Source organism: Paraburkholderia sp. EG287B, from assembly GCF_040965595.1.
Lineage (GTDB): Bacteria > Pseudomonadota > Gammaproteobacteria > Burkholderiales > Burkholderiaceae > Paraburkholderia.
The window spans coordinates 1-48,522 of record NZ_JBFRCG010000038.1; the positions used below are offsets into that span (position 1 = coordinate 1).

The following is a 48,522-nucleotide window of genomic DNA, read 5'->3' on the forward strand; positions in this document are numbered from 1 at the left end:
CAAGGCCGGCCCTCCTGCCTCCACCTCCTGATTGCCGGGTAGGCCCAGACAGAACCTGCCCACGCTCGCCGAGCATGCCTCATTTACGCACGTGACGTCGAGAGCGGCCCACGCGAGCCGCTTACGTCGAGCGCGTCATGAGCGATTTTGCTAAACCAGTCGAACTGCTTTCCGGTCTATCGTGATCGTTCCATAGGGTGGTGCGACTCCGAATCCGCATTCTGCACGGCTCCACCAACGACCGCTTTGGAGAAATGTCGTTGACCGCTTCGGGTCGGTTATGCCTGTTGCATGAGAGCGTGGGCCGTGGGCGAGCGGCGTGCCCGGTCGTGGGACGCAGTGCGGCCAAGACTGGTCATTCGACTTTCGCCCTCCGATCGTCGACAATCCGAGCAATCAGCCCAGTTTTTAATGACGATAACTAAGGCGGACCTCCCGTGGTGTCACGGATTGGCTCCATATCGCCGATCCGTGACACGCGGACCGTCAATACAACACTCTCGAAAATGCTGTTTAACAAAAGACCTGAATTTCGACGCCGGCCGCCGAGTCCCTATCGCGAAGGGAGTCTGGTCAATCGTGCGACCACGTTGTTCTCGTGGCTAGGTCGGGGAATATTCGGCCTCTTGAGCATTGTCTTGTTGCTCGCCACAGCGGCGGCAGGGCCTGGAGTGGACCTGCCAACATCGAAGAAAGGGTGGTTCGCATTGGCCGCCATCATCGGTGGTGGCGTCGTTATTTGTATAGTTGTAGTTCGCTGGATGCACCTTCCGGTTACTCAGCAAAGGTAATGGCTTGCGCATGAGGGCTCGCCTCCGATCGGGATATTGCTTTTTGTATAGAGGCGCTTGCGAGGGATGCTGGGGCTCATGAGGCTGCGTGCGGCCACTTTCGGTCACTCGACGGCAGGTCCGAGATCGCCGACAATCCGACTTCTGCCACAGGGCGAATGATTTTCCGCTGAGCCTTTCGTTACCGAACAATAGCTATCTCGTAGGTTCAAGTCGATTTCCCATGGATATGTAATTCATGAAACGCATCTACTTTTATGCAACAAAGTTCGATATCCTGGCAGTCGTGAAAACGGTAGAGGAGAAGATTCTACTGCAATACATACTTGCCCATCATCAACTCCACCCTGCATACGGTCCGACGGCTCCCGAATATTCAAGCGCATCCCAATTGCCATGTCTTGGCATTGCAACCGCCAAACAAACCGGATCGTGTGAGCGATACATTGTTGCACCGCGAACTATCGCGATTACCCCTTTGACAAGGCTCGTTGGCGGAAATCCCGAGACCTATTTTGAATTAGGAAATTGTCCCGATTGCGTAGAGTTCAATGCCGGTGGCTTTTGGGAAGAGCGAGTGCTCATCAACGGACTAATTCAGACATGGTCGGGCAGCAAAGATGCGCAGCGTCTCATGCGTCTTTTCACGTCAACTTTCCAAAAAACCTTCAAACAGAAAATCGGCTCATACTGGATTGGGCCGGAAGCCTTCGAATTCTTGCAAGATGGAGGACGCCTCACTCTGAACGTCGACGCGGAACCAGGATTCGATATTCAGATTCCTGATCGACCTATCATCTGAGTTCTGTCTGCCCCGGTCACAATCAGATCTTCGAATGTCCGCTACTGAGAGGCGCGACCGTCCGGAACGGGGTCGGGTTATGCCTTTTGCATGAGATGCGCACCCGACCCGATCGCCGCGCACGACACGTGGGGCAAGGTGCGGCCAGAACCGGCCGTTCAACGTCTTTGCGAAGATTGTTGATATCGGCGGCCGTTCTGCCTGTCGCATAAGATGCGCGCCGGCAACATCGCACTCGCTCGTCGGGCACCGGTCGGCCAGGAGCTCACTCATAGCCTCGCCTAAAACGTGAGTGATTCGCCGTCGCTCTGTCAGAATTTCGATGCTTTCCACGTAATGACTAGATACTGATAGGCACAAGACTATCCTTATTTTAAATGAGTCCTTGTGTCCTCAGATACGTGGGGCCGCTCTGACGCTGTTAGTTGGTAATCGTTCCAGAGACACCCTGGTTCGGCGAGGATTCGGTTGGCACAGGTACCATCACGCCACCGCCGGAGTCCGACGCTTGCCCGTCACGGTAGACCGTCGCGTACGGCTGTCCCGCAGCATGGAAGGTGCCCGTATCCGGCGTATCGTCTGCCTTGAACGTGCCAGCGTATATCGAGCCGTCAGAAAAGAAGTACTTTCCCTTTAGGTAATGACCGTCTTGAAACGTGCCAGAATAATGGTCACCATTTGCGTAGTTATAGGTCCCGTCGACATATTTTCCCTTCGTATCATAGTTGCAGCAAAATGTGTTGCCATTGGGCCATCTGTAAGTACCCCGCGACGGGACACCACCACTAAAATCACCGGAAAACGTTTCCTTACTCGGGTATACAGCGGTCCCGTTTAACGTTTGACCATTCGAAAAAGTTCCGTCGTATGTCGTCCCGTCTGGATATTTAATCTTTCCTTTTTTCATGGAGAACGAATTTGCATCAATTGTTCCAGTGAAAATGGCGCCATCTTTGAATGAAACGGTAACGTTGTCTGGATTTATATTCCCATGAAACCATGTTCCATTCACTGTCATATTGCCTCTTTTCCAAACACCATTTCCCTCCGCCACTCCGAACCTAAAGGTACCGGTCAACGTTGACCCATCGGTATCATCCGTAAGTTGGCCAGCGCCGTGTGCCTGTCCATTAACAACTTGGCCGGTGTACTCCTTAACGAGTTGGCCAGTGTACTCACCGCTTCCCATGAACGTGAGAGTTTGATCCCCTCGTAGACTTCGGATAGACGACCTTAGAAAGTCGGTTGGATAGAAGGTTGATGGGGTACCGTAATTTCTGTTCGGAAGAGTGAGACCAGCGTGCTGGGCGACTTCGCGGGCGAACATGACACAGTCGTGCAAGATCGCGGTCACCGTGAGCGGTGGAGCTGTCTCATTGCCTGCTCGGCTTAATCTAAAAGACTTTACGTAGCTTTCAGCGCTTTGAAACGCGGATTGGTCGACCTTAATGACGATTGAATCAGTCATGTTCACTGCGCCCGAAGTGTCATTGGTCATACTAATGGCCTCGCTAGTTACCTGCCCATCAGCCAAGCCAAACACGGCCTTTGCTTTTTCGGTTCTAGTGTTCACGGTAAGATTCAATCCGTACGAATCGACGACACTTCGCTTTTGAGCTTGGTCCTCCATGCCCAGGAAAACAAATGCATGACCGAACCAGCTGACATCCTTTTTTTGAGGGCGCGCCGCGATGACGACAAAGTATTGATCGCCCGATGCGGACGGCACGGGACGCCTAAGGTCGACCGTGAATGTATCTGGAACCGCTGCAGCGGAGTAAAGAAGCGAGGCGGAACCTACGAAACTAGACGTGAGTATCGCTTTGGAGAGCGCACCGAGAGGATGGACTTCTAGTACAGACATGGTGTCTCCCGCAGTCATTACGTTTGACAGCGCTCGAGCAAATCTGAGCGACCTTTCCCAGCACTAATCAGTCGAGGTCTGAGCTATTTAGACGTTGCATGTGAGTATCGTTATAGAACACTGGGGTACATACAGCACGGTGTTTTGTTAAGTAGACAGCTATTCGGATCACTATCCCTATCTCGTTGTCACAGTCAGGCTGAGAATCCGAATCGCATGCGACGGCGGCCGGCGAGCAGCTTGCCTTCCGTAACCGCTGTTGGATTCGCGCGCGAGGAACTGTACCTCACAACCTTCACATCAAGCACAACGCTGACCATAGGACGGTCGCGCTCGATGATGTTCTAATTCGGGCGCTCGAAGACGGTCTTCACAGGCACGTATTCTCAGGGTCCGATCGCTATCCACCGATTGGCGGCGACATGGTTCGTTGTAACCAACGACAAGGTAAGTCGCGGCTTCTGGACCGCCTCACCAGATTCTGAATGGCTGCTTTGGAGAAAGCCGATCGTCTCCTGCGGGTCGGTTATGCCTGTTGCATAAGATGAGGACCGGGGACGAGAGGCGTGCCCGGTCGTGGGACGCAGTGCCGGCCAGTTTCGGACGTTCGATGTCTTGGCTCAGATTGTCGACAATCAGATACAGGCTCTCTGCAAGTGGATGGTACTCTGCGTACTTTATCTAACGTCGTAGAAGCTGCGACAGATCATCGCGATGCGAAAAAAACGTGACATCCTTGCAGTCGACGACCTTCGTACGCCCGAGCTTGTAGCGATTATCGAGCGCGCTCAAGAGATGGCCAGACTGTGGGAGGAGCGACGCATGCCCCAGAGTCTTGCCGGTAAGCGGGTTGGCCTTGTCGTCAACGATACCGGATGGAGAAATACGACAGCCTTCGATCTTGGCATTCAGGCAATGGGCGGCATATGCGTTCACCCACCTCTGCGCTGGGATACGCGCGAGGCACTGAACGACCTCGCTACCTATCTCGACAACTGGTTCGATGGAATCGTTACCCGTACGCCAGATCTATCCATCCTGCGGGCGTTCGCGGACCTGTCACGCGGACCAGTTATTAACGCCCGTACACGGCAGAACCATCCGTGCGAAACGATTGGCGATCTCGCGTTTTACTTTCATCGACATAGGAAGGTTGATGGGATCAAGGTAGGTGTTGTTTCTCCGGAGTCGAACATTCTCCAGTCATGGATCGAGGCAAGCGCAGCGTTGCCCATAGCGGTTGTCCAGGTTTATCCGGAGAAGTGGCATGTCAAGACCACTACGTCGGCTTATCGCCGCTTCTCCACCAGCACCGACATGAATGCGCTGGTTGACGCTGATATTCTCGTGACCGACTGCTGGCCGGACGACGCGACGCCGTCCGAGCTGGAACGCTATCAGATTACGGCTGCGATGCTGGACCGGCGGCGACCGGACTCAGAATTCATCCCGTGTCCGCCGGTATCAAGAGGCAAGGAGGTGTCAGCAGATGCAATGACGCACCCAGCCTGCCGCGTCGTCGAAGCAAAGGCTTTTCTGCTTCATGCCCAGAACGCGGCTCTCGAATGGGCATTCGAAGAGATCTAAAACCCCGGAGCACAGCGATCGCAGGAGCCCCGGAACGACGATGAAGCGCCAGTCGCCGGGACTGTTCGTCGCTCATCAAGACGGCGGCGACACAGCGGTCAACGGTCATTCCGCAGCTGAAATTGCAGTCCTTGCGTTTTCTCCTTAATATGTGCACACTGCATATGTGCATGATGCATGTATTTGGAGAGCCCTATGACACTGCGTGCGGAAAACCTGGTTGGTGCGCTCTCCGTACTCGTCACGGACGAAATGTCCGCGTTGAACACGCTTCCCGCTCTTGCCGGCTCAACAGCACGAGCAATGCTTAACGCAATCAGCCAATATCCGGGCGCATCTATCGAATTACTACGTGATGCCGTCGCACTATCGCACCCTGCTGCGGTGCGCGCCGTGGCCAGTCTTGTCGACGCTGGCCTCGTCGAGAAGCGTGCCGGTGTTGACAAACGGTCCGTCGCGCTCGCGCTGACCAGCGCCGGCCGACTGGCAGTCAGGCGCCTGCAGAGAGCGCGCGAGAACTTGCTTACGCGCATCGTGGGCCATCTCGACGACGATGAGCGCAAGGTGCTCGAAGACCTGTTGATCAAGATGCTCTGGCATGAAACGCGCGATCCGGCGCACGCGATGCAGCTATGTCGCTTTTGCGACGACGGACCGTGCCTCAGGGAGGGGTGCCCGATCGAATGCCGTGAAAAGGGGCTACCCATGCCCGTCCGGAGCGCGCAATGAAACAGGTGGCGGCGGTGCGCTGGCCGGCCATCGCCGCACTGACCGCCGTGTCGACGCTCGCGCAGATCGGCCAGTTCGGCATCGGCTTCATCATGCTGCCGGTCTGGCTCGCTCATCAGGGGCTCGACGCGCAGCGCGCCGGTCTTTTCGCCGCATCGCAGTGGGCAGGCATGCTCGCGGGTCTGGTGGCAGCCCCAGCGCTCGTTGCTCGAATTGGCGCAAAGAGAACCGTATCGCTCGGCCTCGCGGCCACGATCGTGGCGTTTTCACCCTTAGCCTCGCTGTCCTGGCCGCTATGGATCGCACCGGGCATCCTGACCGGACTGGGCATCGGCCTGCGGTGGATCGCCAACGAGTCGTGGCTGTATGGTCTTGTCCCCGAGGAACTGAGCGGCCGCGTGGTCGGCGTGCACGAGACTCTGATTGCGACGGCTGGAGTCATCGCGCCGGCACTGGCCGCGTGGTACGGTCCGGACGGGTTTGTGACGATTGTCGCCGGCCTGTCATTTACATTTGCCGCTGCCATCCCGCTCTGGTTGACTGCACCGGGGCATCCGGCAGGCATTATTGCACCTGAGGCGAGTGTTCACGGAAGTGAACGGACCGCGCCGGTTAGCGCACTTGTTTACCTGGGCATGGTAGTGGTCGCGATTGGCGGGATCAGCGACGGTGCGCTTTATGGTCTCTTTCCACTCTATGCCAATGCGCGTGGAATGAGCGGCACACAGACAACGCTGCTGCTGGCATGCCTTGGCCTTGGTGGGATGGCACTGCAATTCCCGGTCGGCTGGACGGCCGATCGCGCCGGTTTGGGAATAACGGTGGTTGTGTGCGCGATGACGAGCACGCTGGCACTTCTCACCTTCGCGCTCGCCACGCCAATGACGTGGTTGTTCCCGGCGAGCGGCCTCGTAGTCGGAGGCATGAATAGCGCGTTCATCACACTTGGCATGTACGCTGCTGCGTGCAGCGAGAAAACTGCGCTAATCAGGAATATGCGACTAGTTTCGCTGGCATTCACGGCCAGCTCGATCGTCGGCCCGCTCATTACAGGAACCGCGATGAAGGTATTCGGCAACGACATTTTGTTATGGCCGCTCGCGATCGCAAGCGGCGCGCTTGCCGTCTTTACACTGGGCATCTGTGAAGGAAGACGTCAGCGCAGCCACCCGTCGCCTGCGAACTGAGCTACCAAGCACAACTGCTGCCCGCACGGGTGCAAACGACTGCCTGCATCGGGCAACAACTGCACTCAAAGCGGTCACGGGACACCGCAAAATCGACGGGCTGAAACGGGTCAACGCATGCAGATTGCATGAGACACGCGCGGGATTCGATCCTCATGCTTGGGCGTGAGACACGGTGCGGCCAGCAACGGTCATCCGGCGTTGAGCCTAGATTGTCGACAAGCTTCGCGCGTTGCGGCAATATACCGGGCCGCGCGCTTCAAAAAACCAATAGGAAAAAACACCATGTGGGTGACGCAAACGTACCTCGGAAAGCCGGACCCCAAAGCCGAGCTTTTCGTTTACTACGTCTACGAAGAGTACTCCCCACCTCAAGCGCAATTCACTAAGGCTGTGAATGAGCACTTGGGGAATCTCGGCCAAACGTACAGGGAAAAGGTGTCGCTGTTCGTTCCCGATCCGAAATCCAGGTCGCTGATTGCCGGGGAAATGCGCGAGATTCGACCGCTCTGGGACGCGATGCATGGAAAGCTTCCGGGCATATTGATTGCCCGTAGACCGCTCTCTGAATTTGACCCGGAAGAAGAGTTCTATCTGATTCCATTCAAGTCAGTCACTCCGCGCGACGCGGCTGAGGTCGTTGATCAGGTGCATAGAACGTTACATGACCAGCTTTCCAATCACCGCCTCATGCAACGAAAGCAATCCACAAAGGCGCCGAATGACTGGTGGGAAAGGTTCTATGATGCACTCGAACTAAAGCCCGGTTATTATGGTGTTCGAATCGATCTTAAAAAATTGTTACGCCGAGCCAACAAGAAAAACGATTGAAGGATCCACGAATGTCCGCTGTGGAGAACCGCAAAGGTCCGTTTTGGGTCGACACCGGAAGTTCGAAGAGAGCGGCGACGTGCTTGCTGTGTCGCCTCAGCGCCAATCTTTCGGCACCGGGCCGGGTGCCTGCCGCGTTGTGATAATCATTGAAAGGCCTCCTGGCCGCCCAAAGAAGGGGCGGCCAGGGTCTACAGTTGAGATGCCAAGCTCAACCGACCCGTTCAGGAGGCTGAAATGAAGTATAGCGGCATCGATCTGCACTCGAACAACGCGGTGGTCGCCGTGATCGACGATCAGGACCGGGTGCTTTACTGCAAGCGACTGGCCAACGACCTGTCGTCTGTCATCGCGGTTCTCGCGCAATTCCACGAGGACCTGCAAGGGGTCGTGGTGGAATCAACCTATAACTGGTACTGGCTTGTCGATGGCTTGATGGCTGCGGGCTTTGCCGTCCATCTCGCAAATACCGCCGCCATCAAGCAGTACGAGGGCCTGAAGTACGCCGGCGATGAACGAGATGCTGTGTTTCTCGCGCATATCTTCCGCCTTGGGCTACTGCCAGAAGGTTACATCTATCCCCCGCAGGAGCGAGGCCTGCGTGATCTCGCCCGAAAGCGCATGCAACTCGTACAGCAGAGTACGCTGAACACCCTCAGTATCGAGAACATCCTGGCACGGCAGTTGAATCTGCGCCTCAACGCAGAGCAGGTCCGCCATCTCGATAGCGCGGCCGTAACCTCACTCGGTTTGCCGCCGCATATCGAGACTGCCCTGGCGGCAAACCTCGCGGTGGTGCACACCCTGCAAGCGCAGATCAGGGTAATCGAGTCGATACTTCATCGCGAAGCAAAACTGCGTCCCGAGTTCGCGATCCTCAAAACTGCGCCCGGTATCGGAGTCACACTGGCGACCACGATCATGCTGGAGACGGGCACCATTTCCCGCTTTCGCACTGTCGGCCAGTTCAGCTCGTATTGTCGGTGCGTTGAAAGCAGGCGCGTCTCGAATGGCAGGAAGAAAGGCGAAGGCAATGCCAAAAACGGCAACAAGTATCTCTCCTGGGCCTTCATCGAAGCTGCAGCTGTTGCCATGCGCAGCTGTCCGCAGGCGAGGCGCTTCTATGAGCGCAAGAAAGCCCGGCGCATGCCCGTGGTCGCCATGAAGGCTCTCGCGCACAAGCTCGCGCGCGCCGCATTCTACATGTTGCGAGATGGCAAACCATTCGAGGTGACCAAATGCTTTGGTTAGATTCGGCGGGGCCGTGAGCCCGGTAAATGTGTTGGCGTGAACCCAGGCTAGTGATTGGGCCACGTGCTCCCGCCGTCCCCCAATCAGCGATCGCTGGGATGCCCAGACCATGAGCCGAAATGAGCCTGGCACTGCTAACGCAGCAAGCCGATCATTGGTGAATACTCCCGTGGACACCGGTCTGGTACCGATGGTTTTCTGGGGCTCTCCCAAGAGCCACGGGCGAGAGCCAGGACACCGGCCCTCGCCTTGATCCCGATGGATGACTGGTGCAGACCAGTTCTGCAACCAGGCGAGCGAAAAATCGGATGCATGCTCATGCGCGTCGACGTGGTTGGGGTGGCTGAAACTGTTTCGGCTAAGCAGGGTAAAGCCTGAGAGAGGAGTATTTATCTCTTGCTCCACGCCTTTCAATGGATGACACATTTATTGTCGCAACGGTGTCACTTTTATTACGGTCTACGACTGCGACCGGCAGTATCAGCACTTCATGACGGTGTTGCAGTGACACAGCTGTCTGACCTCGATAACCGGTTGAGCGCGCACTTGACGCATTGTCGGATGAGGCACAAGGACTTGGACGCGCATCTGCAACAATTTGCCGCCGTACAGAATGGATCACGCGCGCCGATGCACCCGACCGACGTTCCAGAGGCAATGAAGGTAGTGCAGCGAAGCGCAGAAAGAGTGCAGCAAGCATGGGACTTGTGTGTTGAACACGCGACGCTTGCGGAATACTTAATGGACCGATTGGTATTCAACCGCTGGCCAAACATTTGGCATCACGCGCGTATGCGTTTGAGGCCAAATGACCTTGATCGTCGGTCGACGCACTTGCTGAAAACGGGATCAATTTTGGATACAGAGACAGCCGCCTCATTCAATACGGTGGCCTAGGAAAACCGGGAAAGCGATGGGGCCAAATCAGTCGGTGTTCATAGTGAACGGTCGCAGTTCCTATGGCGTTTTCTCGTTCGTTTTCGTGACGGGCGTGGTACTGGCTTGGAGTGCATCGTTTGATGGGCCAGCCGTTCGGATTAGTTCCGACTATTGGTGGTGGGTCGCTCCGGCGGCGGTCTTACCTCTAGTGCTCATCGTGTGGCGCCTCCAGCGCGCCCTCGTCGGCACCACGTATAAGCCTCGCGGGGCGGCGACGGAACATGTCATGGGCCGCGGCGAATCTTGGGCAACCGGGACCATCGCTGCAGCGATCCTCGTTTTCTTGGCAATGGCCGCTTTCGCAAACATCATGAATCAGGTAATCGGTGTGCCGTACGTCGCGAACTATGACGTGACTGCAAAACACGTTGAGCGTGGCAAGCACACGTGCTATGCCTTGACCGTGACCAAGGTCGGCGACGCGGCTGACCAGTTTGAGATGTGTGTAGCACAACGCGAGCATGACGAAACCGCGCTTGGTGACTTGCTGGAATTGCACGGTCGGCGCTCAAGGTTTGTTAATCAAGTTCTCGGCTACACCAGAAGCCACTAAATGAGCTTCGCGAAAGCAACGGAAAACAGCGAAGAGACGATGCTGGAGGCCAGTCAGGAGGGCAGTGGAGCACCAGGGGGAAACAGCGTCCGCTTTGCCACCCGGGGCAGCGCCCATGCCGCACGCCTTGCTGCCAGCAGGTCGGGGTTTGAGATTGCCGCTTTTCATGACAAAATGCGTCACTAAACCTCGATAACGTGGGACATTTTGTCCATCTCGCATTGAAATCTGCTGACCTTTCATACGCATTGGCGCGCCTCGGTTGGACGCAGGTGACGTTCGCTGAATATTCGGGCTACGACCGCCGGACCATCGGTCGATGGACCCGTGGTGAATCGGCAATCCCGCTGCTCGTTGAAAGACACCTCGACCTGCTGCTCGCCATTCGTGACCGCTTGCCCTGAAGATTTTCGTTCAGTCAGGCGTACGGCATGATGCGTTAAGCGGGGCTGTCCTCGCCATTTGAACTTCGGCTTCTTCGTGCGCCGAGGCGACGCAGATGCCGGCTTGACGTACTAGCGTGCGGCTAACCGGACTGTGACAGTTGATCTGTAGTGTCAAATGGCGTGAGACTACGTCGCTCGCCTGTCCTGGACTACGCGGGTATCGGCGATCCTGATCGGACGATCGGCTGGAGACGGACCCTCATCGGCCGTAGGGGCTCGCGCACAATGATGGACCGCTTCCCTACCGTTTGCCGACATACGTCAATCAATGATCCGACGGCAGCTCACTGAGCCATAACGGACGGTGATACTGTCGGAACGTCGAGCGGGAACTCTACGTGGCTATCAATGAACGCGTCCGCCTTGTTGCTGCTCGTCTATGACGCAATGCTTATGGACGCTTGCGAACATGCCAGCCGCTAAGTAGCGACGCGCGACATCCACGGGTCGTGCATCACACCAGACGCCGCGACGCCCTTGGTGCATGCGGAGCGCGCGCTCGTCGCTGGCTGCTCGATTTCGAAATGGGTCGAGCATAGGCTGCTCGCTCGCTCACGCCGAGCTTCGCTGCGTGCCTCATTAGCGCCAATTTCGCTTTCAGCTCGCGACAGGATGCAACAGCGTGCCAACTTCAGCTTCCTTTATGAGCTCGATGTAACGACGTCTGTCGAGGTTCGACACGAAAGCGTCCAACTGTGCTAGCGACGTACCCTTGAAATTTCTCTCTAGGCTAGATCGCGCTAGATTGCGAATTGCCGAGTTCAAGTGCGCATGCAGCGTGAGACGAGCGGCGTCGGGCTTCTCCCACTGCTGACTGAACACGGAAGTCATGAGCAGTCTGCGTAAAGTGGACATGTCCTGACTTGCTGTGATCACTTTAGATCTCGTCGAAACTACAGTGTTATTCTTCCTATTTATCCGTGGATCTTCGTTCGGTATCCAAGCCCCATGTTGGTAACACCATGCGAGGACGATCCAAAGCAAGGCCCTTGCGCGGGCCGGGTATCTAACGAGAAACTCATTCAATTGAATTTCGTCTTCGAAGAATCCGTCGCGAGCGCTGGCTAGTACAGCATCGACTTGCTCATTGATACGCTCTTGAACGCCAACGGTGAGTGGTCTCTGCTGCTCGGCGAAAGTACGTTCGAGAGCCAGCTCAGCCAGTGCGGCATAGTCAACGTGGCCCTTGGCGCTTACTTGGTGGACCGCATCACTCAAGCCGCCTCGGACGAATTCACTGACTTCGCCGAAAATCCGCTGCAGCATCGGGAGACCATCCATCAGCCGCTTCTCGTACGCCCAGGTTTCTAAGCAATGTCGGTTCACCGCTGCATGGACGAGAATGCGCGAAAAGAGGGAGTCGTTCGACGCAGGCGTATCTCGAATCGTGAACTGCCAGGGATGAGAGTCAATCGCACTCTGCAATTTGGCGATGGTCTTTTCATGCGCGGCACGTACATCTTCCGTGGACATATTCGGCGTGACGGGATGCGGGAACGCAGCCGCTCCCCGCTCACGGCGCATTCCTTCGGAAAAGTAATTTGCAAGGCACCATGCCGCACAATCAACACCGCTGCTCTGCGGTGACGGTGCATTCTTGGTATTTACGACATGCGAATCTACGAGGTTCAGTAGGTGAGGATACCGCTCACGCTCTTCCCGCGGGACACATAACGACACAAGGTCGAGAAACCGTCGACGGAGTTGCATCGGTTCGATTATCGCGACAGGCGGCGTCGTTTCGCGACTCGTCGCAACCGTAAGCCCAATGCGCGACTTCAAGCTCGCCTCATCGCGGCTCCCGTCGATCAGATTCTCGTGCGGATATGTCACCTGCGAAATGCTCAGCCATTTCCGGTTCTCCCGAATCATGATCGCATACAGCATTCCGAAGATCTGCATCTCTTCGTCGGATACCGAAGGCACTTTTTCCAACGAGAATATGTCGCGAAGGCCGTTCTCGAGCGAGCGCGGGTCGACGTCGCGGCTCGCATTCCTCCACCAAGGCTCCAGCGCTTTCCGGGCGAAATCGTAGTTCATCATGGTTACGCGCCCTTGAGCTTCGTCAGTGCTTGCGCTTCTTCCCACGCGGTCGCTTCTTCGGTTCTTAAGCGCTCGCGGGCACGCTGCGGCACCCGCTCGCCAGCTTCGTTGCTCCGATACGCGGTGATGGTTGCTCCCGCGAGCACTACGCCTTCAGCGAGCGTCTTAACCCGGCCCGCCTCCAGGTATTCTTTTCCGAGCGCGTTGATGCAGTCGGCTTCGTTGTACGATTTTAGGGTCTGATGGAGGTGCCAAAACTGCTGGCCTTGCCTGACGACCAGTTTGCTCTCATCGAGATAACCCAAGATTTTCTTGCCCACGTTCTTCCCCTTCCCGTTGAGATTCCTGCGTTGGACGCCACACCACGATCCGGGCGTCTTCGTTCGCAATATCGCAGGACTCAGCAGAAATCTCACGCGCGAATTCCCCTCGAAAAGTCGGGGCGACTCTGGGAACGGGCCGATCTGTCCCATGCGCACTACTATGCGACGTGTGTCCTTTGATCTCGCCCAGGCCAGCGCCGTCGTCAGGGCCGGTGGTGTCCTGTCCGCGATCGTGCGCGCCGAAAGGGGCGCTTTCTACATCGAGCTCGAAACGCGCGAATCGGGCGTGGCCGAACTTGTGACCTCGAACGGCCGCGAACGGCGCGCATTCCGCGATCCGGGCCAGGCCCTGAAGGTCGTGCGCGCGCTCGGCGTGGCGACCGGCCGTTTCGCGCTCGAGGAGTGGGATACGCGCGCGCCGAAGGCCCCGGCCTGGACGCGGCCGGACCAGAGCGCGCACATGAGGCGGCGCAACCAGCTGGCCGACGACGCGGCCGAGTTCAAGGCCGACGTGCGGCAGGCGATGGCCGAGGCTGACCGCCCCGGAGCGCCGTTTGTCCCGCACGATGAGGTGATGGCGCAGCTCGATGCGAAGCTTGCCGCGACCGCGAAGAAGGCCGCGCGCAAGGGTCGCGCATGATCGTCGAGTGGCTGCCGCGTGCAATGGAGCAGGATGCCGTATCTTCGGCCAATCTCTTCTGTGCGCGGTAGCCCGCTGTGCGAGCACGTCAATCGAGTGGCCGAGCGACCGCTGACCGTATCCGGTCAACGACGGACGAAAGGTCGCCTTCCACTTCGTGCTCCCAAAACCTCAGCACCGTCCAACCGAGCCTTTTGAGCTCGGCTTCTACGTCTCTGTCACGCTGCTTGTTACGCGCAATTTTCTCGAACCAGAAAGTCGGGTTGGTGGCTGGCGCCGTGTAATGCATTTCGCAGCCGTGCCAAAAACAGCCGTCAACAAACACCGCGATCTTGCAGCCCAAAAATGCTAGGTCGGGCCGCCCGGGGACCCTCAAACGCACCCTATATCGCAGCCCCGTATGCCAAAGTGCGCGCCGAAGCGTCATTTCCGGTGCGGTGTCTAAGCCGCGGACACGCCTCATCTGCTCCGACTTGGTCAGCGGAATTGCTTTGCGTTTTCTTTTTTTCCGCATCTCTTCATCTCAACATCGTGCGACCGACGTCGGTGGGTCGTCTTTTTACATCCACGCCACAGCAGAAAGGGCACGCGTCATAGGTACAAGGGAAGACGGACAGCAGACGTCGAACTCAAAACCGAGATCGGGAACCCCCGGTCATCCCAAACATCGAAGCTGCCGCGGCGTATGGCAAGCACGACCGGATTTGCCCGTATACTCGTCGGCAGTACCGCCACTAACGGAACAGCGCCTCATAGACCATAGGCGATTGACGACGGCAACGCCAGTTCTCCTCGAGAACAAGATCTGGACGTTGCGCATTCCGCGAATTGACGGGAAATGCCCGGACGCCTGTCAGCGCCTTTCTTGGGCGTCTCCCATGCGACTGTTTCTGCGGCTTGCAGTTGCCGTTGATGGTGACTCGCGGTGGCCACCGCTCGCGCATCGACGCGCGCGAGCCATAAGCTCCGGCAAAGAGAGCCTCGAGGCGCAGACATCGGCGTCAATCACTGAAAGAGCGCAGTTGCCAATCAGCCGGCCCGATTTCGGCTGCTGCCAGCTGGTCAATGCGGCGATCCATGTTTCGGGGAGCCCGATGATGCGGTCGATTTCGGCGAGCCGACGCGAAAGCGCGCGGTAAGCCCGCGTGACATAGCGCCTGTGACCCCGAGGGTACGGCTCGATCGGGTGTTGGGTCGCAAGGAAGAGGGCTTGCATGAGAAAACGGCCTGGTACATTGCCTTTCCCTGACCGACCGCTTGGCTGGCGTTGAACATTGATGTGGCCCCATATACACGGCGGTCACGTTGAACCACCGTTGCAGTCGACTGCCGGTGTTGCCCGCAGCAGGTCCCATCCTTCATAATTCCAGTTATAGTGTAGGGTTGGGTTTGGCCCTGCCCAGTCACAGCAGCGAAGCTCTCGTGCTCAATGCCAGCACGGGGCGAGTAACTCGAAAAAGATAGGAAGAACTTAATCAAATGCCGAGGCGCACTCTCAATTGTGTCGATTTGTTTGCGGGTGCGGGGGGATTCTCATTGGCTGCGAGGGAAGCCGGTATGCGCGTCGAGGCCGCAGTCGAATTTAATCCCAAAGCGTGTCTAACCTACCGCAAGAATCTCGTACGTCGTAACGGTACAAGACTGTACGAGAACGATATCTTATTGCTCGATCCGTCGAAATTGACGGACGAGCATTTTTCCGCGGGAAAGGCATGCGATATTGTTCTGGGGGGACCGCCATGCCAAGGGTTCTCCGTACATCGGATTAACGGCGCTGGCGTCGACGATCCACGAAACAAACTGATTCATCGCTATTTTGATTTCGTCCGCGAGTTGCGTCCGAAAGTCTTCCTGATGGAGAACGTTCCTGGCATCTTGTGGGATCGCCACAAGGCGTTTCTCAGGGAGTTTTACAGGAGCGGTGCGCAGGCTGGCTATGATATTCAGGATCCAATCGTGCTTGATGCTCGCGATTTTGGGATTCCCCAGCGACGCAAACGGGTTTTCATTCTCGGCATTCGCAGCGACTTCCAGCTCGACCTCATATGGCCTCCCGCGCCAACGCACGGCGACACCAAGGCCATTCAAAACAATCCAGCGCTCCGTCCGTGGGTGCCTTCGGCTTCAGTATTCAACCGTCCTACTGATCCCCAAGACCCTAATGATGTCCATATGCAGCACGGCCCGGAGTTGGTTGCGGTCTTCCGGTCAACGCCGTCGAACGGCGGTAGTCGTGGAGATTCAAGCCGGGTGCTTGCATGCCATGCGGACCATGATGGGCACAAGGATGTCTACGGACGCATCAACCCAAGGGAGCCCGGACCGACCATGACGACCGCCTGCATTAACCCATCAAAGGGTCGGTTTGTGCACCCCACAAAGCATCACGGGATTACGGTGCGACATGCTGCGCGCTTCCAGACCTTCCCAGATACGTTCATTTTCGAAGGTGGGCTCATGGCCGCTGGTGAACAAATAGGAAACGCCGTCCCCATCGAATTGGGAAAGGTGTTGCTAACGCACATCAAGCGCTCAATCAGCGCGACACTCTGAAAGCAAATCCACCATGATTGACGCAATCGCATTCCAGGCACGAGCGCGAACTATCGATCATCTTGGTCGTGAGCAGATTGCCGACTGTCCCACAGCGATATCCGAACTGTGGAAAAATTCTTACGATGCGTATGCGCGCGCCGTGCACTTGCATATCCTTGACGGTGAAATCTGCACCGCAGCGCTTGTCGACGATGGACACGGGATGTCGAAGCACGAGTTGCTGAACAAGTGGCTCGTGCTTGGAACAGAATCGAAAGCATCAGGCATAGAGGTTCCGGAGCCAGACCGTGACGGGCTTTCTGTGCGCCGTCGTCAGGGCCAGAAAGGTATCGGTCGATTGTCGGCTGCTGCCTTGGGACCGCTCATGCTACTTGTCTCTAAACGCGAGCAGACACCTTTTGTAGCTTCGATGATCGACTGGCGCCTTTTCGAGAACCCGTTTCTTTTTTTGGGCGACATAAAGATTCCAGTTGTTGAGTTTGATTCCACCACCGAACTTCTGCGCCTTCTCGATCAGATGTTTGATCGCCTGATGGGTAATATCTGGGGCGATAACGACGATCCCGGGAGAAATATTCGGTTAGCAGATGCGTGGCGAAAATTTGACAAGCTCGAAGAATGCGAGGGTAAGCCGTCAACGCGCTCAGCGATTGAGGACGTCCTAATCAAGGGGGGCTTCACGGATCGACAGTTGGCTCACTGGCCGGTTTGGACAGGAGAGCGGCCACACGGCACAGCGATGATCGTCGCCGACATTGCTTTTGATTTACGGGCTCAGCTTTCGACGGGCCTACCCGTATCAGATGAGGCCGCGGCAGAATCAGCTCGTGACAGGCTCACAAACACCCTCAACAATTTCACCGACCCGTACGCCGGGGACTTCATTCAACCTGATGTTCCGAAAGTGCATGGCGAACCAGTGACCGTTTCGGGGACTACTGTGGATTTCGCGTACGGTGCGACCGCGTGGGAAGGCGCGTTGAACAGAACGATTGTCTCCGATGTGCAGGAATTCGCGACGAGTAACCTCGAAGCGCTTGAGCATGTAGTCGACGGGTGGGTCGACGCGGCTGGCGTGTTTCGCGGGAGAATTAAAGCGTTCGGCAAGTGGCTTGATGAGGAAGTTGTCATTGGTACGACAGCACCCATGGGTGTGCGCAGCGATTCGCGAGTCGGCCCTTTTGGGCTACGCCTAGCCACATTTGAACAAGAATTGAAGAGCACGACGCATGACTCCGCTGTGCATGCGAGCCTCCTTAAGCGATCGGACTTGTCCGCAGGCTTCTTCGTTTTCCGCGACGGCCTGCGAGTCATGCCTTACGGGCGCGAAGACAACGATTTTTTTGAAATAGAGCGACGACGCGGGATGCACGCTGGTCGAGAGTTCTGGTCGATTCGTCGTTTGTTTGGTCGCGTCGCGCTGACCATGGAGGGAAACCCAAATCTGAAAGATAAAGCAGGGCGCGAAGGATTTATCGATAACAAAGCTGCGAAGGTATTTAGGGATGTTGTTGAAAACGTTTTGCGCGTTACCGCGCGACGGTTTTTTGGCTCGGACTCGTCGATACGGAAGCAAATACTGCCACAACTGCACGCTGATTTCGATCGGCAACGCGCCGAGAGCGCTCAGAAGAAACTTGGTGCAACAAGGCGCAAGAATTTTCGAAAAAATCTCGATCTATTTTTGCCGGAGATAGCAACGATCAGGGGGGAGTTGGAAGAGATGGTCGAAGAGGCCCGTTCCAACCGATTGCCGGAGGACGAGCAAGGTCTGTTGGCGTATCGGGCCAGGCTCGAGGGATTGCGGGAACGTCAGTCCGCGTTGAATCTTGGCACTGCGCCTTCAAACTTGGGTGCACTCGAGAAGTCATACAAAGAGTTCCGCTCTAACATGGGGCGTTCTTCTGACTTGGTAGTGCAATTGCGTGATTCGGTTAGCGTAGCGATCGATCGCGTGAAGCCGCGCTCTCAAAGCGAGGTCGCCCACTCCGAATTGAGCAGAAATGCGTCGTATCTGCATGCCCGGATCCGTAAGTGGGCCGCAGAATCCAGGCAGTTACTGGCTGCGGAATCGCAGCGCCTCGGTGATTTGATTGAGGCTCGAAACAAGGCATATCATGCTGCCACTCTGCCTTTGTTGAACTCGTTGGACGCGGGTGCGATCAGCTTATCTGATCTACTAAGAAAACTGGATATCGAGAAGGAATCGCAGGACCACGAGAACGAACGATTGTTTCGCTCGTATGTCTCCACCCTGCAATCACTGGCCGAGAATGTCGACCTCGAAAGCCTTGTCGCCTTTACGCTTGCCGAAAATGCCTCAAACAAAGAGGAAATACAACGACTCAACGCTTTGGCTCAACTTGGAATCACAGTCGAAATTGTTAGCCATGAGATCGCAGGGTTTGACGGTGCTGTCAGAGACGGGCTGAAGAATCTACCGGACAGCGTCAAAAATACGAGTGCATATCTCGCTATTAAGCACGGTCATGACTCGTTATCCGAACGACTGCGCTTTCTCGCGCCTCTCAAACTCTCAGGTGAACGCGCAGGACAATGGATCGGTGGGGGCGAGATTGTCAAGTACGTTAAGGAGTTACTCGAATCCTCGTTGCACTCTAACGGTATCTTGCTTGAGCATTCCGACGCCTTTGACCGTTTCCAGGTTTTTGATCAATTTGCAAGGCTACTGCCCGTCTTCATAAATTTAGTGAACAATGCGATCTATTGGGTTGCTCGTTCCGACGTGGCGGAAAGGAAAGTAGTTTTGGATGTAGCTGAGAATCGAGTTTTTGTATGTGACAATGGCCCCGGCGTTGAGCCCGAGGACGTCGGAAATCTATTCTCTCTTTTCTTCACCAGAAAATTGCGAGGTGGCCGCGGAGTCGGACTCTATCTATGCAGGGCAAATCTCGCCGCCGCCGGGCACGCGATTGAATACATCACCAACGAAAATATGAAGCGCCTCCCGGGCGCTAACTTTGCAATTGCTTTTAACGGGGCGAGGTATGAGTGAGCTGATAGAGGTCGACTACACCAGCCTGGTGAAAGAGGTCTACATCGATCCAATTCGAACAGTCGTTGTAGTGGACGACGACTTTCCGACGATGGACGAGCTGCTCGATTCCGCACATGTTTCGACCGTGAACACCGATAAGCCTGACGCGGCTTGGAACTCCGAGGCGCGGGAGAAGCAAAAAGAGCAAGCTGCTGGCGACGGTGGGGCGCCTGTATCGTCTCCTGTGCGCGCAGCTCAAAGGCAAGTGGTCGAAATGCGTTTCGATGGCCAGATAGGAGAGGTCGAGCGCGTTAAGGAATTGATATCGGTATGTCGCGGGCGTGCACGTCCCTGGATGGTCGATGTTCACGATGGTCGCCCCGAAACTGGCATGAACGAGCTTGTATTGGCACCGTCCCTCCACCATAGTGACCTTATGATCTTGGACTACCACTTAACAGGAGATGACGGGGACGGCGAACGCGCCATTCAGATTCTAAAAAAGCTCGCAGAAAATGACCAATTCAATCTGGTCATTGTGTATACAAAAGGGATATCAGGCGATATTCAGAACGTTTATCAGCAAATCGCCGTCGCACTGGCTCACCGAGAGTGGATACCTCCCTATTCTCCGGCCAAGAATCGAGCAACGCGCAGCCTCATTCTGGACTGGGAAGATGAGATCGAAGGCGCCAGTGTCGAAAAAAATCTCATGAGCTTTCTGTCGGTTACCAAGTATCTGGAAGTTCGAAGCAGTAGGGTGAGGCTCGAGGAATCCGGCCTCAACGATCTGTTTGCCGGATTTTTGCAAGGTTGTCCTGATGAGCTGCGTATAAAGGACGTCGAATATGTTCATGAAGATGGAAAGAAAGCGAACACTCGGCTTAGCGAAAAGTCACTCTTCGAGTACGCGATCCAATTGAGGCATCTGGAGACGTTGCATCAGATGTCGGAATGCGATTACGGAAATATCGCATGCGATTTCACGGCGGAGCGAAACTGGATTCGACTTGATAGGGTTTTCATTACTGTCGTGAACAAGTTAACAGAGGCACCGAACAGGTTGGAGGCCTGCCTAGTTGATGCTCTGATGAAATGGGCGCCAGGCCCCCACCAACTGCTGATGGCTCGAATGCGAACGAAGCTCAGCGAGAAAGGGGTGGGCGCAGAAGGATCCGTATTGGCAAATAGGCCGCTTCAGGCTGGTTGGCTGCACGAAATGCTAAATAGCAACGGTGATGCAGAAAGCGTCATGACGCAGTCGATCAACCGACATTGGGAGGCCTTGGGTGATCGTCTATATGGAGATGTCAAGGCATACGCGAGAAATATCTTTGATTACTTTCGCGGAGCGGACCGAGCGACAGTTCTTGCGAAGTACATGCCTTTGGGTATTGACGATGTCCAGAAGCTAACGCATCTGAACTATTATTACAGTACCAAGCCGGTGGATTCACCGCATTTGACGACAGGTCAGGTCTTTGAATTTACGTATCCAGAGGGCGCGGGGGAGCCCGTGAGGAAGGAATATTGGATATGTCTTTCGCCTGCTTGCGATCTTGTTCCAGGGCAAAAGAAGAACGGTTGGAAAATGCGCTTGGGGCAGGCGATGCCATTTATTGCGGTGCAGCTTGAATCAGCAAATCCGTCGGACGCGTTGAAGAATGTCAATCAAAACCGATTCGTGTTCGCACAACTGGATAATGCGATCAAAGCGTTCAAGTTCACCTCGGACTCACAGAGCACTAGCCTCCCGGTTTGGGAGCAAATGTTTGCTCCGCATGGTGGTAGCTTTGACGGCGAGTTGCAGAACGGCAGGCGGTCGTTATTGGTTCAGCGTATGCGAGACGACGGTGGCAACTTGGCGTTCGACGCGGTAAGGGCAACGATCATCTGTCAACTGCGCTACGAATACGCGCTAAATTTGTTGCAGCGGCTCGCAAATGCCCTTTCCAGAGTCGGCCTTGACTTTCGCAATCTATAGTTGCGTTATGATCTGCGTCTTTGTCTGCGGTTCGTCACGATTGGGTGGCCGGGGCGCACATACGGCGCTGATGATGGCGTTGGATTGTGCGGTCGCTGGGAAGCTTGGCCTAAATTATTGATACGTGTGGTGGTCGTGTCGTCGATGCTTTCAACAGTGCATACGTAGATCCAATACTCCGACAAATACTGGAAACCTAAGCGCTCTAGCTCCTACCCCCTTGGATAGACTCCGGACTATAAGGGGGCGGCTCGGCGGGCCGTAGCAGTGTCTTTCCCAGCCATGTGTCAAACTGAGATTGGATATTGCAACCATCAGCATTTCGTCTAAGAAGATGCCAGCGATGAGGCTCAATTCCCGGCTTTCCGATATCCGTCCATCCCCGCGGAAAACCAAGTTCCTCTTCAGCATCTTCTATCGACTTGCCCATTCGATTAAAGTTTTCCTCAGTAAAATACCACTGACCATCGACGACATACTTTAAGTGCTCGTAGCATTCATACACTAGCTCGAGAACGCCCTTGAAGTATGTGTCGCACGCTGTGATTACGTCCAGCTCAGGGACATTTGGTAAGTCTTGGCACGGCGCGAAGTAATAAAAAGTTCCATTTTTACTGTGAGATCCACCGGACACGAGATTTTCGCCAATGTGCTGCGTCACTGTTCGGAATTCGTGAAAGAATCGTGATAGCGGATCTTTTCGGAGAGACTCTTGGCGCGGGGCATACCATGCTTCAAACTCCGGTTGCCCTTTGAGCGACGCCTGCATCGCAAATGTGATGCTGCGTGCAGCTGAGACAAAAGCGGAAACACAAAACTGCACCGCAGTGTAGTCAATCTTCTTGCCGTAACGATGAGTTTCCAACAAGAAAAACTCGGCTTCCTGAACTTTGTAATCGACCAGTCCAAATGATCTCGTCATGATCTTTGCCAAACGTTTGAGTTAAGTGGCTGTTTTTCGCTGGCCGTAGTAGCTCAGACTTTGCATTATTTCCCAAAATAGCATTGCTGTGTTCGACCATGATCTAGTGTAAGCGTTGCTTGAACACCGTCTAGACCGATGGCGCCAGAGTGGACAAAGTAGGCCCTACCGAACGGAACCCGAGAAGTTAGACGGTGGACGAACTATGCCTTCGCAAATTGAGCTCGGTATTCGACCGGGCTGAATCCCCGCAATTTTATCTTGATCCGGTCGTGATTGTAGTACCGAATGCGTTGAATAATTGGCACGTATTCTACGCCTCGTGAACCGCCATTCTTTTATATCGGTTCTAACGCCGTCGCGAGTTATTGGGGCGAACGTGGAGGGTTGACAGATACAAACGCCTGGCCTGACGGAGCTCAGGCGTTGCGCTTTCATCTCGCCGGAGTTGAGGATTGCGAGTTCACCGGCATCGGGCAAGCCGACGGGTTCAGCGGAGGGCGGGCAGCGGGACCGCACCCGGCGATTTTTGAAATCGCGCAGTTTAAGAGATAAACAGATGCCTTATGATAAGAAGACTTATCGTTATAGTCGTGTCCAGGATCGGTTTTTGCTCACGCAAGTAGTTGTGCTTACCGGCTCGGGATGTACCGAAAGCCTGATCGCGTTGCCCCGCGCGCCTGACCTCATCTCCATGGCGGTAGATAGACGTGTGGCGAGCGACGCGTGGCGCCGGTTGCCCCGCATCGTCGCGTCGCCAGTTCCGGGCCACGCGCGAGCGCATGCGAGGCATGCGTGTGTCGCAGCCAGTGCATGAGGGCCGCCCGGGATTCGCAAAATTTTCGCCAAAGAAGATCTAATACCTTGATTGGGAAGAGAAATTTTGAGACGGCGGGCGCCGTGTCGAATACTGTGTGTCTCGCAAGATCGAACCCGAGGACGGCAGGCGCAAAGTGCCTGCACTCGACCCACAGCCGCTGTTCCCGCTGGACTTGGCGATGGCCGTTTTCAGCGCAACAAACGCCATTCAATCGCTACTTTTTGTTGTCGCTAAATTGCAGTCGTTGACGGCCCTGAGAATCGATCACCTTCGACTTTCACAACAAGCACCGACGAAGCTATGGCCCCGAAGTCCGCGCGGAAATGCACCGAGCTCTTGAGCGCCAGAATGTGCATGGTCGCCGGGTCGATGCCCATGTGTTGGAAGATCGACTGATCGGCAGCCTGCATGGTGCGTGATGAGACGATGACGCGCACATCGGTACCGCAGATGCATAGCAATGCCATTGGACCGAGATCGATCGGGGCGCCGCGCCACATCGGGCCCGTGCCGGTAAAGCGCCCGTCAGACAAGCGTTCGACGACGAAATCCGCAGTCAACGGCACGCTGCCGGCGACCGCTGCGCGTCCGCCGAGATCGATACGCAGGATACGCCCTTCGCCCACTTCGTGCGCCGCGCCGGCAGCGTGCGCATCACAGACGATCGCCGCCACCGCGCGGGTTGCCTGTTGCTCGACGAGCGCGCGCAGGATCGTCGTCGTGTCGGATGCCGCACCCGCGCCAGGATTGTCGTCCGTATCGCACAGGATGACCGTCTCGCCGGGCGCATCGGCGAGCCGCCGCAGCGCCTCCGCGACTGCGGCGGCGGGCGCAAACGGCGCTTCGGTGAATCGATCACGCTGCGCCTCGATCGCCTGAGCGAACTGCACGGCGATGCGCCGTACCGACGCGCCGTCGTCACCATAGATGAGTACGCTCTGCTGGCGACAGGTCACGTCCGCAAGCAGGAAGCCGCTCGCCCACGACGTCGACGCCAGTTTGTTATCTACCTCAATCTGTTCGAGTCGCGCCATCAACGATGCGGCAGGCTCGACAAGCGTGCATTGCGCCGTTAGTGGCGCGACGAACGCGACTTCGCTCATCGCTTTAGCCCACGGCTTCCCGCGAGCGATGCGTTCGATCAGCAGACGCGCCGCGCGCGCGCCCGTTTCATCCATGTCGATGTGCGGATAGCTGCGGTACACCACCATCGCGTCGCACAGCACGAACGATCGCCGGCTCACGTTGGCATGCAGATCGAGGCTCACGACGATCGGCAACGCTTCGCCAACGCGCGCGCGAATGCGAGCGAGCAGCTCGCTTTCAGCATCGTCGTGCGAAACCGTGGCCATCGCGCCGTGCAGGTCGAGGTACAGGCCGTCGATTGGACCAGCCTCCAGCAGGCGCGCGATCATTTCGTCGGCGAGTGCATCGAAGGCATCGTCTTCGACGCGGCCGGACGGCGTCGCCGCTGCCCACATCAGGGGCACCACATTCGCCGCGCCCACGCGTTGATCCCCGGCGAGCGCGGCGATGGCGCCGCTCACCGGCAGATTCATCGCGCCGAGCACCGCGCCAATCTGCTGTCCCTTCTGCCAGCCGGGCCAGCCGCCTCCCACGATAAACGCATCAAGGGGCGTCGTCGCAGCGCTCGTGTTGGTCTCGTGCTGAATACCTCCGACAGCGATTCGCATGTTTCACACCACCACGAGACGGCGAGGACTCTTCGTCAGCAGTTCAATGCCGTCGTTCGTAACAAGCACGGTTTCGCTGAACGCAATCCCGTCCGCCGATACGTACATGTGGAAAGTCATGCCCTCTTCGAGCACCCATTCGGCGTTGTTCAGGAATACTCGTGTGAAGTCGCTCGTATGCGGCGTGGACTGGGAGTAATAGCCGAGTGTGTAACCGGTGATGTTCGGAAACGAAGGGCGCAAGCCTGCTGCGAGAATCGCGTCCCGCGCAATCGTGTCGATGTCTTTTGCAATCGCGCCTGGACGCATCGCCGCGAACTGGCGGTCCTGAATTTTGAGCAGTTGTTGCGCGATACGCTGCTGCTGGTCGCTCGCTTCGCCCATCACGGCAGGCCGCATGATCCGCGCGCTGTAGCCATTCACGAATGGCAGCAGTTCTAAATGCAGGATTTCGCCCTTCGCGAGCGGGCGGCTATGCAGGTTGCCGTGCAGGAATGCATCGCCCACGCCGTTGGTGATCGGGCCCGTACGGCCCGAATCCGCGCCGTGGCGCATGAACGCGTAGGCCACCGCCGCCGCTGCGTCCCGTTCTGACGTGCCCACGCCCGATACCTTCAGCGCTTCCTCGATCGCGATGTCGCCGATTGCCGCTGCGCGCCGAATGTAGTCGATCTCGGCGGGTGACTTGCGCGCGCGCAGCACCTCGAGCACGCCGGAGTAGTCACCGAATTTCGCGTTTGGCAACGCTGCCTGAAGGCACTTGAAGCGGTTGAGCGTCATGCAGTACGAGTCACCGTCGAGGCCGATATGCCCCGCGTCCCAGCCTCGTTCGCGCAGCAGTTGCGCAAGCACTTCGATCGGGTCTTCCCAATCGGAAAACCCTACGTGCTGCGCAAGCCACGTGGTTTCGAGGTACGGCCGCTCGTCCATTGCGCGCAGCACGAAGACCGGCTCGCCTTCGAGCGGTACCACGCACGCGCGGTACATGTTTTCCGAAATGCCGAAGCCGCTGATGTAGAACAGGAACTCGGTCTGATCGATGATCAGCGTATTGAGGTTGCGCTCGCGCATCGCGGCGCGGACCTTGTTGAGACGGTGGTGGTATTCGTCGAGGGAAAAAAGCAGTGTCTGGTCAGTATTCATGGGAGCGGCGCAGTGCGCACAAAAAGTAGCAGGTGAAGTCAACTGAAGGGGATCAGGCACGGCGTCCGGTGAGCGCGCTCAAACCGAGCGTCACAGCGGAGACGATCACGAGCAGCGCGCTCACGGCGGCGATTTTCGGATCGAGCTGGAACACCACGGCGTTCCAGATTCGCACGGGCAAGGTTTGCGACGACGTGCCCGCCATGAAAAGCGCGATCAGCAGTTCGTCGAACGACGTGAGGAACGCGAAGATCGCAGCCGACATCACGCCGGGTGCGATCATCGGCAACGTGATGCGGATGAACGCGGCCAGGCGGCTCGCGCCGAGACTCTGCGCGGCGTTTTCGAGCCGCCCGTCGAAGGCCTGCAACGTCGACGACAGAATGATCACCGCAATCGGTGAGGCCACCACCGCATGGCCGATCACGATCGAGCCGATGTTGCCGAACACCGCGACGTCCGAGAAAAAGAAGAACATGGCGATGGCCGCGATGATGTTCGGCACGATCATCGGCAGCAGGATCAGCGCATAGACCGCGCGCTTGAACGGAAAGCGGTGCCGCACAAGTGCGAGCGAAGCGAGCAAGGAAAGCAGCAGCGTGATCACCGTCGAGATCAACGCGACGCGAACGCTCAGCCAGATCGACGCGAGCCAGTCCGGATCGGTCAGTACCGAAACGAACCAGCGCAGCGAAATTGACCTGGGCGGAAAGGATAGATAGCCGGCGTCGTTCAGCGCGAGCGGAAACACGAGCACGATCGGCGCGGCCATAAAGAGGAGCACCGCAATCGCCACGATGGCGAGCGGCAGGCTGGTTCCACGCGGGTTCACAGTTTTGCCTCGAAAAGCCGGTTGAGTCCGATCACACGTTCGTACAGCGCAAACAGCAACAGCGTACTGGCGAGCAGTACCGCCGCGAGCGCGGACGCGAAATTCCAGTCGAAGTAGGTTTCGATCTGCGCTTCGATCACCATCGAAATCAGGCTGTCCTGCTGGCTGCCCATCAGCGCGGGCGTGATGAAATAGCCGAGCGACAGAATGAACACGAGCAGCGCGCCGGAGGCGACGCCTGGCATCGAAAGCGGAAAGAAGATTCGCCAGAACGCGCGCGTGCGGCCCGCGCCGAGACTTTCGGCGGCGAGCAGCAGGCGCGTGTCGACCGAACGCATCACGCTATAGAGCGCAAGCACCATGTAAGGCAGCAGCATGTATGTCATGCCGATCAGCACGCCGGTGCGGTTGTAGAGCAGCTTCACGGGCGCATCGATCAAATGCAGGCGGATTAGCAGGTCGTTGATAAGGCCGTGGCTGCCGAGCAGCACCATCCATGCATACGTGCGAACCAGCACGCTCGTGAAGTACGGAATGACCACCAGGATCATCAGCAGCGTCGCCGTGCGCGGCTTGCGTTGCGATAAAAAATACGCGAGCGGATAACCGACCACGAGCGTGAAGACCGTCACAAGCGCGGCGATAACGAAGGTCGTGCGCAAGACGACCAGATAAGCGGGTTCGTGCAGAATGCGCAGCATGTAGACAGGCGTGAAACCGGTCTTGTCGTGCACCGCGCGCACCAGCATTGCGCCGAGCGGATAGATGAAGAACACCGCGACGAACGCAATGAGCGGCAGCAACAGCCAGAACGCGGGCGCGCGCCTGCGGCGCGGCGTCTGGACGACAGCAACCGCGCTCATGCGGCACGCTCGAGCGACGAGAGGTGCGCGGCCGGCGAAGCGGCCATCAGCCACGCGCTTTGCACGCCAGTGCGCAGGGTCACGGCATCGCCGGCGATGGGCATCGACGCGTGGCCAGTATTCGACAGCTGCACAGCGAGACGCTGGCCGTCGGCAAGCGCGACCGTGTACTTGACCGTATGCCCGAGGTACAGCGAATCGATCACCGTCGCATCGATCACCGCGCCTGCGGCCGGCGCGACCGAAGCTTCGCCGCGCCGCGAGAGCGCGAGGCGCTCCGGACGGAGCAGCGCACTCGCTCGTTCGCCGATGCGCAGTGACGGCGCACACGCACCACCAAGCGCGGTGCCGTTTGGCAGACGCAGCGTCGCGCGGCCTGCATCGATTGACTCGATCACGCCGTCAAGGAGGTTCGACTGCCCCACGAATTCGGCGACCCAGCGCGTCATCGGCCGCTCGTAAAGATCCGCTGGCGAGCCGATTTGCGCGATCGCGCCGTCGTGCATCACGGCGATCCGGTCCGACAGCGTCAGCGCCTCTTCCTGGTCGTGCGTGACCAGCACCATCGTCGTACCAAGCGACGTATGTAAGGCTTTAATCTCATGCTGCATGTGCTCGCGCAGATTCTTGTCGAGCGCGCCGAGCGGCTCGTCGAGCAGCAACGCGCGTGGGTCGAAGATCAACGCGCGCGCCAGCGCGACGCGCTGCTGCTGGCCGCCCGACAGCTCGCGCGGATAGCGCTGCCCCTTGTCGGCGAGTTGCACGGTGTCGAGCAGCTGCGTCACCTTCGCGGCAATCTGCTGCTTGCCGACACGCCGCATCTGCAGCGGAAAGGCAAGATTCTGCGCCACCGTCAGATGCGGAAATAGCGCATAGTTCTGGAACACGACGCCGAGATTACGCTGAGCGGGCGCCAGCGCTGTCACGGTATCGCCACCAATCAGTACCTGGCCGGACGTTGGTTCGACGAAACCCGCCAGCATCATCAGCGAGGTGGTCTTCCCCGAGCCGCTCGCGCCGAGCAGCGTAACGAATTCGCCCGCCTCGATCTTCAGGTCCAGGTTGCGCACAGCTGCGGCGTGGCCATACGTCTTGGTGATGCCGCGCAGTTCGAGACTTGCGCCGCCTGTCGGTTTTCCGCTCGTGCTCATCCTTGCAAAACCCACGATTGCCATTGTTGACCCACCGATGCGAGGTTGTCCGACCACCACTGCGGATCCTGCTGGAACGACTCGACGAAATGCTCCTTCGAACTCGGCAAGCGCGTCAGTTCTTCCGGTTTGAGCAGCGCGAGCGCTTTCTGGTTGGTCGGGCCGTACGCGAGGTGACGGGCGATCTCCGCTTGCACCGAAGGCTGCAACGCGAAGTCGACGAACTTCTGCGCGTTCGCGGCGTTCGGCGCGTTCTTGATGATCGACAGTGCCTGGGTCTGACGCTTCGCCTGGTTCCATTCGATGGCGAGCGGCGCGCCCTTGTCGATCAGATCCTGTGCCCGGCCGTTCCATAAGCCCCCCAGCACGGCGTCCTTGCGCTCCATCAGTTGCGCGGACGAGGCGCCCGTGGTCCACCACGTCGCGATCTGCGGCTTGATGCGCGACAGCACCTTCAGCGCGCGCGGCACGTCGAGCGGATAGAGCTTGTCCATCGGCACGCCGTCGGCGAGCAGCGCGAATTCGAGTTCCGCCGAACCCGATTGCTGATCAGCCAGGGTGCGCGAGCCGGGAAATTTCTTGGCGTCCCAGAATTCGGCCCACGATTTCGGATGCGCACCGTTCCTGTAAACCTCGGTGTTGTAGACCATCACCGTCGAGAAGAACAGGCTGCCCACGTAGTTCTGCTTGCGGATGACAGGCTGAATGTCATCTGCGTGCGTGTACCTCATCTTCGTGTACTCAATCGGGGCAAGGGCGCCGATCTTATCCAGCGCGACCTGCGCGATGTCGACCAGATCGCACACGTCGATCGATACGCGGCCAGCCTGCACCATCGCACGAATTTGTGCGGCGGTGGCCGGCTGCACTACCACCTCGATGCCGGTCGCGGCCGTGAACGGCTTGTGCACCGCCGCCGCCATCACGTCCTGGTAGGCGCCTCCCAAGCCGCGCACGACGACCTTGCCCGCGTCGGACGCATGCGCCATGGAGGGCGCGACAAGCGGCAACGCTCCGACGGCGGCGATGCCGGCAGTGTTGACTAGAAAACGGCGGCGGCTGGTGCTGAAGGTCATGTCTGCTCCGGGTTGATTAGCGCGCTTTGCGCCGTCTTGAGGCTTGCTTGTTTCCCGATGTGGGTGATGCAAGGTTTTCTGCTTGTGAAGCAGCAGCTTCGCCCTGCGAGCGGCCGAAATTGAGGCGGCCGTTCAGCTGATCAGCGAGCGACGGAGCGTCGCCGTTGCTGCCGCCAGCGTTCCAATGTGACAGCAGCCGCCATGCGTCGTCTGAGCGTTGAAGCATCGCGGTGGCATTCTCGCCGTTGCGGGTCGCCGTCAGCGCGACGAGCCAATTGACAAGGCCCAACGTTCCAGCCTGCGACCACCAGCTGAACAGCGTTCCCTCGCGTCCAACCAGAAAGCTCTCGGCAGCGATCTGTGCGAGAGGCGACGACGGTTTGTCGGTGATCGCGACAATATACGCGCCGTACTGACGCGCGATCTTCATCAGCTCGATCGTGTACGGCAGATAGCGCGCATAGCCGATGCCGATCACCACGTCCTGTTCGCCCACCTGACGAATGCGGTCTGCGATGTCGCCGTGGCCAACGGTCAGTGTTTCGCAGGTGCCCAGGATCTGGTTCAGTTGCATCGACAGTAGCAGCGCAAGTGGATACGTGGTGCCGTGCGCGGTCACCCAGATGCGTCGTGCGGCGATCAGTCGGTCGGCGACGCGCTCGCCGAGCGGTACCGGATTCAACCGTGCGGTCGCATCGAGCAAGGCGGCATCGGACGAAAACACCTCGTTTTTTAGCTCTTCGCCAGCAGCCGGCCGATCGGCGGCGGCTCGCATCCCGCCTGCACCGACTCGCTCAAGCAGGCCTTCGCGCAGCGCGCTGCGCATTTGCGGAAATCCCGGATAGCCAATTGCCCGTGCAAACCGGACGACTGCCGCGTCGCTCTGTCCGACCGCATCGCCGAGCTGCCGCGCAGTCATAAACGCCGCCTGCTCGACGTGATCGACGATATAACTCGCCAAAGCCTGCTGCGCGCGTGTCAGCGAGTCGAAACGGAGCCGAATCGCATCGGGAAACGCCGCTGCTGCCGTCTGATTGTGCATTTATGTCGCAACCGTTACATTACTGATTCCTAATGTAGTCATTGCGACAACTGATGTCAAGCCATCAAAAAACGGAGTCTTGGGATTTCTCCAATGTGCCGACCGCTCGCGTCGTTCCGTCAGCCCGGTCCGCGCGCCCGATGTTGCTACACATCATTTGTTGCCCACCTTCGGCACGCCAAAGACCTGCATGTGGGCCTGCCAGACGCGCGTATCGAAGCGCGAAATTCATGGCACGTAGAACTCAATGACGAATGTGGAAGAGCTTGTCCGCAGCGATCCGGCGGTCCGATCAGACTGCCGATTGAACCGGTCCAGCGGGCACGGCGCGCCGGATCGGGGATCGTCGCGCGACGCCGCCTGCCGCGCACAGGCGGCGCAAACCTGCAACTTCATCAGCCCGGAGACCGTGCAGCGCGCCACCGCAATACCTTCCCGGTTTGCAATTGGCAGAGGCGCCTTTTAACGGCTGATTGCTGACTATCAACGGACGTCGGCTGACCACTCCTGAAGGGCTGAAATTGGCCGAGGGCGTGCAAAAACGCGTCATGATGCAGACCGAGGAAGCGCGCGATGCGCAGCGCCGCGCGGAAGCCTCGCTCGCCAAGACCCAGCAGCGCAACGAGCAGCTTGTGGGCGACGTCCAGCGTCAGGCGGCCGACGCCGCTGAGCAGCGACGCTAGGCCGAGCGGCACGAGAAGCAACTCGCAAGCGTGATGGAGGAAGTGCGTGAACTGCGCCGTGAGCGCGACGCGCTCGTCCAGCAGGTTGGCCTCCTGCAAGGGCAGGTCGCGACGCGGACCGCGCCACTGCCGCCACGCACCGCAAAGCGCTCTCGCCAATCCACCTAGGTCTGAGCTGACGGCACTGTCTGCGCTGAATTTGTCGTAGGATTCGCGTTTCGGATCCCCGCCTCAGGCTGCCCGCATGAGCACTGTGCATGAGACTGCGTACCCGGTGCTGCCAGCCGAGGTAGATGACGACGAGCTGCGCAAGGTCTACACGCCCAGCGGGCCGAGATCCGCTTCGTGGGTGGCCAGTTTCGGCAGGCGCCGGCCCGCGTACTGATCCTCGCGCAGCTGAAGCTGTTGCAGCGCCTCGGGTATATGCCGCCCGTGTCGGATGTGCCGCCGGCGATCATCGATCACGTCTGCGCTGCGCTCGGCGCCCGTCCAGTGCCGCGCACGACGCTCGCGCGCTACGACCGCTCCGGCAGCAAGTCGCGGCACCAGAAGATCCTGCGCGAGTACGCCCGCATTCGTCCCCTGGACGCTTCGACCCACGAGTGGCTCGCGACCCTGGCCGCCGGCGCCGCGCGCACCAAGGCCGAGCTACCCGACATCATCAACGTCCTGCTCGAGGAGCTCGTGCGGCACAGCTACGAACTGCCGCCGCTGGCGACGCTCTCGCGCACCGCCAGCCACGCCCGCAGCCAACTCAATGAGGCGATCTACCAGGCGTTCACCGAATCGCTGGACGAGCCGCTGCGAACGCGGCTCGACGACCTTTTCAAAGCGCGGACGGGCCGCACGCCGTGGGACGAGCTCAAGCGCGAGCCGAAACGCCCGGGCCCGCGCGAGGTGGCGAGCTTTCTCAAGCACATCCAGACCATGACCGCGCAGGCAGACGGCTTGCCGCCGGCGCCCGACATGCTCTCGGTGCCTGAAGACACGAAGGTCCGGTCCTCAAAATATCTGAACAACGTGATCGAGCAAGACCATCGCCACATCAAGTCCAGAACGAACGTGATGCCTGGGTTCAAGCGATTCGGGAGCGCCGTGACCACGATTTCAGGAATCGGGTTGACGCATCGCATTCGCACGGGGCAGTTTGATCTCGCGAAGCTCGGCTTCAAGGAAGCCGCTGCGCCCGCCGTATGGAATGCGGTCCTGTTTGATCGATAAGCTTTCCTACCTATATGCACTTTCTCAACTCGCTTGCCTATTTGCACCAGAACCTATAGGCGTACCTTTGCCATCAATCGTCTGCGCGAGAGATAGACGTTGGTCAATGCCAGCGCGACGAAGGCGCGATTGGCGTTCTTCGCCAGACCGCGACAACGCACCTTCGTGAAGCCCCACAGGCGCTTGACAACGGCAAACACGAGCTCAACCCGAGCACGGATCCCAACATCATTGTTGGCATGCGGTCAGACGCCTGAGCGCGTTGCAGGAGGCAGCACCGTTGCGGCATGTCGAACCTCCACCGCGATCGACCGCAGCGGCGCCTCGTCAATGAAACGGTCTAGCAGTTCGCGCACGTCGTGGTCGATGAAATCGGCGCGGGTTGTGTCGACGATGAGAGTCGCCCGATCCGGGATATGCGCAAGCATCTCCTTGAGCGCCACCTTGCCGAGAAACGACACATCCTTGCGAAACGAGAGCAGGAAATGGTCGTTGTGTCGCGCGAGGGCAATAGGCCGATGCAGATTCGCGCACAACGCGAGCGCGGCGCTGCACAGCACGCCGAGCACAATTCCGGTGAGCAGATCGGTGGCGAGCACCCCGGCAATCGTTACAATAAATGGCGTGAACGCTGCCGCTCCCTGTTTCGCGAACATAATGAACAGCGACGGTCTGGCGAGCTTGATGCCGGTATGAATGAGAATGGCGGCGAGACTCGCGAGCGGAATCAGGTTGATCGCATCCGTGAGCGCGAACACGCTGACGAGGAGCAGCACGCCGTGCACGATTGCGGAGAGCCTGCTTCGCGCGCCGGCGTGGACGTTGGCAGAACTGCGGACGATGACGGATGTGATGGGCAATCCCCCGATTGCGCCTGCCACCATATTGCCGACGCCTTGCGCTTTGAGTTCGCGATTCGGTGGTGCGGCGCGACGCTGCGGGTCGATCTGCTCGACGGCTTCGAGGCTCAGGAGCGTTTCTAGGCTGGCGACAACGGCAAGCGTCAGGGCGACGATCCAGATTTCTGGATCCACAAGGCGCGCGAAGCTCAACCCGAACTCAGCGAAATGCAAGGCGTCGCGGAGCGCCGCCAACGATTTGATGGCCGGCAACGCTACGCGGTGCTCAGGTGGCAACGCGAGCGTGGCGCCTAACGCGCCGCAAACCAGCGTCGCGCTTACGCCCGCAACTACGACGACAAGCGGCGCGGGCACGAACCGCACGAGGGCGAAGCGTCGCAACGTATGCGTGTCCCAGGCCGCAAGGATGGCCAGCGAGATGGCGGCTACAGTACAGATTATGGGCGAGATGGATGCAAGCGCGCCTGCCAACGATTCGGTGTTGCCGCCCGACGTCAGACCGACTGCGAGTGGAACCTGCTTGATGATCAGCAGCAGGCCGATTGCGGCGAGCATTCCCTTGATGACGGGTGTGGGCACATACGAGGCGAGCTGCCCGGCTCGAAGCGTGCCGAAGCCGAACTGGATGGCGCCCGAGAGCAGCAATGCAATAAGGAATGCAGAGAAACTACCGAGACGCGCGATGCCGTCGACGACGATCACGACGAGGCCCGCGGCGGGGCCGCTCACACTGAGGGACGATCCGCTGAGCAAGGCGACGACGATGCCACCAACGATGCCAGACACCAGCCCGGATAGCGGCTCTGCGCCGGAGGCTTTTGCAATGCCGAGACACAACGGCAGCGCGACGAGAAAGACTACAGCGCCGGCAGCGAGGTCACGTAGAAGCGCAGACGGGAAAGCTTTCGAAGTCATGACGGACACGAAAAATAGTAAAGGGTGAATACCGCGACGGCGAAACTTGTGCGACTGCCATGTTCCGGTGAACGAGGTAAGCGGAGCGATCTGGAGCGGGTCAGAAGGGGGCGATTGCCTTCCTTGTTTCAGGCCCGTAGCCCGACACGAGTTCGCGCATCTGGCCGTCGTTCAGTGAAAAGATCCAGCCGTGCACAAGGGGAGAGGGTGCACGCCCACGCACGAGCGGATGCTCGCGCAGCAGGCGTACCTGTTCGAGTACATTAAGTTCGACGAGCCGGTTGATGCGTGCCTCTTCCGATGGCAGGCGAGCGAGCGCCGCGTGATGCGTGTGTGCGAGTGCGCAAAGCGGCCTGATGTGGCGGTTGAAGTGCGGCAAGGCATCGGCTGGCGGAAGTAGCGAGGCGCGCACGCCCCCACATCCGTAATGCCCACAGACAATGATGTGCGCGACCCGCAGCTCACACACCGCATATTCGAGCACACTCATGGTGTTGTCGTCATCAAGATGAAAAAGGTTAGCGATGTTGCGATGAACGAATAGATCCCCCGGCGCGCAGTGGGTGATGGTTTCGACGGGCACGCGGCTATCTGAGCAGCCAATCCAGAGCACTTGCGGTTTCTGCCCAATGGCTAGCGCGCGAAACAAGTTTGGTTCGCGCCGTCCGATTTCCTGGGCCCACGCGACATTGGCGACGAGCATGCGTTTTGGAAGATTCACGAGTCGAGACTCCAATCAGTTCGTTGGCTTCGATCAATGCTTGCGGAATAGCCTTCTATCAAAAAAATGGGTCATTCCAAAATGAACCCGGACGACGCCAATACGTGGCGCGGCCTTCGCGGCCTTCAGTCAATCAACCCACCCAGTGCACTCGGCCGCCGCCGGGATACCCTAGGAGGGGTGCTCCTAAATAGCGAAATTCGGCCAGTGACCTCTCTGGAGCTGGAGACCGGGCCACTGCGCAGGAAACGTTCTCCGCACCTTGCCCTGATCCGATGGAGTGGTCTTGATATCCCCTGGCATCATCTACCACGGCGACGCGCTGGCCATTCAGCCAGTCGGTCGAACGGGGTCGTTCCGTGGCAGTATGCGTGAGCGTCGGAACAAGTATTTCGAACGTCCTCTCCGATCACCCACGCTAGGAGTTTCTTCTCCAGCGTCCCCTTGCTAACGGCGTGTTACAACTGGAGAGGTCGTGATGGCGGCCGAGAACACCAATGCCGGCAGGACTGGCTCAGCAGCTTGTGCTAGCGGCCAGGTGTCTTCGCGAGGTTCCTTGCCAGCTAAAACTTGGTCGGCGCTAACGCCGTGCCGACTGCCATTTGCCATCGTCCCGGCAGAAGATTCTTCCATGATGGCGATCACATGCAGTGTTTTGCGCCGACAACTGGTGTTGAGCTTGATGAAAATTGCGATGCATTTCATTCCAGTCATTAAGGTTTACATAACAGAATTTAGTCTATTGGCTATTCTAGATGAGTCATCGTGTCGCAATTGTGTCGTCAAATACGTTAGGCTACCCCGTCCCTTGTTTGAACGAAACCATGCGTTGGCTCCGTAGGCGCATAGATTTGCGCGCATCTCTTATACCGACTGTGCTTCATTGATAAAATGCAGAAAACAGACCTACGCCGATCAATATAAGCACAGACATAAATTAATTTGATGGTCTACTTCTCAGTAGTCTCGCTTACCGCGTGGCATTATTTGCGCTCGGCTGGTTCTGATTATTGGATGTGCGCAACGAAGTTCGGTGCATCTTGCGGTGGCGGTGCGATGAGTCCGCGTCGATAAAGGGCTACTTTGTTCGCCGCGCTCAATACGGCAACGGGTGAAGTCATTGCGCAATGTAAGTCGCGCCACCGACATCAGGAATTCCTGGCGTTTCTCAGGCATGTGGACCAGGCAGTGCCTGCCGATCTCGATGTGCATCTGATCGTCGACAACTATGCAACACACAAGCATCCGAAGGTCGGGGCATGGCTGGCCAGGCATACGCGCTACCACATGCACTTCACGCCGACCTACTCAAGCTGGTTGAATCAGGTTGAACGCTGGTTCGGCCTGATTACACAGCATATCGAAATCTTCTGCTGATTGCGTACAACGACTTTGTCATCTCCACGCCCGCTGAGCAAAAGGTGTTCAAGGTTCTTCAGGAAGCAGACGGAAAGCGGCATATCTCACTTGATAGCCTGCTTGAATCCCTGCCGGTTCGGCCTAACAATTGATGTCGGTGGGCGAATCATATTGGTACTTGTATGAGTCGTCACGATGCAACTCCTCCCTTGATGCACAGAGGTGGCTTCGCTTGTTCGGACAGGGTCCCAAGATTGTTAAGTGGAACCACCGGGGCGTTCATGCTGCCGATTTAATCGCAGGCAGCGTCGCGAAGTATGCCTCATCCGGCGTGCGGTCTTCCAGACTCGAATGAGGTCGTCTCTGGTTGTACAGATTGATGTAATCGCCGATAGAGCGCCGGGCGTGGCTGACCGACTCGTATGCCTTCAGGTACACCTGCTCATACTTGACGCTTCGCCAGGTTCGACGAACACGTTGTCTCGCCAGGCTCCCTTGCCGTCCATGGACAGTTTGATGCCGCGATCCAGAACCGCGTCTGTAGAAGCGGTCGCGGTGAACTGGCTGCCCTGGTCGGTGTTGACGATTTCAGGCTGGCCGTATTTCGCGAATGCCTCTTCAAGCGCCTCGACCGCATGGATCGCTTCCAGCGTGATCGCCACACGATGTGCCAATACCTTTCGGCTGGCCCAGTCCACCAGAGCAGTCAGATACATGAAGCCCCGCGCCATCGGGATGTAGCTGGTGTCGAGCGCCCACACCTGATTGGCACGGTTGATCGTCATTCCTCGCAGCAGATACGGCCAGATCTTGTGCTGCTTGTCGCGGCTCGTGTTCGGCCTGCAGTACAGCGCTTCGCGCCCATGCGTTTCATCAGCGTGCCGACGTGCCGGCGTCCCACCTTGATGCCTTCACGCCGTAGCAGACGCGCCAGCATGCGCGCTCCCGCGAACGGGAACTCAAGATGCAGCTCGTCGATGCGGCGCATTAGTTTCAGTTCCGTCTTGCTGACCGGTTGAGGCTGGTAGTAGACGCTTGATCTGGCGATCCCCGCAAGTCGCGCCTGTTGCGCAATCGGCAGTGCGTGTGCACGGTCGATCATCGCTTTCCGCTCAGCCCCGCCTTGCTGAGCGCTCCGCTTAAAAAATCGTTCTCCTGCGTCAACTGGCCGATCTTCGCGTGGTGTGGAGCACCTTGACGTCCACTTGTGGCTCACCCGTCGTCGACTTGCCCGTCTCGAACACTTCCGACACGCGCTCCTGCAGCTGCTTCTTCCAGTCCGTAATCTGGTTCGGATGAACGTCGTACTGCTGCGCCAGCTCTGCCGGCGTCTTGTCGCCCATCAGGGCTGCCAGCGCTACCTTTGCCTTGAATGCCGGGCTATGCGACCGGCGGCTTCTTTTTGCCATCTTTGGGTTCCTCTTGGTGGTCCCTATGACCAGCTCAGGCTCCGACCGTTCCACTTACCGACCTTGTCCGAAGTCTAGCTACGGAGCGGCGAAGTATCACTCTTCATCCGATACATCGGTTGAGTAGTGGCTGCTTTTTTCATCCCGCCAGGGTATCAGGTCTGCTCGAAAGAGCATAACCCCCGTTTAACTCAGCCGCGCTTGCCAACGTGAGGTCGCTTTCGGCGGAACCGCGACTCATAAATCAGCTTGATGCATCCAAAAGAAATAGCGGCTTATACGAAACGAACTTGCGCTGTTACGATTCGTGCGTTGTTGCTACGGGGCTAGGTGCGAGTGCGGAGTCGAACGCCGTCCACGCTGATTGCGGTGCCACTGGGTTTGCACTTGATCGAAGCGTCGATTTGTTGACTCCAGCGTTGCGCCGAGTTGTCGCGGCCCGTTACGAGCGTGCTCAGCCGCCTCGGATGCGTTTATGTTCGCGAGCAGGAGAACGGATGCGACGGCCGCGCTGGATTACCACCTTTCTTGTCGGTAGCGCCTTGTCAAGGATGGCCCTGTCTGCTTCGAAGCGGTTCTGAGCGTGCCAGGGCGGTCTCGCAATAGCAGTCCCCGTCAGGGTGGTCTGCGTAGCGACGGTCAGCATATGTGACGACGCAGTTCACCGAACTGGTGGTGATCGGAATCGGCTCAGCAGCTCAGCAGCCTCACCGTGATGATGGAGCCGATGGCCGCGCTGTTCCATGGTCTGCCAAGGCCTCTTGACTCCGCACATCGTCGCCACGCCGTAATGTGGCGGCCATGATCCCGCCGCGCAACTGCGTTGCTGCTGACTGGATTGATTGCTGCCCATACCGCTCGGGCAGATGTGACGCTCAATTTCGTCGATGCCGGCATTGATCAGGTCGCCAAGGCAATCGGCGCGGCGACAGGGAAGACGATCATTGTGGACCCGCGCGTCGAAGGGCGGCAAAATCTCGTCTCTGAGCGCCCTGTTTCGGAGGACAAAGCATTGAAAACTCTGCAGTCTGCGCTGCGAATGCAGGGTTTCTCGCTGGTGCAGGATCACGGTGTGCTGAAGGTCGTGCCCGAAGCGGATGCGAAAGCGGAGGGTGTGCCGACGTACATCGGAAATGCGCCTTCGGCACACGGCGATCAGGTCGTCACTCAGATCTTCCGCCTTAGGAACGAATCGGCGAACAACCTGCTGCCGGTGCTGCGTCCGCTCATTTCGCCGAGTAATATGGTTGCGGCTTATCCATCAAATAATACGATCGTCGTCACCGACTATGCAGATAATGTCCGCCGCATCGCGCAGATCATCGAGGGCGTCGATTCTGCGGCCGGCCAGCAGGTACAGGTAGTACAACTGAAGAGCGCGAATTCGATCGACGTTGCGACCCAGATGACCAAGATGCTTGACCCTGGGGCGATCGGAAATGCGGATGCGACGCTGAAGGTCTTGGTGCAGGCTGATCCGCGCACGAATGCGCTATTGCTGCGTGCGTCGAACGCAGCGCGCCTCGCGGCGGCAAAGTTTCTGGCGAAGCATCTCGATGCGGCAACTGGGCGTCCCGGTAACATCCACGTTGTGCAGCTGCGGGGCGCGGATGCCGTGCGTCTTGCGAAGACGCTGCGCGGCATGCGCGGCATGCTCGGCAAGGGCGGCCATGATTCGATGTCCAGAAGGGGCGGTAATGCCGCGAACTCGTTCAACCAAGGAAACATGGACTCGTCGACGGGCACACCGGCCTTGCCGCCACTGCCAGGCGGCTCTCAGGGCGGTTCGTCATTCTCGTCGATGGGAAGCAATCGGCTTGCAGGCGGCGGCAACAACGACAGTCAAGGCAACAACGCGGCGTTTCTTGGCGAAAAGGAAGGCGGTGACATTGAAGAGAATCAGCCCGGCTGGATGATTCAGGCCGATCCGGAGACCAATTCGTTGATCACTACCGCGTCGGACGCCGTCTACGGCAATCTGCGCAGCGTGATCGATCAGCTTGACGTCCGCCGCGCGCAGATATATATCGAGGCGCTAATCGTCGAACTGTCGGCGACGACAAACGCGAATCTCGGCATCCAGTGGCAGGGTGCGCTGCTGTCGAATGGTCGAAACAACGGTCTCTACGGAAGTTCCAACTTCAATTCTAATGGAAGCCAGGGCATCGTGAACCTGACCGCGCAGGGAGCCATCATCGCGGACGACCCGGCCGCAGCGCTCGCGAAGGAGGGCACGAACCTGCTGAACAACGGCCTAAACGTCGGCTTGTTGCACCGCTTCGGCGACGTGTTCGGTCTTGGTGGCCTGTTGCAGGCGCTGTCGGAGTCGAGCGATGCCAACGTCCTATCGACACCTAACCTCATCGCACTCAATAACGAAGAGGCGAAGATCGTCGTTGGCTCGAACGTGCCTCTCGTGACGGGTTCATACGCCACGCCGACCGCGAATGCCGCGACGTCCGTTACCGCATTCAACACCTTCGATCGGCAGGATGTCGGTATTGTGTTGTACGTGAAGCCGCAGATCACCGACGGTGGCATCATAAAGCTGCAAATCTATTCCGAAGCCTCGTCCGTCGATTCGGCCTCGGCGGACAATCAGGGCGGCGTGTCGATCATCAAGCGCTCGGTGCAGTCGACTGTGCTGGCCGACGATGGCGAGATCATCGTGCTCGGCGGCCTGATGCAAGACAGGTACGCGAACGGCAACAGCAAGGTGCCGCTGCTCGGCGACGTGCCGTTGATCGGCCAGCTGTTCCGTTCGGAGCAGAAGCGCCGAGGGAAGACGAATCTGATGATATTCCTGCGTCCGGTCATCATCGACGACCGGGACAAGGCGCAGGCTATTACGTCAAACCGCTACGACTATATTCAAGGTGTGCAGGCCGCGTATCGGCAGGTCAACAACTTGATGAAGGACGACGACGACCCGGTGGTGCCGCAGAAGCCGGTAGGCCCAAGACAGGGCGGGTCAACCCTGAATCTGTTCGATCTCGACAAGATGCGTCGCTAGTAGGTCGATGGCTTTGTTGTCATGTCGGTGCCTATGCAGTTCTTCAAGCGTTAGGGGCTGACTCGGGGTCGTAAAGGGTCCCGTAGTTTGGCGAACCGAACGTCGTAGCGTTGCCGCGCCAGTGCGATGAGCGCTTGGTTCTGTCGTTGCCGTGCTGGACTTTGCGTGCGGAGAGGCCGTGAGATAGGTGTCTAAACACCACGGCGGCCGATAGAAGCAATGCGCCGAGCACCTTGTTGCAGCGCTTGGACGGGTGCTCGCCACGGATAAATGAGCGTGAACGCCGGGTAACTGATGCGACGCCAGCGTAAGTCGCTACGTGACCTACCTAACCTCATGTTAGTGCAAGACCTCGGTGGGGGTCTGGCGGCGGTTCTGCCCCCGATTCCCGGAACTTTGGTCAGGGTTGCAAAAAGAAGTGGTAACACCCAACCGCTCAACATAGGCGGCGATTTCGTCGCGTTGTTGCGCAACTAGTCCATTGAACCAGATGAATTGCACCGGATTCGCCGCGATGGATCGGAGTACTTCCATTTCAACGGGAGCGCCTTCTTGTTGTACTGGCGTATATAACGCATGAGCTTTTTATCGAGATCCTTTGTGCCGGTGAATACGCCACGCGCAATGTATCGAGACTTTCGGATGGTCAGCCAGAAATGTTTGAACGGCGTCGGTTTTGTGGCTGCTCACGTTGTCGCAGATCACGTGAATCTTTTTTCCGCGCGGCTGGACCGATACCACCGCGGTGAGGAATGCAACAAACTGGGTGCCGGTATCGCGTGGCGCAGTTTTACCCAGCACCTCACCGGTGGCTACATTCACTGCGGCGAACAGGCTCAGGGTGCCGTTGCACTTCTATTCAAAGCCATGGCTCTCGGCGCGCCCGGGCGAGAGTGGCAACATCCGGTTCTTGCGATCCAGCGCCTGGATGGCCGTCTTCTCGTCCACGCAGAACACCACCGCATGCAACAGCGGATTAAGTACAGCCCGATCACATCGGCAGCCTTCGTCTCAAAGTCGGGATCGATGGGTAAGCAGCAATCCATCGAAGCGATATATCCGAATATATACACGCGCGCAGGTCGGGAAACTCGCCTGTCAGATTCAGCAGGCCACGGGCCAACCTGGCAAGGTGGCGTTGGCCGACGCCGGGTGGTCGAACGCAGCTTTGGCTGGCTCGACCGCTTGCGTCGGCTGGCCAGGTACAGCGAGCGATTGCCCGAAACCTTGGCTGGCTTCCACTTCGCCGTGTTCTCCTCGCTTATGCTCGTCCACTTTGCGGCACTTGGTAAAAGGGCATTAAAGTGCATAACACCGCCTGGAAAAAAGGCCGTTCGGGCTCACTCGAATGGAAGAGCGCGTTCCAATGCTGGATGGCCAAATCGAAATCAAAGTGCGATCAAGGTCACCGTTTCGTCGGTGACGGCCGAAATCAAGTCGGGCGACAACTTCGAACTCGTACAACTCCAGCAAGTGGCCCAGAACCTCGCGCACGCTCATGCCGCGCGCGTACATGCTGATGACGTAATCGTCGACGCCGGGCCGCCCGCGCTGATACTGCCACCAATTGCAGCTCGAACGTCGCCCGCTGATCGCGCAGAATGTTCAGATTCAGGTCGCCATTTGCCATGTTGACCGTCTAGCGCCTGGTCCAGTTGCGATGGTTGCCGGCCTCGCCTTGCTCAGCCTCGTTGTCGCATTATGATTTCCCAGTTCGATACTACCGAAGAACTTCTTGATGTCGAGGCCCAGCGCCCAAGCGTAGCCCCGGCCGCGCTGCAGGCCCACGTCGGGCGCCTGATGCGCGGGCCGCCCAGGACGATAGCCGCATGAATCGTCGTAAAACCACAAGCGATACAGATATCGCTGGACCACCGTCTGAGCGATGCCCTGAGATCGTGGGAATTCCAACGGCCTCGTCCCCACACCCTGCCTTCCGGGGGTATGTCAACCCTTAGCACCGGTGGTCTTCGCGGCATGACGGCCGCCCTCGTGAGACGAATTGTTCAGCGCGACTCGTGACAAGCCTCCCGTTTTACACGTCTAGTCAAGGACGCTACCGGCTTCACGATCTCTTACGAGGGCTCTTGTTCAAATAGACGGCTCTTCAGCCCATGTCAATTGTCGCGTATTGACCAAATGCTCACAAACGAAATGACGACTGTCGCACATCGGCGGTCCGCACGACAATCTTCATCGGATATCAATCCACCTGAAGACGTCGCACTGCGCCTGGTGGCTCCTTTTCGCCGACGAATCTGAGTCGGCACGATCTGTGCTCTGGAAATGTGAAGCGATCTCGCGCTCAACCCGTTTGACATCTTGGACGCCATACAGTAAAGGCTAAATCGCACAGATATGATCTCCAAAAAATGCAACGAGGCAACTGCACATATCAACGATACAGTGGCTTTCTTCCGCTGTAGCGCTCTATTTTGGAGCACACGAACTTCGGCGCAATCGTGGCAGCACGTCGCAGCGCAGTGCAGACAGATGTCGTCGAGCGAAATAGAGCTTCTCACTCACACGCCCCCTAGAAACCTAACTATGCGTGGTTGGGAAAGGTCGATATTTCTGGCTTTATTTGGTGCGTCATCCTTGGCTCAAGCACAAAGTACTGTGAATCTCTACGGTGTTCTCGACGAAGGCATCATGTACCAAAGCAACGTTGCTGATAGCAAGAGAATTTCGCTTGACTCGCTTAGCGGCCTCATGGGAAGTCGATGGGGCATGACCGGAAGCGAGGTTCTCAGTGGCGGTTTACATGCAACGTTCACCCTTGAGTCAGGCGCAAACCTAAATCAAGGTAAGGCTGGTCAGGGCGGCCTGCTATTTGGTCGTCAAGCCTTCATCGGTATCAAAAGCGACAATTGGGGCGGCCTGACATTTGGACGTCAATACGACATGATCTTCTACTTTCCCGAGCCGCTGACTGCCGAAGCGCTGGTCGGAGGCGCGCCGGCGGGACACCCAGGGGATCTGGACAATGCGTCCAACACGGTTCGACCGAATAATTCTGTCCGATACATGAGCCCCGACATCTACGGCGCGAGCTTCGGAATTGAGTACAGCTTTGGTGGTATTCCCGGTAACTTCACATCTACCAGTGGTTATTCGGTAGGTGCAGGTTACGTGAACGGGCCATTGAAACTGGGGGCAGCATTCGAGTACTTTAAGAACCCCACTGCAGCGCCAGGCACAGGATTTTTTACTGCCTATTTGAATGGGATCTCTCCTCTTCAAGGTGCTATCAACAGTGGATATGGCTCCGCCCAAGCGTACCAGTCTGTAGTCGTAGCATCCAACTACACAATCGGCCCAGTCATCGTGGCAGCATCGTTCTCTAATGTTCAATACGCGAATCTCGCCCTGTCTCATCTGGACGGAACAGTCATATTCAACAACTACGATGTCGGAATAATGTATCGTTTCAGCCAAGCGTGGACAGTCGCAGCATCATACGACTACTTGCAATCGAATGGCATTCAAGACGTTTCGGGACATATACTCGGAAACCAGCACTTCAACCAAGTAGCGATTTCAACAGACTACTTTTTATCCAAGCGAACCGACGTCTATTTCGAAATCGGTTGGCAACAAGCATCTGGAACATCGTCTCGTGGGGTCCCCGCTATTGCAAGCGTCGCGAATGTGGGTGACTCATCCAGCAATCGCCAGATCCTTGCTCGCGCCGCGATCCGTCAAAAGTTCTGAATAGAGCTAAACATGCTGCAATGCAACGACTCACAGCACCGATCGATCCTCGCAAATGACCCGACTGACGCTGCCAGCGTTGGCGAGTCGCGCCCCCACTTTCGATCCGTGACTAAATTTTCTGAAGTTCCTGACATCCTGAGCGGCGTTGCGTCTTATTGGTTAAGCTGGCGAAAACCATCACACCAGTTAATTATCTTTACTTCGACAGGAGACTACAACTCGCGCATTAATTTTCATACGTTCCGCCGCGTATCCGTAATATCGTCGATATCAACGGACAATGTTGATCTGAATTAAGGATGACATGAGAAATCATAATATTATAATTAGATACGCCAGACGCAAATGGACAGCCACCACACCAATCACCACCCACAGGGAGCACACGCCTGCGATAGAGTTAAATCGATCGGCAAGCATCAACTGAAAGGAGCTCTCTACGTTAGCAGACTGGATCATCGCGCGCGTAGACGCTTGTTCGTGCCGCGCGTCCACTAACACGAACCTCACCTGGACTTCAACAGAATGCAAAAATATTACCTACCAAGGGAAATAGCGAACCGCATCGTCGATCCGAAGTCCCACACGGACATCGATGGCCTCCACGAAATTTATAGTTGGGCACGCGCAAACAACCCCGTCGGGAGAGCGACGGCTGACGGGCATGACCCGTTTTGGGTGATTACAAAACACGCCGACGTCTCTATGATCTCACGGAATAATTCTCTATTCCACAATGGAGATTATTCTGTCGTGTGTCGCCCTAAAGCATCGATCGAGCATATTATGTCCGCGACCGGTTCGCCGAACATTGTTCGATCGCTCGTGCACATCGACGGCGAAGAACACAAAAGTTTACGCGCGCTGACTCAATCCTGGTTCATGCCGAACAGTATTCTCAAGCTTGAAGACCGTATTAGATCGCTAGCCCGTACGATGGTCGAGAAGCTGCAGCAACACAACGGAAAGGTGATCGATTTTTCAGGCACATTCGCGTCGCAGTACCCACTGCACGTAATCATGGATATTCTCGGCGTCCCTCAGGAGGATTTTCCTCGCATACATGCACTAACTTACGAGATGTTCGGGAGTGAGGACGCCGAATACACACGCGACACGTTGCGCCAAGGCGACGCGAGCAGCGCGACGGGCAAGGCGCTCCTGTCTGTAGTTGACGACTTCAGGGAGTACTTCGAAAGCTTAAACGAAGCGCGCCGGAAGGACCCGCGCAATGATGTCGCGACTTTGCTAGCCAACGCGGTCATCAATGGGCAGCCTATCGATGACGTAACCCGCCTCGGCTATTACGTAATTATCGCTGCCGCAGGACATCATACAGTGTCGTCGTCCACGTCGGTCGCAATGTGGGCATTGTGCCGCTTTAAGGAGTTGCTACCACAGCTTCAGGCAAATCGATCGCTCATTCCACAGTTTATCGATGAATGCCTTAGATTCGCATCGCCGGTTCATCATTTCATGCGTACAGCGACTGCCGACACTAATATCCGAGGTCGAAAAATTCGCAAGGGAGATTGGCTGATGTTGTGCTATGGCTCGGCTAATCGCGACGAAGAAGTCTTCCCTTCGCCATTCACATTCAATATTGATCGCAGACCCAACCCACATATCGCCTTCGGTGTCGGCGGCCACGTATGCCTTGGTCAACATCTCGCGCACATGGAGATGCGGATTCTGTTCGATGAGCTGATTCCGAGATTGCAACGCGCTGAGCTAGTGGGTGAGATCGAATACATGGAGTCAAACTTCGTTTGTGGACCGAAACACCTTCCCGTTCGCTGCATGTTGCAATAACACAACCCGCAATATTACGCGCATAGAAGACTTCATGTCTACGTGGTCGAAGAAATATTTGCGCGGCTAGCAAGAGCGAAGCCCTGCGCCGGCCGGCCAGATGCCAGCTGATGCGGTTCGCAAAGCCCAATGATATTGGGCATATTAGGGGGCAAAATTCAGCCTCCAAGACACTACGTCGGCAGCAGTGTGGCAGCTCGTTCTCTCTTCATGATGGCGAATCCATTCTGTAATGAAATTTCCTCCATGCTTTCTGTTTGCACCCGAGCGCTCAGCCCGTGAGTGCTCCACCCTCGCACCATCCATACTCCATGCATTCATCGACCTCCCGGCTTCCAGAACTCGATTTTCTCCGCGGTCTCGCATTGCTGATCATTGTCGTCGATCACGTCAGCGGCAGCGTCGTGTCGCACATTACGTTGCACACGTATGCACTTTGCGACGCTGCTGAAGTGTTTGTGTTTCTCGCGGGCTACTCGACAGCGACCGCGTGGACGGCTCTGGCAGCGTACCGTGACAAAGCGGCCGCGCGTAGGTGGTTTGTCAAACGAGCGTGGGTGATCTATCGGGCATTTCTTTTCACGGCTGGCTTACTGCTGCTGGCGAGCGCTGTCTTGCGCGCGTTCCACATCGAAACGCCGCAAACGGCACGCGATCTGCAGCAATTGATTGCGTCGCCGGCAACGGTGCTGTGCGATATCGTGCTGTTACGCCGTCAACCATATCTTGCGTCGGTGCTGCCGATGTACGTACTCTTCGCGCTGGCAGCACCGGTGATGGTACCGCTCGCGCGCGAGCGCCCGTGGCTACTTGTAGCGCTATCGTTTGGGCTCTGGGTGGTCGCGGGAACTTTATATTGGTATCTTCCCGCCGCACCGAACAACCGATGGGATTTCAACCCGTTCGCCTGGCAACTGGTATTTGTGCTCGGCGCACTCGCGCGCTGTCAGCCCGTTTATCAACACATCAATTCCGCGCGCTTCGGCTGGATCGCGTGGCTTGCAGCGATCGCGATCATCGCCTCTGGTGCCTATTACAAGCTCAGGATCGAGCCCTCAACGCCGGGCATCATGAAGCGGGACCTCGAATGGCCGCGCGCGGTGAATTTCATCGCGCTGGCGTGGCTGGTCGCCGATCTCGTCCGCCGTGGCTGGATACGACACGCTGCTGACAGGGCACCGTGGGTCGGAGCGATCGGCCGCAGGAGCCTGCCGTGCTTCGTCGCCGGCACCGTAGTTTCGCTGAGCGCCGATGCCGTGTTGGCCAGGACAACCGGCGGCCAGCATGACGTGTCGCTGGGTCTCGCTGCGGACGCAGTGGCAATCCTGTCCGTATTTGCCGTTGCCTCACTCGCGAGCCTGCCGGCCCGCGCGCAGACGACACGCTTGAGGAAAAGGCTCCGCCTGTAGACCCATTAGCCGTCGGATAGCATCATGCGCAAAGCCGGTTCCTTGCGGCTCTTGAGTTTGAGCTGGGACTGAATAATGCTTCGCTGATTCTCCTCGCAGAAGCCCCGCGCACGGCTCGGGGGTGATGTGGCTCACTTTGCACTAAACGTTGATGCCATGTCGGAAAGCCGCGGCATTAAGGGTAATGCCGTTCAGTTAAGGTCTTTTTTAGAGACCGTTTCCAAAAGACTGCTCGGCACGTCTGAAGATGTTCCAGCAGACGAGCGAGCAACCAAGTTTAAGGAATGCCTCGTGAATGTCGGCTCGACGCTCAAAGCGAATGCGAAGACGACGAAA

The 48,522-nt window shown here is 57.6% G+C and carries 32 protein-coding genes and 12 pseudogenes; 23 read left to right on the forward strand and 21 right to left on the reverse strand.

All coding sequences use genetic code 11. The annotated features are described in order from the left end of the window. Nucleotides 1-1,029: 1,029 nt before the first annotated feature. Nucleotides 1,030-1,593 (forward strand): hypothetical protein, encoded by a 564-nt coding sequence (locus AB4Y40_RS40455; protein ID WP_368692630.1) that lies wholly within the window; start codon nucleotides 1,030-1,032, stop codon nucleotides 1,591-1,593. Between the two features lie 421 nt (nucleotides 1,594-2,014). Here AB4Y40_RS40455 and AB4Y40_RS40460 read toward each other — a convergent pair whose 3' ends face one another. Further along, a complete protein-coding gene (locus tag AB4Y40_RS40460; protein ID WP_368692631.1) occupies nucleotides 2,015-3,457 on the reverse strand; it encodes a hypothetical protein in 1,443 nt (480 codons plus the stop codon). Nucleotides 3,458-4,171: 714 nt separating this feature from the next. Between AB4Y40_RS40460 and AB4Y40_RS40465 the strand changes: the two genes are divergently transcribed. From AB4Y40_RS40465 to AB4Y40_RS40500, 8 genes are all read left to right on the forward strand, one after another. Beyond that, complete coding sequence (locus AB4Y40_RS40465) at nucleotides 4,172-5,044, forward strand: hypothetical protein (RefSeq protein ID WP_368692632.1); 873 nt, start codon at nucleotides 4,172-4,174, stop codon at nucleotides 5,042-5,044. Between the two features lie 195 nt (nucleotides 5,045-5,239). Beyond that, nucleotides 5,240-5,773 carry a MarR family winged helix-turn-helix transcriptional regulator gene (locus tag AB4Y40_RS40470; RefSeq protein WP_368692633.1) on the forward strand — a complete coding sequence of 178 codons (534 nt, stop codon included), beginning with the start codon at nucleotides 5,240-5,242 and terminating at the stop codon, nucleotides 5,771-5,773. Next, nucleotides 5,770-6,960 (forward strand): MFS transporter, encoded by a 1,191-nt coding sequence (locus AB4Y40_RS40475; RefSeq protein ID WP_368692634.1) that lies wholly within the window; start codon nucleotides 5,770-5,772, stop codon nucleotides 6,958-6,960. Before AB4Y40_RS40470 ends, AB4Y40_RS40475 begins: the two co-directional genes overlap by 4 nt. Nucleotides 6,961-7,245: 285 nt before the next feature. Further along, nucleotides 7,246-7,791, forward strand: a complete 546-nt coding sequence (locus tag AB4Y40_RS40480) for a hypothetical protein (RefSeq protein WP_368692635.1) — start codon at nucleotides 7,246-7,248, stop codon at nucleotides 7,789-7,791. 237 nt (nucleotides 7,792-8,028) lie between these two features. Then, nucleotides 8,029-9,042, forward strand: a complete 1,014-nt coding sequence (locus tag AB4Y40_RS40485; protein WP_368692636.1) for an IS110 family transposase — start codon at nucleotides 8,029-8,031, stop codon at nucleotides 9,040-9,042. A gap of 913 nt (nucleotides 9,043-9,955) precedes the next feature. Beyond that, on the forward strand, nucleotides 9,956-10,534 hold the full coding sequence (locus tag AB4Y40_RS40490; RefSeq protein WP_368692637.1) for a hypothetical protein: 579 nt from the start codon (nucleotides 9,956-9,958) through the stop codon (nucleotides 10,532-10,534). Next, on the forward strand, nucleotides 10,535-10,720 hold the full coding sequence (locus AB4Y40_RS40495; RefSeq protein WP_368692638.1) for a hypothetical protein: 186 nt from the start codon (nucleotides 10,535-10,537) through the stop codon (nucleotides 10,718-10,720). It abuts the gene before it with no gap. Between the two features lie 11 nt (nucleotides 10,721-10,731). Beyond that, on the forward strand, nucleotides 10,732-10,938 hold the full coding sequence (locus AB4Y40_RS40500) for a helix-turn-helix domain-containing protein (RefSeq protein WP_368692639.1): 207 nt from the start codon (nucleotides 10,732-10,734) through the stop codon (nucleotides 10,936-10,938). 639 nt (nucleotides 10,939-11,577) lie between these two features. Here AB4Y40_RS40500 and AB4Y40_RS40505 read toward each other — a convergent pair. After that, entirely contained in the window at nucleotides 11,578-13,023 is a 1,446-nt protein-coding gene (locus AB4Y40_RS40505; protein ID WP_368692640.1) for a hypothetical protein, read from the reverse strand. Nucleotides 13,024-13,025: 2 nt separating this feature from the next. Continuing rightward, a complete protein-coding gene (locus AB4Y40_RS40510; RefSeq protein WP_368692641.1) occupies nucleotides 13,026-13,343 on the reverse strand; it encodes a hypothetical protein in 318 nt (105 codons plus the stop codon). A 172-nt stretch (nucleotides 13,344-13,515) separates the two neighbouring features. Here AB4Y40_RS40510 and AB4Y40_RS40515 point away from each other — a divergent pair, with 172 nt between their 5' ends. Then, nucleotides 13,516-13,986 (forward strand): hypothetical protein, encoded by a 471-nt coding sequence (locus AB4Y40_RS40515; protein WP_368692642.1) that lies wholly within the window; start codon nucleotides 13,516-13,518, stop codon nucleotides 13,984-13,986. Between the two features lie 88 nt (nucleotides 13,987-14,074). On the opposite strand, the gene AB4Y40_RS40520 is transcribed toward AB4Y40_RS40515, so the two are convergent. Continuing rightward, nucleotides 14,075-14,500, reverse strand: a complete 426-nt coding sequence (locus AB4Y40_RS40520; RefSeq protein WP_368692643.1) for a very short patch repair endonuclease — start codon at nucleotides 14,498-14,500, stop codon at nucleotides 14,075-14,077. A 965-nt stretch (nucleotides 14,501-15,465) separates the two neighbouring features. Between AB4Y40_RS40520 and AB4Y40_RS40525 the strand changes: the two genes are divergently transcribed. From AB4Y40_RS40525 to AB4Y40_RS40535, 3 genes are read left to right on the forward strand one after another with little or no spacing between them, the layout of a single operon-like run. Next, on the forward strand, nucleotides 15,466-16,539 hold the full coding sequence (locus AB4Y40_RS40525) for a DNA cytosine methyltransferase (protein ID WP_368692644.1): 1,074 nt from the start codon (nucleotides 15,466-15,468) through the stop codon (nucleotides 16,537-16,539). Between the two features lie 13 nt (nucleotides 16,540-16,552). Then, on the forward strand, nucleotides 16,553-19,558 hold the full coding sequence (locus AB4Y40_RS40530) for an ATP-binding protein (protein ID WP_368692645.1): 3,006 nt from the start codon (nucleotides 16,553-16,555) through the stop codon (nucleotides 19,556-19,558). Then, nucleotides 19,551-21,524: a response regulator receiver domain gene (locus AB4Y40_RS40535; protein ID WP_368692646.1), complete on the forward strand. Its 1,974-nt coding sequence runs from the start codon at nucleotides 19,551-19,553 to the stop codon at nucleotides 21,522-21,524. Before AB4Y40_RS40530 ends, AB4Y40_RS40535 begins: the two co-directional genes overlap by 8 nt. Before the next feature lie 205 nt (nucleotides 21,525-21,729). Here the strand turns inward: AB4Y40_RS40535 and AB4Y40_RS40540 are convergent, their stop codons facing one another. From AB4Y40_RS40540 to AB4Y40_RS40580, 9 genes and pseudogenes are all read right to left on the reverse strand, one after another. Next, nucleotides 21,730-22,446, reverse strand: a complete 717-nt coding sequence (locus AB4Y40_RS40540) for a hypothetical protein (RefSeq protein ID WP_368692647.1) — start codon at nucleotides 22,444-22,446, stop codon at nucleotides 21,730-21,732. Between the two features lie 203 nt (nucleotides 22,447-22,649). Next, nucleotides 22,650-22,736: pseudogene (locus tag AB4Y40_RS40545) on the reverse strand (IS3 family transposase); the annotation flags it as partial. A 760-nt stretch (nucleotides 22,737-23,496) separates the two neighbouring features. Next, nucleotides 23,497-24,960, reverse strand: coding sequence for a M81 family metallopeptidase (locus tag AB4Y40_RS40550; RefSeq protein WP_368692648.1), 1,464 nt, complete (start codon nucleotides 24,958-24,960; stop codon nucleotides 23,497-23,499). 3 nt (nucleotides 24,961-24,963) lie between these two features. Then, nucleotides 24,964-26,103: a M24 family metallopeptidase gene (locus tag AB4Y40_RS40555; protein WP_368692649.1), complete on the reverse strand. Its 1,140-nt coding sequence runs from the start codon at nucleotides 26,101-26,103 to the stop codon at nucleotides 24,964-24,966. A 52-nt stretch (nucleotides 26,104-26,155) separates the two neighbouring features. Further along, nucleotides 26,156-26,935: an ABC transporter permease gene (locus tag AB4Y40_RS40560; RefSeq protein WP_368692650.1), complete on the reverse strand. Its 780-nt coding sequence runs from the start codon at nucleotides 26,933-26,935 to the stop codon at nucleotides 26,156-26,158. Beyond that, the gene (locus AB4Y40_RS40565; RefSeq protein WP_368692651.1) at nucleotides 26,932-27,798 is read right to left on the reverse strand and encodes an ABC transporter permease; all 867 of its coding nucleotides are present in this window, start codon (nucleotides 27,796-27,798) and stop codon (nucleotides 26,932-26,934) included. Before AB4Y40_RS40565 ends, AB4Y40_RS40560 begins: the two co-directional genes overlap by 4 nt. Then, the gene (locus AB4Y40_RS40570; RefSeq protein WP_368692652.1) at nucleotides 27,795-28,949 is read right to left on the reverse strand and encodes an ABC transporter ATP-binding protein; all 1,155 of its coding nucleotides are present in this window, start codon (nucleotides 28,947-28,949) and stop codon (nucleotides 27,795-27,797) included. Before AB4Y40_RS40570 ends, AB4Y40_RS40565 begins: the two co-directional genes overlap by 4 nt. Beyond that, a complete protein-coding gene (locus AB4Y40_RS40575) occupies nucleotides 28,946-30,025 on the reverse strand; it encodes a polyamine ABC transporter substrate-binding protein (RefSeq protein ID WP_368692653.1) in 1,080 nt (359 codons plus the stop codon). Before AB4Y40_RS40575 ends, AB4Y40_RS40570 begins: the two co-directional genes overlap by 4 nt. 16 nt (nucleotides 30,026-30,041) lie before the next feature. Then, entirely contained in the window at nucleotides 30,042-31,067 is a 1,026-nt protein-coding gene (locus AB4Y40_RS40580; RefSeq protein ID WP_368692654.1) for a MurR/RpiR family transcriptional regulator, read from the reverse strand. A 527-nt stretch (nucleotides 31,068-31,594) separates the two neighbouring features. Here AB4Y40_RS40580 and AB4Y40_RS40585 point away from each other — a divergent pair. From AB4Y40_RS40585 to AB4Y40_RS40595, 3 pseudogenes are all read left to right on the forward strand, one after another. Further along, nucleotides 31,595-31,918 (forward strand): annotated as a pseudogene (locus AB4Y40_RS40585) (integrase); the annotation flags it as partial. Nucleotides 31,919-31,994: 76 nt separating this feature from the next. Beyond that, nucleotides 31,995-32,731: pseudogene (locus AB4Y40_RS40590) on the forward strand (DUF4158 domain-containing protein); the annotation flags it as partial. Then, nucleotides 32,729-32,971 (forward strand): annotated as a pseudogene (locus tag AB4Y40_RS40595) (DDE-type integrase/transposase/recombinase); the annotation flags it as partial. The pseudogenes AB4Y40_RS40590 and AB4Y40_RS40595, both read left to right, overlap by 3 nt. A 53-nt stretch (nucleotides 32,972-33,024) precedes the next feature. On the opposite strand, the pseudogene AB4Y40_RS40600 reads toward AB4Y40_RS40595, so the two are convergent. The 4 genes and pseudogenes from AB4Y40_RS40600 to AB4Y40_RS40615 all read right to left on the reverse strand — a co-directional run. Then, a pseudogene (locus tag AB4Y40_RS40600) lies at nucleotides 33,025-33,192 on the reverse strand (transposase); the annotation flags it as partial. 24 nt (nucleotides 33,193-33,216) lie between these two features. Then, a complete protein-coding gene (locus AB4Y40_RS40605) occupies nucleotides 33,217-34,746 on the reverse strand; it encodes a SulP family inorganic anion transporter (RefSeq protein WP_368692655.1) in 1,530 nt (509 codons plus the stop codon). Nucleotides 34,747-34,846: 100 nt separating this feature from the next. Continuing rightward, nucleotides 34,847-35,467 carry a carbonic anhydrase gene (locus AB4Y40_RS40610; RefSeq protein WP_368692656.1) on the reverse strand — a complete coding sequence of 207 codons (621 nt, stop codon included), beginning with the start codon at nucleotides 35,465-35,467 and terminating at the stop codon, nucleotides 34,847-34,849. A gap of 447 nt (nucleotides 35,468-35,914) precedes the next feature. Continuing rightward, the gene (locus AB4Y40_RS40615) at nucleotides 35,915-36,172 is read right to left on the reverse strand and encodes a hypothetical protein (RefSeq protein WP_368692657.1); all 258 of its coding nucleotides are present in this window, start codon (nucleotides 36,170-36,172) and stop codon (nucleotides 35,915-35,917) included. Nucleotides 36,173-36,547: 375 nt separating this feature from the next. Here AB4Y40_RS40615 and AB4Y40_RS40620 point away from each other — a divergent pair. Both AB4Y40_RS40620 and AB4Y40_RS40625 read left to right on the forward strand, forming a co-directional pair. Continuing rightward, a pseudogene (locus AB4Y40_RS40620) lies at nucleotides 36,548-36,820 on the forward strand (IS630 family transposase); the annotation flags it as partial. Next, nucleotides 36,817-36,978: pseudogene (locus tag AB4Y40_RS40625) on the forward strand (nitrogenase-stabilizing/protective protein NifW); the annotation flags it as partial. The pseudogenes AB4Y40_RS40620 and AB4Y40_RS40625, both read left to right, overlap by 4 nt. A gap of 127 nt (nucleotides 36,979-37,105) precedes the next feature. Here AB4Y40_RS40625 and AB4Y40_RS40630 read toward each other — a convergent pair. After that, nucleotides 37,106-38,235: pseudogene (locus tag AB4Y40_RS40630) on the reverse strand (IS3 family transposase). 823 nt (nucleotides 38,236-39,058) lie between these two features. Here AB4Y40_RS40630 and gspD point away from each other — a divergent pair. Then, nucleotides 39,059-41,248, forward strand: coding sequence for a type II secretion system secretin GspD (gene gspD, locus AB4Y40_RS40635; RefSeq protein ID WP_368692658.1), 2,190 nt, complete (start codon nucleotides 39,059-39,061; stop codon nucleotides 41,246-41,248). Between the two features lie 473 nt (nucleotides 41,249-41,721). Here gspD and AB4Y40_RS40640 read toward each other — a convergent pair. Continuing rightward, nucleotides 41,722-42,273, reverse strand: a pseudogene (locus tag AB4Y40_RS40640) (transposase); the annotation flags it as partial. 112 nt (nucleotides 42,274-42,385) lie between these two features. On the opposite strand from AB4Y40_RS40640, the pseudogene AB4Y40_RS40645 reads away from it, so the two are divergent. After that, nucleotides 42,386-42,517, forward strand: a pseudogene (locus AB4Y40_RS40645) (transposase); the annotation flags it as partial. Between the two features lie 146 nt (nucleotides 42,518-42,663). On the opposite strand, the pseudogene AB4Y40_RS40650 reads toward AB4Y40_RS40645, so the two are convergent. Continuing rightward, nucleotides 42,664-42,863 (reverse strand): annotated as a pseudogene (locus AB4Y40_RS40650) (transposase); the annotation flags it as partial. A 932-nt stretch (nucleotides 42,864-43,795) separates the two neighbouring features. On the opposite strand from AB4Y40_RS40650, the gene AB4Y40_RS40655 reads away from it, so the two are divergent. From AB4Y40_RS40655 to AB4Y40_RS40665, 3 genes are all read left to right on the forward strand, one after another. After that, nucleotides 43,796-44,962, forward strand: a complete 1,167-nt coding sequence (locus AB4Y40_RS40655; protein WP_368692659.1) for a porin — start codon at nucleotides 43,796-43,798, stop codon at nucleotides 44,960-44,962. A 528-nt stretch (nucleotides 44,963-45,490) separates the two neighbouring features. Next, the gene (locus AB4Y40_RS40660) at nucleotides 45,491-46,777 is read left to right on the forward strand and encodes a cytochrome P450 (protein ID WP_368692660.1); all 1,287 of its coding nucleotides are present in this window, start codon (nucleotides 45,491-45,493) and stop codon (nucleotides 46,775-46,777) included. A 311-nt stretch (nucleotides 46,778-47,088) separates the two neighbouring features. After that, entirely contained in the window at nucleotides 47,089-48,186 is a 1,098-nt protein-coding gene (locus tag AB4Y40_RS40665; RefSeq protein ID WP_368692661.1) for an OpgC domain-containing protein, read from the forward strand. Between the two features lie 207 nt (nucleotides 48,187-48,393). Here AB4Y40_RS40665 and AB4Y40_RS40670 read toward each other — a convergent pair. Next, nucleotides 48,394-48,522 (reverse strand): annotated as a pseudogene (locus AB4Y40_RS40670) (IS5/IS1182 family transposase); the annotation flags it as partial.

What these genes read in the sequence shown, in the direction of transcription:
- AB4Y40_RS40455 (WP_368692630.1), top strand. Translation starts at nt 1,030, where the DNA reads ATGAAACGCATCTACTTTTATGCAACAAAGTTCGATATCCTGGCAGTC.
- AB4Y40_RS40460 (WP_368692631.1), bottom strand. Translation starts at nt 3,457, where the DNA reads ATGTCTGTACTAGAAGTCCATCCTCTCGGTGCGCTCTCCAAAGCGATA.
- AB4Y40_RS40465 (WP_368692632.1), top strand. Translation starts at nt 4,172, where the DNA reads ATGCGAAAAAAACGTGACATCCTTGCAGTCGACGACCTTCGTACGCCC.
- AB4Y40_RS40470 (WP_368692633.1), top strand. Translation starts at nt 5,240, where the DNA reads ATGACACTGCGTGCGGAAAACCTGGTTGGTGCGCTCTCCGTACTCGTC.
- AB4Y40_RS40475 (WP_368692634.1), top strand. Translation starts at nt 5,770, where the DNA reads ATGAAACAGGTGGCGGCGGTGCGCTGGCCGGCCATCGCCGCACTGACC.
- AB4Y40_RS40480 (WP_368692635.1), top strand. Translation starts at nt 7,246, where the DNA reads ATGTGGGTGACGCAAACGTACCTCGGAAAGCCGGACCCCAAAGCCGAG.
- AB4Y40_RS40485 (WP_368692636.1), top strand. Translation starts at nt 8,029, where the DNA reads ATGAAGTATAGCGGCATCGATCTGCACTCGAACAACGCGGTGGTCGCC.
- AB4Y40_RS40490 (WP_368692637.1), top strand. Translation starts at nt 9,956, where the DNA reads ATGGGGCCAAATCAGTCGGTGTTCATAGTGAACGGTCGCAGTTCCTAT.
- AB4Y40_RS40495 (WP_368692638.1), top strand. Translation starts at nt 10,535, where the DNA reads ATGAGCTTCGCGAAAGCAACGGAAAACAGCGAAGAGACGATGCTGGAG.
- AB4Y40_RS40505 (WP_368692640.1), bottom strand. Translation starts at nt 13,023, where the DNA reads ATGATGAACTACGATTTCGCCCGGAAAGCGCTGGAGCCTTGGTGGAGG.
- AB4Y40_RS40520 (WP_368692643.1), bottom strand. Translation starts at nt 14,500, where the DNA reads ATGCGGAAAAAAAGAAAACGCAAAGCAATTCCGCTGACCAAGTCGGAG.
- AB4Y40_RS40525 (WP_368692644.1), top strand. Translation starts at nt 15,466, where the DNA reads ATGCCGAGGCGCACTCTCAATTGTGTCGATTTGTTTGCGGGTGCGGGG.
- AB4Y40_RS40530 (WP_368692645.1), top strand. Translation starts at nt 16,553, where the DNA reads ATGATTGACGCAATCGCATTCCAGGCACGAGCGCGAACTATCGATCAT.
- AB4Y40_RS40535 (WP_368692646.1), top strand. Translation starts at nt 19,551, where the DNA reads ATGAGTGAGCTGATAGAGGTCGACTACACCAGCCTGGTGAAAGAGGTC.
- AB4Y40_RS40540 (WP_368692647.1), bottom strand. Translation starts at nt 22,446, where the DNA reads ATGACGAGATCATTTGGACTGGTCGATTACAAAGTTCAGGAAGCCGAG.
- AB4Y40_RS40550 (WP_368692648.1), bottom strand. Translation starts at nt 24,960, where the DNA reads ATGCGAATCGCTGTCGGAGGTATTCAGCACGAGACCAACACGAGCGCT.
- AB4Y40_RS40555 (WP_368692649.1), bottom strand. Translation starts at nt 26,103, where the DNA reads ATGAATACTGACCAGACACTGCTTTTTTCCCTCGACGAATACCACCAC.
- AB4Y40_RS40565 (WP_368692651.1), bottom strand. Translation starts at nt 27,798, where the DNA reads ATGAGCGCGGTTGCTGTCGTCCAGACGCCGCGCCGCAGGCGCGCGCCC.
- AB4Y40_RS40570 (WP_368692652.1), bottom strand. Translation starts at nt 28,949, where the DNA reads ATGAGCACGAGCGGAAAACCGACAGGCGGCGCAAGTCTCGAACTGCGC.
- AB4Y40_RS40575 (WP_368692653.1), bottom strand. Translation starts at nt 30,025, where the DNA reads ATGACCTTCAGCACCAGCCGCCGCCGTTTTCTAGTCAACACTGCCGGC.
- AB4Y40_RS40580 (WP_368692654.1), bottom strand. Translation starts at nt 31,067, where the DNA reads ATGCACAATCAGACGGCAGCAGCGGCGTTTCCCGATGCGATTCGGCTC.
- AB4Y40_RS40605 (WP_368692655.1), bottom strand. Translation starts at nt 34,746, where the DNA reads ATGACTTCGAAAGCTTTCCCGTCTGCGCTTCTACGTGACCTCGCTGCC.
- AB4Y40_RS40615 (WP_368692657.1), bottom strand. Translation starts at nt 36,172, where the DNA reads ATGAAATGCATCGCAATTTTCATCAAGCTCAACACCAGTTGTCGGCGC.
- AB4Y40_RS40655 (WP_368692659.1), top strand. Translation starts at nt 43,796, where the DNA reads ATGCGTGGTTGGGAAAGGTCGATATTTCTGGCTTTATTTGGTGCGTCA.
- AB4Y40_RS40660 (WP_368692660.1), top strand. Translation starts at nt 45,491, where the DNA reads ATGCAAAAATATTACCTACCAAGGGAAATAGCGAACCGCATCGTCGAT.
- AB4Y40_RS40665 (WP_368692661.1), top strand. Translation starts at nt 47,089, where the DNA reads ATGCATTCATCGACCTCCCGGCTTCCAGAACTCGATTTTCTCCGCGGT.